The 47,179-nt window shown below is 67.2% G+C and carries 46 protein-coding genes and 1 riboswitch; of the genes, 21 read left to right on the top strand and 25 right to left on the bottom strand.

Features of this window, described 5'->3' with window-relative positions:
- Positions 1-550 (top strand): zinc-binding dehydrogenase (locus DIS04_RS19425; protein WP_340148183.1); only part of this gene is annotated, 550 nt, incomplete at its 5' end.
- A gap of 53 nt (positions 551-603) precedes the next feature.
- The gene (locus DIS04_RS19420) at positions 604-1,203 is read left to right on the top strand and encodes a hypothetical protein (protein ID WP_111415441.1); all 600 of its coding nucleotides are present in this window, start codon (positions 604-606) and stop codon (positions 1,201-1,203) included.
- A gap of 89 nt (positions 1,204-1,292) precedes the next feature.
- Here DIS04_RS19420 and DIS04_RS19415 read toward each other — a convergent pair whose 3' ends face one another.
- Complete coding sequence (locus DIS04_RS19415; RefSeq protein ID WP_111415440.1) at positions 1,293-1,472, bottom strand: hypothetical protein; 180 nt, start codon at positions 1,470-1,472, stop codon at positions 1,293-1,295.
- Positions 1,473-1,623: 151 nt separating this feature from the next.
- Between DIS04_RS19415 and DIS04_RS19410 the strand changes: the two genes are divergently transcribed.
- Positions 1,624-2,961, top strand: coding sequence for a deoxyguanosinetriphosphate triphosphohydrolase (locus DIS04_RS19410; protein ID WP_111415439.1), 1,338 nt, complete (start codon positions 1,624-1,626; stop codon positions 2,959-2,961).
- Between the two features lie 145 nt (positions 2,962-3,106).
- Here DIS04_RS19410 and DIS04_RS19405 read toward each other — a convergent pair whose 3' ends face one another.
- Positions 3,107-4,021, bottom strand: coding sequence for a nuclease-related domain-containing protein (locus tag DIS04_RS19405; RefSeq protein ID WP_111415438.1), 915 nt, complete (start codon positions 4,019-4,021; stop codon positions 3,107-3,109).
- 112 nt (positions 4,022-4,133) lie between these two features.
- Here DIS04_RS19405 and DIS04_RS19400 point away from each other — a divergent pair, with 112 nt between their 5' ends.
- Positions 4,134-5,006 carry an NAD-dependent protein deacetylase gene (locus DIS04_RS19400; protein WP_111415437.1) on the top strand — a complete coding sequence of 291 codons (873 nt, stop codon included), beginning with the start codon at positions 4,134-4,136 and terminating at the stop codon, positions 5,004-5,006.
- On the opposite strand, the gene DIS04_RS19395 is transcribed toward DIS04_RS19400, so the two are convergent.
- The 3 genes from DIS04_RS19395 to DIS04_RS19385 form a co-directional block, all read right to left on the bottom strand.
- On the bottom strand, positions 4,978-5,379 hold the full coding sequence (locus DIS04_RS19395; protein WP_111415436.1) for a YbaY family lipoprotein: 402 nt from the start codon (positions 5,377-5,379) through the stop codon (positions 4,978-4,980). The two genes, DIS04_RS19400 and DIS04_RS19395, sit on opposite strands and share 29 nt — an antisense overlap.
- A 13-nt stretch (positions 5,380-5,392) precedes the next feature.
- Entirely contained in the window at positions 5,393-5,767 is a 375-nt protein-coding gene (locus DIS04_RS19390; RefSeq protein WP_111415435.1) for a translation initiation factor Sui1, read from the bottom strand.
- 124 nt (positions 5,768-5,891) lie between these two features.
- Positions 5,892-6,590, bottom strand: coding sequence for an HAD family hydrolase (locus DIS04_RS19385; RefSeq protein ID WP_111415434.1), 699 nt, complete (start codon positions 6,588-6,590; stop codon positions 5,892-5,894).
- Between the two features lie 463 nt (positions 6,591-7,053).
- On the opposite strand from DIS04_RS19385, the gene DIS04_RS19380 reads away from it, so the two are divergent.
- Together DIS04_RS19380 and DIS04_RS20540 are read left to right on the top strand one after the other, a co-directional pair.
- Positions 7,054-7,476, top strand: coding sequence for a hypothetical protein (locus DIS04_RS19380; RefSeq protein ID WP_111415433.1), 423 nt, complete (start codon positions 7,054-7,056; stop codon positions 7,474-7,476).
- 384 nt (positions 7,477-7,860) lie between these two features.
- Positions 7,861-8,190 (top strand): hypothetical protein, encoded by a 330-nt coding sequence (locus tag DIS04_RS20540; RefSeq protein WP_162623124.1) that lies wholly within the window; start codon positions 7,861-7,863, stop codon positions 8,188-8,190.
- A 209-nt stretch (positions 8,191-8,399) separates the two neighbouring features.
- Here the strand turns inward: DIS04_RS20540 and DIS04_RS19370 are convergent, their stop codons facing one another.
- The 7 genes from DIS04_RS19370 to DIS04_RS19340 all read right to left on the bottom strand — a co-directional run bounded on the left by DIS04_RS19370 (position 8,400) and on the right by DIS04_RS19340 (position 15,009).
- A complete protein-coding gene (locus tag DIS04_RS19370; RefSeq protein WP_162623123.1) occupies positions 8,400-8,945 on the bottom strand; it encodes a COG4315 family predicted lipoprotein in 546 nt (181 codons plus the stop codon).
- A 93-nt stretch (positions 8,946-9,038) separates the two neighbouring features.
- On the bottom strand, positions 9,039-9,389 hold the full coding sequence (locus DIS04_RS19365) for a hypothetical protein (protein WP_245904636.1): 351 nt from the start codon (positions 9,387-9,389) through the stop codon (positions 9,039-9,041).
- 88 nt (positions 9,390-9,477) lie between these two features.
- Positions 9,478-10,461, bottom strand: a complete 984-nt coding sequence (locus tag DIS04_RS19360) for a 2-hydroxyacid dehydrogenase (protein ID WP_111415431.1) — start codon at positions 10,459-10,461, stop codon at positions 9,478-9,480.
- Between the two features lie 25 nt (positions 10,462-10,486).
- Positions 10,487-11,470: a sugar kinase gene (locus tag DIS04_RS19355; protein WP_111415430.1), complete on the bottom strand. Its 984-nt coding sequence runs from the start codon at positions 11,468-11,470 to the stop codon at positions 10,487-10,489.
- A gap of 148 nt (positions 11,471-11,618) precedes the next feature.
- Positions 11,619-12,683, bottom strand: coding sequence for a class II fructose-bisphosphate aldolase (gene fba, locus DIS04_RS19350; protein ID WP_111415429.1), 1,065 nt, complete (start codon positions 12,681-12,683; stop codon positions 11,619-11,621).
- An 80-nt stretch (positions 12,684-12,763) separates the two neighbouring features.
- Positions 12,764-13,930, bottom strand: coding sequence for a phosphoglycerate kinase (locus tag DIS04_RS19345; RefSeq protein ID WP_111415428.1), 1,167 nt, complete (start codon positions 13,928-13,930; stop codon positions 12,764-12,766).
- A gap of 41 nt (positions 13,931-13,971) precedes the next feature.
- The gene (locus DIS04_RS19340; RefSeq protein WP_111415427.1) at positions 13,972-15,009 is read right to left on the bottom strand and encodes a type I glyceraldehyde-3-phosphate dehydrogenase; all 1,038 of its coding nucleotides are present in this window, start codon (positions 15,007-15,009) and stop codon (positions 13,972-13,974) included.
- A gap of 240 nt (positions 15,010-15,249) precedes the next feature.
- Here DIS04_RS19340 and DIS04_RS19335 point away from each other — a divergent pair, with 240 nt between their 5' ends.
- The 3 genes from DIS04_RS19335 (at position 15,250) to DIS04_RS19325 (ending at position 17,362) form a co-directional block, all read left to right on the top strand.
- On the top strand, positions 15,250-15,711 hold the full coding sequence (locus DIS04_RS19335) for an Hsp20/alpha crystallin family protein (protein ID WP_111415426.1): 462 nt from the start codon (positions 15,250-15,252) through the stop codon (positions 15,709-15,711).
- 45 nt (positions 15,712-15,756) lie between these two features.
- Positions 15,757-16,146 (top strand): Hsp20/alpha crystallin family protein, encoded by a 390-nt coding sequence (locus tag DIS04_RS19330; protein ID WP_111415425.1) that lies wholly within the window; start codon positions 15,757-15,759, stop codon positions 16,144-16,146.
- A gap of 163 nt (positions 16,147-16,309) precedes the next feature.
- Positions 16,310-17,362 (top strand): class I fructose-bisphosphate aldolase, encoded by a 1,053-nt coding sequence (locus tag DIS04_RS19325; RefSeq protein WP_111415424.1) that lies wholly within the window; start codon positions 16,310-16,312, stop codon positions 17,360-17,362.
- A gap of 77 nt (positions 17,363-17,439) precedes the next feature.
- On the opposite strand, the gene tkt is transcribed toward DIS04_RS19325, so the two are convergent.
- Entirely contained in the window at positions 17,440-19,431 is a 1,992-nt protein-coding gene (gene tkt, locus DIS04_RS19320) for a transketolase (protein WP_111415423.1), read from the bottom strand.
- A 306-nt stretch (positions 19,432-19,737) separates the two neighbouring features.
- On the opposite strand from tkt, the gene metK reads away from it, so the two are divergent.
- The 3 genes from metK (at position 19,738) to ahcY (ending at position 23,245) form a co-directional block, all read left to right on the top strand.
- On the top strand, positions 19,738-20,958 hold the full coding sequence (gene metK, locus DIS04_RS19315) for a methionine adenosyltransferase (RefSeq protein ID WP_111415422.1): 1,221 nt from the start codon (positions 19,738-19,740) through the stop codon (positions 20,956-20,958).
- A gap of 153 nt (positions 20,959-21,111) precedes the next feature.
- A complete protein-coding gene (locus tag DIS04_RS19310) occupies positions 21,112-21,570 on the top strand; it encodes a hypothetical protein (RefSeq protein WP_111415421.1) in 459 nt (152 codons plus the stop codon).
- Between the two features lie 158 nt (positions 21,571-21,728).
- A riboswitch (S-adenosyl-L-homocysteine riboswitch) is annotated at positions 21,729-21,819 on the top strand.
- 16 nt (positions 21,820-21,835) lie between these two features.
- On the top strand, positions 21,836-23,245 hold the full coding sequence (gene ahcY / locus DIS04_RS19305) for an adenosylhomocysteinase (RefSeq protein WP_111415420.1): 1,410 nt from the start codon (positions 21,836-21,838) through the stop codon (positions 23,243-23,245).
- A gap of 96 nt (positions 23,246-23,341) precedes the next feature.
- Here the strand turns inward: ahcY and DIS04_RS19300 are convergent, their stop codons facing one another.
- From DIS04_RS19300 to DIS04_RS19280, 5 genes are all read right to left on the bottom strand, one after another.
- Positions 23,342-23,806, bottom strand: coding sequence for a hypothetical protein (locus DIS04_RS19300; protein WP_245904634.1), 465 nt, complete (start codon positions 23,804-23,806; stop codon positions 23,342-23,344).
- Positions 23,807-23,815: 9 nt separating this feature from the next.
- Complete coding sequence (locus DIS04_RS19295; protein WP_111415419.1) at positions 23,816-24,166, bottom strand: DUF6152 family protein; 351 nt, start codon at positions 24,164-24,166, stop codon at positions 23,816-23,818.
- Between the two features lie 68 nt (positions 24,167-24,234).
- A complete protein-coding gene (locus DIS04_RS19290) occupies positions 24,235-25,164 on the bottom strand; it encodes an AEC family transporter (RefSeq protein WP_111415418.1) in 930 nt (309 codons plus the stop codon).
- Between the two features lie 91 nt (positions 25,165-25,255).
- Complete coding sequence (locus DIS04_RS19285) at positions 25,256-25,600, bottom strand: hypothetical protein (RefSeq protein ID WP_111415417.1); 345 nt, start codon at positions 25,598-25,600, stop codon at positions 25,256-25,258.
- A 28-nt stretch (positions 25,601-25,628) separates the two neighbouring features.
- Positions 25,629-25,940, bottom strand: a complete 312-nt coding sequence (locus DIS04_RS19280; RefSeq protein ID WP_111415416.1) for a hypothetical protein — start codon at positions 25,938-25,940, stop codon at positions 25,629-25,631.
- A 363-nt stretch (positions 25,941-26,303) separates the two neighbouring features.
- On the opposite strand from DIS04_RS19280, the gene metF reads away from it, so the two are divergent.
- Positions 26,304-27,158 (top strand): methylenetetrahydrofolate reductase [NAD(P)H], encoded by an 855-nt coding sequence (gene metF / locus DIS04_RS19275; protein WP_111415415.1) that lies wholly within the window; start codon positions 26,304-26,306, stop codon positions 27,156-27,158.
- A 56-nt stretch (positions 27,159-27,214) separates the two neighbouring features.
- Positions 27,215-27,754 carry a superoxide dismutase family protein gene (gene sodC, locus DIS04_RS19270; RefSeq protein ID WP_111415414.1) on the top strand — a complete coding sequence of 180 codons (540 nt, stop codon included), beginning with the start codon at positions 27,215-27,217 and terminating at the stop codon, positions 27,752-27,754.
- Between the two features lie 91 nt (positions 27,755-27,845).
- On the opposite strand, the gene DIS04_RS19265 is transcribed toward sodC, so the two are convergent.
- From DIS04_RS19265 to prlC, 4 genes are all read right to left on the bottom strand, one after another.
- Positions 27,846-30,041, bottom strand: a complete 2,196-nt coding sequence (locus DIS04_RS19265) for a TRAP transporter permease (protein ID WP_111415413.1) — start codon at positions 30,039-30,041, stop codon at positions 27,846-27,848.
- Between the two features lie 87 nt (positions 30,042-30,128).
- On the bottom strand, positions 30,129-31,115 hold the full coding sequence (locus DIS04_RS19260; RefSeq protein WP_111415412.1) for a TAXI family TRAP transporter solute-binding subunit: 987 nt from the start codon (positions 31,113-31,115) through the stop codon (positions 30,129-30,131).
- A 349-nt stretch (positions 31,116-31,464) separates the two neighbouring features.
- Entirely contained in the window at positions 31,465-31,710 is a 246-nt protein-coding gene (locus DIS04_RS19255) for a YheV family putative zinc ribbon protein (RefSeq protein ID WP_111415411.1), read from the bottom strand.
- A 77-nt stretch (positions 31,711-31,787) separates the two neighbouring features.
- Positions 31,788-33,839, bottom strand: coding sequence for an oligopeptidase A (gene prlC / locus DIS04_RS19250; RefSeq protein ID WP_111415410.1), 2,052 nt, complete (start codon positions 33,837-33,839; stop codon positions 31,788-31,790).
- A 144-nt stretch (positions 33,840-33,983) separates the two neighbouring features.
- Here prlC and DIS04_RS19245 point away from each other — a divergent pair, with 144 nt between their 5' ends.
- From DIS04_RS19245 to DIS04_RS19235, 3 genes are all read left to right on the top strand, one after another.
- Positions 33,984-35,324, top strand: coding sequence for a sodium-dependent transporter (locus tag DIS04_RS19245; RefSeq protein WP_111415409.1), 1,341 nt, complete (start codon positions 33,984-33,986; stop codon positions 35,322-35,324).
- 39 nt (positions 35,325-35,363) lie between these two features.
- Positions 35,364-35,927, top strand: coding sequence for a gamma carbonic anhydrase family protein (locus DIS04_RS19240; RefSeq protein ID WP_111415408.1), 564 nt, complete (start codon positions 35,364-35,366; stop codon positions 35,925-35,927).
- A gap of 102 nt (positions 35,928-36,029) precedes the next feature.
- Positions 36,030-36,782, top strand: coding sequence for a metal-dependent hydrolase (locus DIS04_RS19235; RefSeq protein ID WP_422668270.1), 753 nt, complete (start codon positions 36,030-36,032; stop codon positions 36,780-36,782).
- Here DIS04_RS19235 and DIS04_RS19230 read toward each other — a convergent pair.
- The 3 genes from DIS04_RS19230 to DIS04_RS19220 are packed head-to-tail and all read right to left on the bottom strand — an operon-like array spanning position 36,676 to position 40,751.
- Entirely contained in the window at positions 36,676-38,058 is a 1,383-nt protein-coding gene (locus tag DIS04_RS19230; RefSeq protein ID WP_111415407.1) for a sigma-54-dependent transcriptional regulator, read from the bottom strand. The genes DIS04_RS19235 and DIS04_RS19230 overlap by 107 nt on opposite strands.
- Positions 38,051-39,967 (bottom strand): sensor histidine kinase, encoded by a 1,917-nt coding sequence (locus DIS04_RS19225; RefSeq protein ID WP_245904632.1) that lies wholly within the window; start codon positions 39,965-39,967, stop codon positions 38,051-38,053. The genes DIS04_RS19230 and DIS04_RS19225 overlap by 8 nt, the downstream gene beginning before the upstream one ends.
- Before the next feature lie 10 nt (positions 39,968-39,977).
- Positions 39,978-40,751 (bottom strand): GntR family transcriptional regulator, encoded by a 774-nt coding sequence (locus DIS04_RS19220; RefSeq protein ID WP_111415406.1) that lies wholly within the window; start codon positions 40,749-40,751, stop codon positions 39,978-39,980.
- Between the two features lie 313 nt (positions 40,752-41,064).
- Here DIS04_RS19220 and DIS04_RS19215 point away from each other — a divergent pair, with 313 nt between their 5' ends.
- The 4 genes from DIS04_RS19215 to DIS04_RS19200 are packed head-to-tail and all read left to right on the top strand — an operon-like array spanning position 41,065 to position 46,821.
- Positions 41,065-41,820, top strand: a complete 756-nt coding sequence (locus tag DIS04_RS19215; RefSeq protein WP_111415405.1) for a (Fe-S)-binding protein — start codon at positions 41,065-41,067, stop codon at positions 41,818-41,820.
- Positions 41,817-43,277: a LutB/LldF family L-lactate oxidation iron-sulfur protein gene (locus DIS04_RS19210; protein WP_111415404.1), complete on the top strand. Its 1,461-nt coding sequence runs from the start codon at positions 41,817-41,819 to the stop codon at positions 43,275-43,277. The genes DIS04_RS19215 and DIS04_RS19210 overlap by 4 nt, the downstream gene beginning before the upstream one ends.
- The gene (locus tag DIS04_RS19205) at positions 43,274-43,942 is read left to right on the top strand and encodes a LutC/YkgG family protein (RefSeq protein WP_111415403.1); all 669 of its coding nucleotides are present in this window, start codon (positions 43,274-43,276) and stop codon (positions 43,940-43,942) included. Before DIS04_RS19210 ends, DIS04_RS19205 begins: the two co-directional genes overlap by 4 nt.
- A complete protein-coding gene (locus tag DIS04_RS19200; protein ID WP_111415402.1) occupies positions 43,939-46,821 on the top strand; it encodes an FAD-binding and (Fe-S)-binding domain-containing protein in 2,883 nt (960 codons plus the stop codon). Before DIS04_RS19205 ends, DIS04_RS19200 begins: the two co-directional genes overlap by 4 nt.
- Positions 46,822-47,179 lie beyond the last annotated feature (358 nt).

The following is a 47,179-nucleotide window of genomic DNA, read 5'->3' as shown; positions in this document are numbered from 1 at the left end:
GCTGGGCGCCGAGCAGGTCGTGGTGATCGACAACGTGCCCGAGCGGCTGGCCATGGCCGAGGCCGGCGGTGCGATCACGATCAACTTCGACGAGGAGGGCGTGCTTGCTCGACTGCAGGCGCTGACCCGCGGCAAGGGCCCCGAGAAGTGCATCGACGCGGTGGGGCTCGAGTCCCATGTGCCGCGCTCGCTCGATTCGGTCTACGACCGGGTCAAGCAGGCGATGATGCTGGAGAACGACCGCGCCCACGTGCTGCGCGAGATGATCTACGTCTGCCGCCCGGCCGGTATCCTCTCGATCCCCGGCGTCTATGGCGGCCTGATCGACAAGGTGCCCATGGGGCCGCTGATGAACAAGGGCCTGACCGTGCGTACCGGCCAGACCCACGTCAAGCGCTGGACCGACGAGCTGTTGCGGCTGATCGACGAGGGCGAGATCGACCCCTCCTTCGTGGTGACTCACAGCGCCGGCCTGGAGCAGGGTCCGGACATGTACAACACCTTCCGCAACAAGCAGGACGGCTGCGTGAAGGTGGTGCTCAAGCCCTGAGCGCGACTGCATTCACGCTTGGCAGGACTCGCCTGACCGACAAGGAGGTGAACATGACTCTCGATCGACGCCGTTCATTGCAACCCAGCGATCAGCTGGCAAAAGCACTCGGCTGGCTGGGCATCGGCCTGGGGCTCTGCCAGTTGCTGGCCCCTCGCAGCGTGACCCGCACCCTCGGGGTCGAAGGCGCCGAGGCCATCGTGCGTAGCTGCGGCGCACGCGGCGTCGCCACCGGGGTCGGGGCGTTGACCGTCCACCCCGCGCCCGCGCTGTGGGCGCGCAGCGCAGGCGACGTCCTGGACCTGGCGGCGCTGCTGGCGCTGCTTGCCGACCGCGATCACCCCAAGCGCGGCAACGTGAAGCTGGCTCTGCTGGCGGTGGGGGCAAGTGGCGCGGCAAGCCTCTACTGTGCCCAGGCGCAGGCCCGGCGGCATGCCTACCAGGCGGGGCGAACGCCCGACTACCGCGGCCGCAGCGGCTTTCCCCGGGGCGTGGAACATGCCCGGGGCGTGGCGGCGCGCCATGGCGGCACCTCATCGCGCCCCGCGGCGCTGCCTTCGCCGGCCCGCTCCCCGGGCCCACGCCTGCAGCCATCGGCACCGCGCCATGGCGATACCGGTAGCTATACCAAGGGCAGCGACTACGACTACTGACACGGTCGGGTGAGTGCCTGCGAAGCCAAAGGGCCGACTCCCGCGGAGTCGGCCCTTTCTGTCGTGGCTCGTCGTCAGGCCGGCGACGCTCAGCCGCCGCCGATTCCTTCGATGACGTAGCCCGATCCGCCGCACGTGGTGCAGGTGCGGTTGTCGATGCGGCCGTCGCCCTTGCACTCGGGGCACACGTTCTGCCCGGTGCCGGGCGTGCCGGGGGGTGCCTCGTCGCCCGGCTGTTCGGGGCGGGTTGCCTCGGGTTTGCGTGCCATGCCTGCCTCCTTGCCGACTTGCGGCCTCGATGAAGAAGCGTGTTCAGACAAGTTAGGTGGCCCAAGCGGTTGGCGACAAGCGAGCCGGCGCGGCCGACGATGGTCATGGCGCCCCTGTCGGTGCCAGAATGGAGCCTTCAGGAGGAAGCCCATGACGCAGATGCACTGGCAGCAGTTGCTCGACCCTTCCCGGTTGCACGGCAAGCCCACCAGCGGTCGCGACGAGATCGGCCGCAGCCCGTTCCACAAGGACCACGACCGCATCGTCTTCTCGGGCTCGTTCCGGCGCCTGGGGCGCAAGACCCAGGTCCACCCCCTGACCGACAACGACCACATCCACACGCGCCTGACCCACTCCCTGGAGGTCGGCTGCGTGGGGCGCAGCCTGGGCATGATCGTCGGCGAACTGCTGCGCGAGCGGCTGCCGAGCTGGATCACCCCGGCCGACCTGGGCGTGATCGTGCAGGCCGCCTGCCTCGGCCACGACATCGGCAACCCGCCCTTCGGCCACGCCGGCGAGTACGCCATCCGCGACTGGTTCAAGCGCGCCGAGCGAGACGGCAGCGGCCTGCTCGAGGGGCTCTCCGAGCGCGAGCGGGCCGACCTGCTGACCTACGAGGGCAATGCCCAGGGCTTTCGCATCGTCACCCAGATCGAATACAACCAGTTCCGTGGCGGCATGCGCCTGACGGCGGCGACCCTGGGCACGCTGCTCAAGTACCCCTGGACCGTCGAGCACGGCGGCGGTGCCGGCAAGTTCGGCTGCTACCAGTCGGAGCGGCCGCTGCTGGAGGACGTGACCCGCTGCCTGGGCCTGCTGCCGCGCGGCGAGGGGCGCTGGTGCCGGCATCCGCTGGCGTGGCTGGTGGAGGCCGCCGACGACATCTGCTATGCGCTGCTGGATCTCGAGGACGGCCTGGAGATGGGCATCCTGCGCTTCGACGAGGTGGCCGACGTGCTGCTGCAGATCGCCGGCGATCCTCCCGCGGACTATGCACGCATGTCCCGCGACGGCGTCTCGCAGCGGCGCCGCATCGCCGCCCTTCGCGGTGCCGCCATGGAGCGAGCGGTCAACGACGTCGGCGCCGTGTTCGTCGAGCACGAGTCCGCGCTGCTGGGCGGTACCCTGACCTCCGACCTGCTCGAGCTCTGCCACCCCGACCTGGGCTGGGGCGTGGCGGCGGCCAAGCAGCTGGCCCGCGAGCGGATCTTCCAGAACGAACGCAAGGCCAAGCTGGAGATCGGCGCCTACACCACCCTCGGCATCCTGCTCGAGGCCTTCATCGGCGCCGCCCACGAGCTGCACTACACCGGCCACGCGAGCTTCAAGCATCAGCGTGTGCTGGCCTTGATCGGCGAGAACACGCCGCGCCCCTCGTGGCCGCTCTACGACAGCTACCGGCGCATGCTCGATTTCATTGGCGGCATGACCGACCACTACGCGGTGGACCTGGCCCAGGAGATGGGCGGCCGCCTCAGGGGGGACTGAGCGGGTGACGGCATGGCTTCTGGGTCGGGCCGGCGCTCCTGCTGCCGACCCAGGCATCGCCGGCGACCGGCTGGCCGATTTCCTCGAGCGTGATAGCCTGGTATCTCAGGGCCGGGGGGCGTTGCGCCACCCGCCTGAACCGGAGTCAGATCGAGGGTTCGTTCGGCGGCGGATTGCGATCGAGCTCCGCGGCACGCTCGATCAGCGCCGCGATCACCTTGTCGTGCAGGGTGGCGTCGAGTTCGCCGAGATGGCGCTCGTTGATCTGCTCGCTGAGCGCGTCGCCGCTGACCACCATCAGGCCATCCGGCGTTCCGGCGCAGGTGATGTCCCAACCGGGCAGGGCGAGGACGCCCAGCACCGGTACCGGCTGGCCGCATTGCCGTTCGAGCCAGCTGGCCAGCCAGCGCGAGGCGCGCCGCGCCTTGACCAGCGGACGGTGTTCGCTCCAGCCGGGGAAGCGCAGTCGCTGCGGTTCGACGGTGACCAGGCCGATCTCGCGACCGTCGGCGGTGAACGGCCGCATGCGGGCGCGGGTCTCGACCGCGAAGACGCCGTGGGGCGTGACGGCGACATGGTCGATGATGTCGTTATCGGTCGGCACGTCGTGAAAGACGAAGTAGGGGTGGGCCTCGGGGCGCACCAAGCGCTCCAGTTCCTGGCCTACGGCCAGCTCGCAGGCAAGCCCCAGCTTGATCCGCCGGATATGCTGGAAGTCGCGAATCAGCAGGAAGCAGTAGACCAGCACCAGTACCGTGCTCAGCGCGCCGTAGAGCGCCCACTCGAGCCAGTTCTGCTGGCTGGCGAAGAGCATGCGGCCCATGCCGTAGACCAGCGGCGCCAGGGTCAGGATGGGGCCCAGCGCACCGTTGAGAAACAGCGCGGCGAAGGCGCGATCGAGCCGGTCGCGCAGGGCCTGGCCTGGCTCGCGAAGCTGGCGCGCGTTGAAGGGCGAACGAACCCGGGCGTCATGCAGGTTGCGCAGGGCGATGACGATGATGGCCATGGCCCCGAGCGGGAACAGGAAAATGAGCGGCAGCAGGTATTCCAGCCAGGCCATCGGTATTCGTCCTTGCCGGTAGGGGTCACATAAGCATTACATTCTAGACAACCTGAGGTACGCAGGGCCATGTCAGGTTCGAGGCAATGCACTGCATCATGACGGATAGACGATGAACGATACACGACAGCCCGCCGTGACAGAAGCCGTCGAACGGCTGGGCGAGTTCCTGGCCCGACATCCGCGTCTGGCGGTGGTCACTGGCGCCGGGGTCAGCACCGACAGCGGCATTCCTGACTATCGCGATGCGACGGGGGCCTGGAAGTGCGCCCCGCCCATGCAGCACCGGCAGTTCATGGCCAGCCATGCCGCGCGGCAGCGCTACTGGGCCCGTGCCCTGGCAGGCTTTCGCACCCTGCATCGCGCCCAGCCGGGCGACGCCCACCGTGCCCTGGCGAGGCTGGAGCAGGCGGGAAAGATACGCGGCATTGTCACCCAGAACGTCGATGGGCTGCACCAGAAGGCCGGTTCGCGATGCGTCATCGACCTGCATGGCCGCGCCGAGCAGGTGCGCTGCATGGGCTGCGGCGCCTTGCGCATGCGCCATGACCTGCATGCGGAGCTGGCCGAGCGCAATCCCCGCTGGCTGGAGGTGAAGGCCGAGCTGCGGCCGGATGGCGATGCCGAGATCGAGACCGACTTCAGCGACTTCGACGTGCCTGCCTGTCGGCGTTGCGGCGAGGGCATCTGGAAGCCCGACGTGGTGTTCTTCGGCGACAGCGTGCCCGCCGAACGCGTGGCCCGAGCCCGGGCCCTGGTCGACGAGGCCGACGCCCTGCTGGTGATGGGGTCGTCGCTGATGGTCTACTCCGGCTATCGCTTCGCGCGTCAGGCGGCCGCGGCCGGCAAGCCGATCGCCTGCCTCAACCTGGGCCGTACCCGTGCCGATGCGCTCTACTCGCTCAAGCTCGAGGCGCCGGTGGGCGCGGTGCTCGCGGCGGTGGCCGCCACCCCCCTTACGGGCGGGGGTCGAGCGGCAGGCTGAGCGGACCTGCGCCGGGCGTCGAGACGGAGATCGGCTCGGAGGTGACATGCGTCAGGCTGCCCTGCTGGCGCAGTTCGGCCGACAGCCGAGGCGAGCGCGCCTCCTCCAGGGTGCGACGGTCGAAGCGCAGCGAGACCGGCCAGGGCCCGCTGCCGCCAGGGGTGGCGCGGGTCTCCGCCAGGGTGCCGCTAGCGTCCCGCAGCTCCACGCGCAGTTCGGCATCCTCGGTGGGCTCCAGCCCGGGCGGCGGTTCGACGTGGGCCTCGAGTTCGGCAAACTCGGGCGTGCCGGCGCAGCCAGCCATCGCCAGCAGCATAAGAACACCGGCTGCGAGCCGCGATGCATCGGGCAGTTTCCAGAAATGAAAGGACATCTCGACTCCTCGTTCAGCCGCCCGCGAGCTTGACGGTATAGCCCAGGCGCTCGAGTTCGGCCTTGAGCACTGCGCGATGGTCACCCTGGATCTCGATGACCCCGCGGTTGATCGAGCCACCGGTGCCGCAGCGCTTCTTGAGCGTCTTGGCCAGCGCCTTGAGCTCAGCGTCGCCCAGCGGCAGGCCGGCAATGGTGGTCACTCCCTTGCCCTTGCGGCCACTCGTCTCGCGGCGAATGCGCACGGTGCCGTCGAGAGCCGCGAGGCGCTCGCGCTCGGCCAGCTCGGCGCAGCGGCAGGCATGCTGTGGCTGGCGGCAGTGGGGGCACATGTCGCCGTGTTCGGTGGAATAGACCAGGCCGCGCAGCTGATCCTGCAGTGAAGCCATGGAAACTCCTGGCATTGTCGACGTCGGTAGGGTGCTGTCGTGATGATAGCGTTCGAGGCAGCGTGTGCCTACGTGGGTCATGTGCTGCCGGGAAAGCCAGGTGAATCGGAGCGATGCAACCGGCTCAGCGGGCGTGGGCGACCTGCCGGTTGTCCATGGCTCGGGCGTGCGCCAGGTTCTCGATCACCGTGGGCAGCTGGTACATGCTGCTGATCATGATCGCCCCTTCCGGGGTCTCTTCGGCATCGGGGTAGCGGTTCAGGTGAATCACGGTCATGCCGGCATCGAGGGCGGCCTTGACACCGACCAGGGCATCGTCGATGGCAATGCAGTCCTCGGCTTCGAAGCCCATCATGCTGGCGGCGTGAAGGTAGAGGCGAGGATCGGGCTTCCAGCACTTGGCGGTGTAGCCGCTGTAGAGGTGGGAGCCGAAGAAGTCGGCGAAGCCGATGGCCTTCAGCGAGGTGACGATCTTGTTCTCGGGGCCGTTGGAAACCACGCCACACGGATAGTTGGCCAGTGCCAGCAGGGCTTCGCGAGCCCCCATGATGGCCGTCAGCTCGGTCTCGAGACGACGGTTCAGGTTGCTGCGCATCTCGGTCTCGGTCTCGGCCAGGTGAAGCGGGTCGACGCGGCCGTGTCGGTCCTCGAGAACCGCCACGATATTGCGAAAGCGGCTGCCGCGAAATTCGCCGATGTAGTCGCTGGCCTGGAAGGGGAGCCCCAGCCGGGTCAGGCTGGCTGCCATCTCGGCGGCCAGCAGAGGCTCGCTGTCTACCAGCGTGCCGTCACAATCGAAAAGTAGGCATAGGGGGCGAATCATACCGAGATTTCCTTCGCAGTCCTGTGACTGTCGAGCACCATTACCTCTTGTATCGGCATGCGGGTCGTGAAGTTGAGGCTGCCGCATGTTTGCGAACGCTGTTTCCTAAGTATTGCCCGTAAGCGCAGCGTATTCAAGTCCTGTTGCTCACTGCTCCCGGGGAAGCCGAAGGGGGACACCCGAAAAGGGAGAAATGCGTTGCCTAGAACAGTCTCATGTGCCAGAACGCTCCACCTCCGCGCGGCATTTCGGCCTCATCCTGGCTCCTGAAGGGTTTGTCTACATCATTGTTTTATAAGGATTTTAAAGTGTTGCTGGCCTGTTGGCCCGAGTGCTGCACCTCTCAGGGTGAGCAAGACATGGCGGACGAGATCACCGCAAAGCCACATCGATCTCGCCGGCATGACCACAGAAGCTTCGGCTTCAAGGAAAACTCAAGTTCAACTCCTTTGGAGGTGCGAACATGATGTCCAAGGAATTTCTCAAGAAACTCGGCATTGTCGGTATCACGTTTGGCCTGACCGCCAGCCCGCTGGCACTTGCCGATTTCCATGACGAAGAGGACGAGCAGAGTGCTGTGCCCGAGCAATCGGCCGGTGAGGATGCAGGCGGCGAAATGGGCACCGACGATACAGGTACCAGTGAAGGTGCCGGCGCTGACACCGGCGCCGAGGCGGGTGCCGAGACTGGCGACAGCGGCCTGGGTACCGATGCCGACACCGAGGCAGGTGCTGAAACCGGTGGAACCGGTGGTGGCGCTGAGGCCGGTGCAGGTGCTGAAGCCGAAGGCGACACTGGCTTCGACGACGACTCCTCCGACGATTGGGAAGAGGAGAACGAAGAGGAAGAGTGGGAAGAGGACGAGGATGACGACCAGGATTGGTAATCTCTGATACCCAGGGAAGGGTAGTCGCTATCAGGGACGACAGCGACGTCATCTGAAGGTTGATGATCCATCAACCGCCTCGGAACCGCCCCCGGCCATGCCGGGGGCGGTTCTTTGCATGGGCTCTTGCCGGTGGCCGCTCGAGCAAGTACGGAGGGTGGGGCGTTCATTCTCTACCCATGTGCCATTTTTCTCCACGTCACGCGCTGCCGACCGAAGGTGAACAAACAGAGTGTCGATCGCTTATCTTGCTGATATATATTGATTTTTCTTTTTCCTGGCATCCTTGGCCTGTATTTCGCTTTGTTCAGGGTGCGTCGGAATCCCTGCGATTTCGGTAATACATCCAGGAAAGCAAGTTCACACTTCGTTGGAGGTACGAACATGATGTCCAAGGAATTCCTCAAGAAGCTCGGCGTCGTCGGTATCACCTTTGGCCTGACCGCCAGCCCGCTGGCCCTGGCCGATTTCCATGACGAGGAAGAGGAGCAGGAGACCTATCCGGAAGAGACCGCTCCGGAGACCGACGGTAACGCTCAGGGCGGCGCTGACTTCGACACCATCGAGTACGAGAACGAAGAGGAAGAGTGGGAAACCGACGAGTGGGAAGAGGAGAACGAAGAGGAAGAGTGGGAATCCTCAGACGATGAGTGGGAAGAGGAGAATGAAGAGGAAGAGTGGGAAACCGACGAGGACGACGAGCAGGACTGGTAATGTCCTCTGAGGCTTGATTCTCCCCCCCGATCGCCCCCGGCTTCGCCGGGGGCGATCTCGTTGCAGTCACAGTTTTCGCCAGCCGAGCCCTTCCTCACCGCCCTCCTGCCGACCGCGCTCGCTGCGGCACTGCTCAGGTGGCATTGCGGCGGTGCCCGGCTCATTCCTGTCGGCGGCGCGGGGGGCGGGGGCCGTCGAGAGAACGGAGATCAGGGCTCCTCGGGCTCGGCGGGTTCGCGCGCCTCGGTCTCGATGGGCTTGCCATCCGGTGAGAGCAGGTACCAGTGGCCACCCAGGTGCTCGACGCTCTGGCCAAGGGCGTCGCCAGGATGGACGTCGCGAGCGAAGTAATAGAGCGGCCAGCCGTCATAGGTGACCTGCAGTACGCCGTCGTCGCGCTCGATGGTATCGAGCCGATCGTCGTCGACCCCGTCGCCGGCGGACGGCGGCTCCTCGGTGGTATAGGGTGGCCAGGCAATGGCACAGCTCTCTTCACAGGTGCTGTAATCGCCGCCCTGTTCATCCCGTTCGAAGAGATAGAGACTCTTGCCGTCCTGGCTGACGAGGTAACGTCCGTAGGGCTCCTTCTCGCGGATCCCAACCTTGGCCTGGTCGAGGGGCTCGGGTGCGGCGTCCAGCTGATCCTCGTTCTCTTCGGGGGTCATGCCCTCCACCTGCATCGGATCGTCGTTCTCGCCGCTCTCGGAGGCGCCCGGCTCGGCAAGGGCCGGGGCGATGACGAAAGCTGCAGCCATAATGCTGCCTGCCAGCACGCACGACTTCATGGCGACCTCTCCTTGTCAGGGTGCCTTCTTCACTGTAGTTAGCGTCACGACAAAGGCGCAAACTCAGCGTCGGCGGGACAGCCTTCTGGAGTTGGCGCTGCTGCGGCGGTGATAAGGCGTCATGGTGCGGCGGCTGGTGACCCACCAGGGCGCCGACTGGCCGAACGCCATCTGCAACATCGCCTTCTGAAGCTCGAAACCGGTTTCCAGGCCGGCCTCGAGCTTTTCTGTCACCATTCGCTGATTCTCGCGCAGCATGCGGCCGCTGGTGGGCGATTGGGTCTGCCACAGGCCGTGACGCATGGCGATGGTGGACATCGAGGTCGACCACAGCTCGAAGGCCATGACGCCCAGTCGCCATATCTCCAGCATCGGGGCCGGCGAGTAAGGCATGGGAGTAAAGGGGGTAAGCATCGCGACTCCTTGTCGACGGTGAGAGGGGGCATCCCTGTCATCTTCACCCCCTTAGCCTACACCATGCTGCGGCGCAATGTCGGACGGCTCAGCCGGCTGGTTGCCAGGCCGTTTCGTTGACCAGGCTGATGGGCCGCCTGCCGTCGAGTGCGAGAAGGATGTTGTCCACGGCGCGCTGGGCCATGGCGTCGCGGGTCTCGTGGGTGGCCGAGCCGATGTGCGGCAGCGCCACCACGTTGGCCATGTGCGGCAGCGGCGACTCCGGCGAGAGCGGCTCCTGTTCGAAGACGTCGAGCCCGGCGGCGTGAATCTCGCCGTTCTCCAGCGCGCCGATCAGCGCCGCCTCGTCGACCACCTTGCCGCGGGCGATGTTGACGAAGATCGCCGAGCGCTTCATCAGGCCGAACTCGCGTCTGCCGATCAGGTGCGTCGTCTCGGGCGTGAGCGGGACGGTAACGCAGACGAAATCGCTCTGCGCCAACAGCTCGTCGAGCTCGCAGCGGTTGGCCCCGAGCTCGCGTTCCAGCTCGGGCTTGGGCGAAGCATTGGAATAGAGCACCTGCATGCCGAAGCCCAGCGCGCCGCGGCGGGCCACGGCGGCGCCGATGCGGCCCAGGCCGATCATGCCCAGCGTCTTGCCGTGCACGTCGCTGCCGAACTGTGCCTCGCCGATGCTCTCCCGCCAGTCGCCGCGCTTGACGTACTCGGCCAGCTCCACCGCGCGTCGCGCCGCGGCCATGACCAGCAGGAAGCCGGTATCGGCGGTGGTCTCGGTGAGCACGTCGGGGGTGTTGCACAGCAGGATGCCACGTCGGGTCAGCTCATCGACGGGGTAGTTGTCGTAGCCCACCGAGATGGTGGCGATGGCTTCCAGGTGGGGGGCCGCGTCGAGCAGCTCGGGCGTGATGAGAAGGCTCGAGCCGACGATGCCGTGGGCCTGGCCCAGCGCTTCGCGAAAGGCGGGATCGTCAGCGCCTTCCAGAGCCTCGAAATAGTCGACGTGGAAGCGCTGCCTGAGCTGGTCGAGGTGCGGGGGCTTGAGGCGGCTGTAGGCGACGATGCGTTTTGTCATTGTCTCGCTCCGGTGTGGCTGACGGTTACGCCAAGTCTGGCAGATCGCGCTCGAGGGTGTGCAGGCGTTCGCGGCTCGGCAGGCCTTCCATGTCGCCCTGCACCTGCACGGCCTGGGCGCCGATCAGGTTGCCGCGACGGGCGGCGGCCTGTGGCGAGAGGCCATCGAGCAGGGCGCTGACCACGCCCGTGGCGAAGCCGTCGCCGGCGCCCACGGTATCCACCACGCGGTCGACCGCGATGCCCGGCACGCTGGCCTCTGCCTCGTGGCCGTCGAGCACGCCACGGTAGTAGGCGCCCTCGGGGCCGAGCTTGAGGAACACGGCCTTGGCACCCCGCTCGAGGTAGAAGGCGGCGATGTCCCGGGGAGTGTCGAGGCCGGTCAGCAGGCGGCCTTCGGCAAGGCCCGGCAGCACCCAGTCGGCTTTCGTTGCCAGGGCATTGAGCGTCTCGCGCATTTCGGCCTCGCTGGGCCACAGGCTGGGGCGCAGGTTGGGGTCGAAGGAGATGCTGCCGCCGTGGGCTCGGGTCTGCTCGAGCATGTGCCAGGTCAGCTCCAGGCAGCCGGCGGAGAGCGCGGGGGGGATGCCGGTGGCATGCAGGTGGCGGGCGGCAGAGAAGTCCACCCGGGCGGCATCCTCAGGCGACAGCCGGCTGGCCGCGCTGCCGCGGCGGAAGTACTCGACCCGCGGGTCGGCGCCGCCCTCGGCGCGTTCCTTGAACACCAGGCCGGTGGCGTGTGCAGGGTCGTCGCTCAGGTAGCGGCAGTCCAGCCCTTCCGCTTCGAGCTTGCGGCGCAGGTAGGTGCCGAAGCCGTCGCTGCCGACCCGGCTGAGCCAGCCGACGCGGAAACCGAGCCGAGACAGGCCGATGGCGACGTTGGTGTCGGCGCCGGCGATGCCGCGGCGGAAGCACTCCACTTCCTCCAGGGCGCCTGGGGTCTCGGCCACGAACAGGGCCATGGCTTCGCCGAAGGCGAGGATTTCCGGGGCTAGCGAGTCATCGTTCATGGCGTCTCCTGGTCGTTCGTTGTCCTGCCACTATCGAAAGCCGCCCAGCCGCATTTGTCGAGCCCTGCGCGGGCGGGAGGGGGCGGAGCGGGACGAACCAGAAAAGGCGGCTCGCAGGCCGCCCTCTTCCTTGCTGCCGACCGGCCGCCTACCTGACCTTGGGGTCGAGCTCGCCGCGGGCGTAGCGCTCGAACATCGCCTCGAGGCTGATCGGCTTGATGCGGCTGGCGTTGCCGGCGGTGCCGAAGGCCTCGTAGCGGGCGATGCAGACGTCGCGCATGGCGGCCACCGTTTCCTTGAGGTACTTGCGCGGGTCGAACTCGCTGGGGTTCTTGGCCAGGAAGCGGCGCACCGCGCCGGTGGAGGCCAGGCGCAGGTCGGTGTCGATGTTGACCTTGCGCACGCCGTGCTTGATGCCCTCGACGATCTCCTCGACCGGCACGCCGTAGGTCTCGGAAATCTCGCCGCCGAACTCGTTGATGACGGCGAGCCACTCCTGGGGCACCGAGGAGGAGCCATGCATCACCAGGTGGGTATCGGGGATGCGGGCGTGGATTTCCTTGATGCGCTGGATCGACAGCGTGTCGCCGGTGGGCGGCTTGGTGAACTTGTAGGCGCCGTGGCTGGTGCCGATGGCGATGGCCAGGGCGTCGACCTGGGTCGCCTTGACGAACTCGGCGGCTTCCTCGGGGTCGGTCAGCAGCTGGTCGTGGGAGAGCACGCCCTCGGCGCCGATGCCGTCCTCTTCGCCGGCCATGCCGGTCTCCAGGCTGCCCAGGCAGCCCAGCTCGCCCTCCACCGAGACGCCGCAGGCGTGGGCCATCTCGACGGTGCGGCGGGTGACGTCGACGTTGTAGTCGTAGTCCATCGGGGTCTTGCCGTCCTCGCCCAGCGAGCCGTCCATCATCACCGAGGAGAAGCCAAGCTGGATCGAGCGCTGGCACACCGCCGGGGAGGTGCCGTGGTCCTGGTGCATGACCACCGGAATGTGGGGAAACTCCTCCACCGCGGCCAGGATCAGGTGGCGAAGGAAGGGCGCGCCCGCGTACTTGCGCGCACCGGCGGAGGCCTGGACGATCACCGGGGAATCGGTGGCGTCGGCCGCTTCCATGATGGCGCGCATCTGCTCGAGGTTGTTGACGTTGAAGGCCGGAATGCCGTAGCCGCGCTCGGCGGCGTGGTCGAGCATCTGGCGCATGCTGATCAGTGCCATGAATTTACCTGTCTCTCTGTTGCAGTCTGTCTGGGGGCAGTCGGGGCGCCGCCCGGCGCCGGGCGGCATTGGGGTCGGGCTCAGCGTGCGGCGGCGTCTTCCAGGGCCTTGACGGCGGGCAGCACCTTGCCTTCCACGTACTCGAGGAAGGCGCCGCCGCCGGTGGAGATGTAGGAGACCTGCTGCTCGATGCCGTACTTGTCGATGGCGGCGAGGGTGTCGCCGCCGCCGGCGATGGAGAAGCCGTTGCTCTCGGCGATGGCGCGCGACAGTGCCTCGGTGCCCTTGCCGAACTGGTCGATCTCGAACACGCCCACCGGGCCGTTCCACAGGATGGTGCCGGCGTCCTTGAGCAGGCCGGCCAGCCGCCCGGCGGTGTCGGGGCCGATGTCGAGGATCATCTCGTCATCATTCACCTGATCGACCGGCTTGACCACGGCCTCGGCGGAGTCGGAGAACTCGGTGGCCACCACCACGTCGGTGGGCAGCGGGATCTCCACCTTGGCCATCAGTGCCTTGGCCTGCTCGACCAGCTCGGCCTCGAACAGCGACTTGCCGACGTTGTGGCCGGCCGCGGCGATGAAGGTATTGGCGATGCCACCGCCGACGATCAGCTGATCGCACTTGTCGGACAGCGCATTGAGCACCTCGAGCTTGGTCGAGACCTTGGAGCCGCCGACGATGGCGACCATCGGCCGCCGGGGGGTGGCCAGGGCCTGCTCCAGCGCGTCGAGTTCGGCGGCCAACAGCGGACCGGCGCAGGCTTGCGGGGCGAAGCGTGCCACGCCATGGGTCGAGGCCTGGGCGCGGTGGGCGGTGCCGAAGGCGTCCATCACGTAGATGTCGCACAGCGCGGCGTACTGCTGCGAGAGGGTCTCGTCGTCCTTCTTTTCGCCGACGTTGAAGCGCACGTTCTCGAGCAGCACCACCTCGCCGTCGGCCAGGTCCTGGGCGGTGTCGAGGTACTCCTCGACCAGCCGCACCGGACGGCCGAGCAGCTCGCCGAGGCGCTCGGCCACCGGTGCCAGCGAGAACTCCGCGGCCGGTTCGCCTTCGGTGGGGCGCCCCAGGTGGCTCATCAGCATCACCTTGGCGCCGGCCTCCACGGCCGCCTTGACGGTCGGCAGGCTGGCCCGCAGGCGTGCATCGCTGGTCACCTTGCCGTGCTTGACGGGTACGTTCAGGTCCTCGCGGATCAGCACGCGCTTGCCGCGCAGGTCGAGGTCGGTCATCTTGAGCACGTTCATCAGGCGTCGTCCTTTCCTTGATTGAGGGAAACCGAAGCAGGTCAGCGGCTCGCCGCGGGCAGGGCCGCCAGGCGCTGGGCGACATCGAGCATGCGGTTGGCGAAGCCCCACTCGTTGTCGAACCAGCACAGCAGCTTGATCAGGCGCTTGCCCGCGACCCGGGTCTGAGTGGCGTCAACGATACCCGAGCGGGGGTCGTGGTTGAAGTCGACCGAGGCGGTGGGCTCCTCGCTGTAGCCGAGCAGCCCGGCCAGCGGGCCGGCGCAGGCGTCGCGCAGCAGGGCGTTGACCTCGGCGGCGGACGTGTCGCGGCGTACGCAGATCGCCATGTCCATGGCCGAGACGTTGATCGTCGGCACGCGCATGTGCAGGCACTCGAAGCGTCCGGCCAGGTGCGGCATCAGGCGGTTGATGCCGCGGGCCAGGCTGGTGTCGACGGGCACGATGGAGTGCATCGCCGAACGCGTCAGGCGCAGGTCGGTCTGGTGGTAGGCGTCGATCACCGGCTGGTCGTTCATCGCCGAGTGCACCGTGGTGGTCACGCCGTGTTCGATGCCCAGCGCCTCGTCGAGCACCGTGAGTACCGGCACCAGGCAGTTGGTGGTGCACGACGCTGCCGAGACGATGCGATGCCCGGCGGCGAGTTCGCCGTCGTTGATGCCGCAGACGATGGTGGCGTCGACGTCGCTCTCGGCAGGCTGGGAGAACAGCAGGCGGCCGGCGCCGGCCTCGAGGTGGCGCTCGGCGGTGGCGCGATCCTTGAAGCTGCCCGAGCACTCCAGCACCAGGTCGATGCCGAGCTCGGCCCAGGGCAGGCGCGTCGGTTCCGGCTCGGCCAGTATCGCGATCGGCCGGCCGTCGACGATCAGCCGGCCCCCGGTGGCCTCCACCCGGCCGGGGAAGCGGCCATGGGTGGTGTCGTAGCGGGTCAGGTAGGCGATGGTGTCGAGGTCGGAGAGTTCGTTGAGCGCCACCACCTCCAGCGCCTGGGCGCCGGGGGTCGCCTGCCGCTCCACCAGCGCGCGCAGCACGCACTGACCGATACGACCGTAACCGTTGATGGCGATGCGCTGGGCCATGGGCGGCGAACTCTGTAGCTGGCGGAAAGCGGCGATTCTAGCGCATCCGCGACGATTTTTCCCCCTGGCCGAAGGCTTCTCGGGCGGCGGCCAAATGGGGGCGAGGCCTCGCCGGGGGCTTGAAAAACGCCCGAGAGTCCCTATTGAAAGGTTACGGCAGCGGGGCCACGGACTCACGCTGCCGCGGTTCGGGTTGACCCGCTAGTTCCAAAAGCCTGATTAGCGTAGGAGGTGTTCGATATGTTCGGAGATCTCAGGCGTTTCGATACCGGCGCCTCGCCGGGACTGGACTGGTTCCGCAACTGGCTCGACGACATTCTCCAGGAGGGAGGCCCGGCGGACATTCGTTCGGTGCCGAGGGGCAGCTATCCGATGATCAACGTGGGGCGCACCGATGAGGCCGTTCGGGTCTATGTCCTGGCGGCCGGCCTCGGCGCCGACGATCTGGAAGTCAGCGTGCAGGACAACGTCCTGACCCTGCGCGGACGGCGCGACGCCTTGCCGGCACGGGGCGAGGAGGGCGACCGACGCCCCTGCTTCCGTCGTGAGCGCTTCGACGGTGAGTTCGCTCGCTCCGTCGCCCTGCCCGAGGGGCTCGACGTCGAGCGTGCCGAGGCGCGTTACCACGATGGGGTGTTCGAGATTCACCTGCCCAAGCGAGAAGAGCTCAAGCCGCGGCGCATCGAGATCCAGGCGGCATGAGTCTTGATGCTCGACAGGTCAACAGGTTGAGAGGAGGTGATGAACATGAACGAGGTCACTCGCCATGAACCGCAGGCGGACGTGGCGGCGCGCGAGCGGCGCAGCCTGGCAATGCGGCCTCCCGTGGACATCTACGAGGAGGACAACGCCCTGTTCGTGGTCGCCGACATGCCCGGTGTCACTCGGGACGGCTTGAGCGTCGAGGTCGATGGCAACCTGCTCAGCATCGAGGGCGAGATGCACATCGACATGCCGGAGGGCATTGCCGCGACCTATGCCGAAGCCCAGGCCCAGCGCTATGCGCGGCGCTTCACGCTGAGCCACGAGATCGATACCGCCGCCATCGAGGCGCGTCTGGAGAACGGCGTGCTCCAGTTGCGCTTGCCGAAGAAGGAGATGCATCGAAGCCGGCGGATCGAGATCAGGGCGGCCTGACGGACGCCCGGGCTTCATTCCGCTCGGCGGCGCGTGCCGCCGTTCTCTCCCCCAGCGCCCTTTCCCGCGTGAAAGGGCGCTTCCGTTTGCAAGCCGGGCGCACGCTCGGTACGGTTTTCACTACGCTGGGAATAGCGATTCACGACACCATGGAGAGGAAGACATGACCGACATACCCCAACTGCTGGGTGACGACGCCGAATACCTGCTCGATCATCGCTGCCGTGGCTTTCCCCGCGAACAGTTGCACCTGCCCGGGCCCGACTTCGTCGACCGGGTGGTGGCCGACAGCGACCGCAGCCCGGCGGTGATGCGCAGCCTGCAGGCGATGTTCGACCACGGCCGCCTGGCCGGTACCGGCTACCTCAGCCTGCTGCCGGTGGACCAGGGCATCGAGCACTCCGCCGGCGCCTCGTTCGCCCCCAACCCGCGCTACTTCGACCCCGCCAACATCGTCGAGCTGGCCATCGAGGGCGGCTGCAACGGCGTGGCTTCCACCCTGGGCGTGCTCTCCTCGGTGGCGCGGCGCTACGCCCATCGCATCCCGATGATGCTCAAGCTCAACCACAACGAGACCCTGAGCTATCCGGCGATGTACGACCAGACCCTGTTCGCCGAGGTGGAGCAGGCCCACGACATGGGCTGCGTGGCGGTGGGTGCCACCATCTACTTCGGCTCGCCCGAGAGCCGCCGCCAGATCATGGAGATCAGCGAGGCCTTCGAGCGCGCCCATCAGCTCGGCATGGCCACGGTGCTGTGGGCCTACCTGCGCAATCCCGCCTTCAAGCACGAGGGCAAGGATTACCACGTGGCGGCCGACCTCACCGGCCAGGCCAACCACCTGGCTTCGACGATCAAGGCCGACATCGTCAAGCAGAAGCTGCCCGAGACCAACGGCGGCTACCAGGACATCGGCTTCGGCCACACCCACGCCAAGGTCTACAGCGAGCTGACCTCCGAGCATCCCATCGACCTGGCCCGCTACCAGGTGGCGTGCTGCTACATGGGCCGCGCCGGGCTGATCAACTCGGGCGGCGGCTCCAAGGGCCACTCCGACCTGGGCGAGGCGGTGCGCACCGCGGTGATCAACAAGCGTGCCGGCGGCATGGGCCTGATCTCGGGGCGCAAGGCGTTCCAGAAGCCCATGAGCGAGGGCGTCGAACTGCTCCACGCCATCCAGGACGTCTACCTGGACAAGGGCGTGACCGTCGCCTGAAGCCCAGTCGGGCAACAACGTAGAAGGGCACGACCGCCAGGTCGTGCCCTTTCTTCATTTGGCACATGGAGAGCCTGTCAGCCCAGCAGCTCCCTGGCCTGGGCGAGCAGGTTCTCCGTGGTGAAGCCGAAGTGCTTGAACAGGTCGCCCGCCGGGGCCGATTCACCATAGGTGGTCATGCCGATCACGCGACCGTCGAGGCCCACGTACTTGTACCAGTAGTCGGCGTGCCCGGCCTCGATGGCGATGCGCCTGGTCACCGCACGCGGCAGCACCTTGTCGCGGTACTCGGCGTCCTGGCCGTCGAAGCGGTAGGCCGAGGGCATCGACACCACGCGCACCGCGTGGCCCTGGTCTTCCAGTTCGGCGGCGGCCTGCATGGCCAGCGCCACCTCCGAGCCGGTGGCGATCAGGATCAGCTCGGGGGTGCCCTCGCACTCCTTGAGCACGTAGCCGCCGCGCTGGATCTCGGCCAGCTGCTGCTTGCTGCGCGCCTGGTGCGGCAGGTTCTGGCGCGACAGCACCAGCGCGGTGGGGCCGGAGTTGCGCTTGAGCGCGGCGTCCCAGGCGGCGGCGGTCTCGGCCGCGTCGCAGGGGCGCCAGGTGCACAGGTTGGGGGTGGTGCGCAGGTTGGTCAGCTGCTCGATCGGCTGATGGGTGGGGCCGTCCTCGCCCAGGCCGATGGAGTCGTGGGTGAAGACGTAGATGGCGCGCTTGCCCATCAGCGCCGCCATGCGCACCGAGTTGCGCATGTACTCCATGAAGATCAGGAAGGTAGCGCCGTAGGGAATGAAGCCGCCGTGCAGCACGATGCCGTTCATGATCGCGCCCATGCCGAACTCGCGCACACCGTAGTGCAGGTAGTTGCCGCCCGGATTCTCCCGCGAGATCGGCTTGGCACCGCTCCAGAAGGTCAGGTTGGAGGGCGCCAGGTCGGCGCTGCCGCCGAGCAGCTCGGGCAGCTGCGGGCCGAGTTCGTTGAGGCACAGCAGCGACGCCTTGCGCGTGGCCAGGGTCTCGCCCTGCTGCTGCATCTTCTCGATGAAGGCCTCGCTGGTGATCTCCGCCGGCAGCTTGCACTGTGCGCGACGGCTGAACTCGCGGGCGAGCTCGGGGTGCTCGTCGCGGTAGCGGTCGAAGCGCGCCTGCCAGTCGTCCTGCTGCGACTTGCCGCGCTCGCGGGCATCCCAGCTCTGGTAGATCGGCTCGGGCACGTGGAACGGCGCATGCGGCCAGTCGAGCTGCTTGCGCGCGGCGGCCACCTCCTCCTCGCCCAGCGGGGCGCCGTGGCACTCCTCCTTGCCCTGCTTGTTGGGCGCGCCGAAGCCGATCACGGTCTTGCAGATGATCAGGCTCGGCCTCTCCTCGTGGCTGCGCGCCAGCTCGATGGCGGCCTTGATCTGTTCGGGGTCGTGGCCGTCGACGTTGGGCACCACGTGCCAGCCATAGGCCTCGAAGCGCTTGGCGGTGTCGTCGGTGAACCAGCCCTCGACCTCGCCGTCGATGGAGATGCCGTTGTCGTCGTAGAACACCGTGAGCTTGCCCAGCCCCAGGGTGCCGGCCAGCGAGCACACCTCGTGGGAGATGCCCTCCATCATGCAGCCGTCACCGGCGAAGCAGTAGGTCTGATGGTCGACGACGGTATGGCCGGGGCGGTTGAACTGCGCCGCCAGGGTCTTCTCGGCGATGGCCATGCCCACCGCGTTGGCCAGGCCCTGGCCCAGCGGGCCGGTGGTGGTCTCGATGCCCGGCGCGTAGCCGAACTCGGGGTGGCCGGCGGTCTTGGAGTGTAACTGACGGAAGTTGCGCAGCTGCTCGAGCTCCAGCTCGTAGCCGGTCAGGTGCAGCAGGGAGTAGAGCAGCATCGAGCCGTGGCCGTTGGAGAGCACGAAGCGGTCGCGGTCGGGCCATTTCGGATCGTTGGGGTTGTGCTTGAGGTAGTCGTTCCACAGCACTTCGGCGATGTCGGCCATGCCCATCGGCGCGCCGGGGTGGCCGGACTTGGCCTTCTGGACGGCATCCATGGACAGGGCGCGAATGGCATTGGCCAGTTCGAAACGGGATGGCATTTGGGTTAGCTCCTCGCCTGCGGCAGAATGGGGCAAGACATCGGCGGCCCGCCGGGCCTGCCGGTAGCGTTCTGGCTGGGCGCCGCAGGAAGGTACGGCGCGGTCGAATTCGGCCGCCTATTGTCGCCGACTTGCCGCCGGGCAGCAAATGACGGGTGCCACCATCTGCCGGCACCATGTAAACTCGGGCTCCACGCCGCTGCGTGCCCGGCGGGCAGTAGTCCGGGCGCGATGCAGCTCGAGGGTCGTCGTTCCAAGTTCGACGGCGCCGCTGCGCTTTGCCGATACACAGAAGGGTCGACACGCATGAGCGAATACTCCCTGTTCACTTCCGAATCCGTGTCCGAGGGGCATCCGGACAAGATCGCCGACCAGATCTCCGATGCGGTGCTGGATGCCATCATCGCCCGCGACAAGCACGCCCGGGTGGCCTGCGAGACGCTGGTCAAGACCGGCGTGGCCATCGTCGCCGGCGAGATCTCCACCTCGGCCTGGGTCGATCTCGAGGAGCTGGTGCGCAAGGTGATCATCGACATCGGCTACACCTCCTCGGAAGTGGGCTTCGACGGCGAGACCTGCGGCGTGCTCAACCTGATCGGCAAGCAGAGCGTGGATATCGCCCAGGGCGTGGATCGCAGTCGACCGGAGGATCAGGGCGCGGGGGACCAGGGCCTGATGTTCGGCTACGCCACCAACGAGACCGATTCGTTCATGCCCGCACCGATCCACTACGCCCACCGCCTGGTGGAGCGCCAGGCCGAGCTGCGCAAGCACGGTCTGCTGCCGTGGCTGCGTCCCGATGCCAAGAGCCAGATCACCTTTCGCTACGACCAGTCGGGGCAACCCTGCGGCGTCGAGGCGGTGGTGCTGTCGACCCAGCACGCACCGGAGATCGACCAGCAGGAGCTGCGGCGCATGGTCAAGCGCGAGATCATCGAGGAGGTGATCCCCGCCGAGTGGCTCACGGAGTCGACCCAGTTCCACATCAATCCCACCGGCAAGTTCGTCATCGGCGGCCCGGTGGGCGATTGCGGCCTGACCGGGCGCAAGATCATCGTCGACACCTACGGCGGCATGGCGCGCCACGGCGGCGGGGCCTTCTCCGGCAAGGACCCCTCCAAGGTCGATCGCAGCGCCGCCTATGCCGGGCGCTACGTGGCCAAGAACGTGGTCGCGGCCGGTCTTGCCGACAAGTGCGAGATCCAGGTCTCCTATGCCATCGGCGTGGCCGAGCCGACCTCGGTGTCGATCAACACCTTCGGTACCGGCAAGGTCGACGAGGCGCGCATCATCGAGCTGGTGCGCGAGCATTTCGACCTGCGCCCCTACGCCATCACCCGCATGCTCGACCTGCTCCACCCCATGTACCAGCTCACCGCCGCCTACGGCCATTTCGGCCGCGAGCCCTTCGAGGCGAGCTACAGCTGGAAGGATACCAACGGGCAGGAGCACACCGAGACCTTCACCGCCTTCCCCTGGGAGCGCACCGACCGCGCCGCGGCGCTGCGCCAGGCCGCCGGTCTCTAGGTCGCCAAGCCGCGCGTTCGCCGCCAGTCGCGCCGTCTCGCTTGGCCGCGGGGCGTGCGACTTGGGGGCGGACCATTTGTTGTGCCGCTGAAAATCCAGCTACTCTGGAAAGGCACAGTGGCTGTCTATCGCATGAACATAGGAGGAAGTAGCATGGAACAGCGAAAGATTGGTTTGATCGCATCGCTCATACTCTCAGGCGCTCTGCTGGCCGGTTGTGGCGATGACGACGACGCCGCCGATACCGACACCACCAACGACACGGCTACCGAACAGCAATCCTCCGACGATACCGGTGAAGAGCTCGAGGAGGCCGGCGACGATCTGGAGGATGCCGGGGAGGCCGCCTCCGACGAAGCCGAGGAGGCCGGCGACGAGGCGGCCGAAGAGACCGAGGAAGCCGGGGAGTCGCTCGAGGAGGCCGGAGACGAGCTGGCCGAAGAGAGCGAAGAAGCCGGTGACGAGGCAGCCGAGGAAAGTGACGAGGCGGCGGATGAGGCCGCCGAGGAGAGCGATGAGGCTGTCGAGGACGCCGCCGAGGAAACCGAGGAAGCGTCCGACGAACTCGAGGAAGCCGGCGACGAAATGGATGACGAAGAGCGGGATTCCTAATTTCCGATTTCTTCGAGCAGCGGGGGAGGCGGCCACCATGGCCGCCTCCCCTTTTTTTCGCCCCGCTGCCGTTACCGATCCTCCGGGCGATTGAAAATCCGCGCCCGCTGTAGTGAACTCTCAGGGGTCGGCTCCGAGCGAGTCGCCTCCTGTTGCTGCTGTCCGAGGGGCGCTGCAGTGCAAGGGTCGCATGACCCGTTGCGCGAGGCTCGGGCAGGGACATCGCAGACGCAACGGCGCCCATTCCCCGGAATGGAGTAAGACGATGACAGCCATGGCAAGTGCCAACGCCGCCACACAGGACCACAAGGTCGCCGATATCTCACTCGCCGACTGGGGGCGCCGCGAGATACGCATCGCCGAGACCGAGATGCCGGCGCTGATGAAGATTCGCGCCAAGTATCGCGACGAGCAGCCGCTGGCCGGGGCGCGCATTGCCGGCTGCATCCACATGACCATCCAGACGGCGGTACTGATCGAGACGCTGATCGACCTGGGCGCCTCGGTGCGCTGGTCGTCGTGCAACATCTTCTCGACCCAGGATCACGCCGCCGCTGCCATCGCCGCCGCGGGCATCCCCGTGTTCGCCTGGAAGGGCGAGACGGAAGAGGAGTTCTGGTGGTGCATCGAGCAGACCGTGGAGGGGCCCGGCGGCTGGACCCCCAACATGGTGCTCGACGACGGCGGCGACCTCACCGCGCTGCTGCACGACAAGCGGCCCGAGCTGCTCGACGCCATCCACGGCATCTCCGAGGAGACCACCACCGGCGTGCACCGCCTGCAAGAGATGCTGCGCGACCGGACTCTCCGGGTGCCGGCGATCAACGTCAACGATGCCGTGACCAAGTCCAAGAACGACAACAAGTACGGCTGCCGTCATTCGCTCAACGACGCCATCAAGCGCGGCCTCGACCACCTGCTGGCGGGCAAGCAGGCGCTGGTCATGGGCTACGGCGACGTGGGCAAGGGCTCGGCGGCCTCGCTGCGCCAGGAGGGCATGATCGTCAAGGTCGCCGAGATCGACCCGATCTGTGCCATGCAGGCGTGCATGGACGGCTATGAGGTCGTCTCGCCCTACGTCGACGGCCTCAACCGCGGCAAGCAGAGCGTCGACCGGGCGCTGCTCGCGCGCATCGACCTGGTGGTGACCTGTACCGGCAACATCCAGGCTTGCGATGCCGCCATGCTTGAGGCGCTCAAGCCTGGCGCGGTGGTGTGCAACATCGGCCACTTCGACAACGAGATCGATACCGGCTACATGCGCCGCCACTGGCACTGGGAGGAGGTCAAGCCCCAGGTGCACAAGGTCTATCGCGACAGCAAGCCGGGCCACTTCGATCCGGCCAGCAGCGACTACCTGCTGCTGCTCTCCGAGGGGCGCCTGGTCAACCTGGGCAATGCCACCGGTCATCCGTCGCGGGTGATGGACGGCTCCTTCGCCAACCAGGTGCTGGCGCAGATCCATCTCTACCAGCAGCGCTTCGCCGACCTGCCGCCGGCCGACAAACAGGGCGGCCTGGCGGTCACCGTGCTGCCGCGCCATCTCGACGAGGAAGTCGCCCGCTACATGGTCGAAGGCTTCGGCGGGGTGCTCACGCGCATGACCGAACAGCAGGCGGAGTACACCGGCGTGCCGGTCGAGGGTCCCTACAAGCCGGACGCCTACCGCTACTGAGCGAGGGCTGGCGCTGTCGCGAGACGAGACGCCGCCTGCGGGCGGCGTCTCGCGTCACCCCCGGCGAGCGCGGTGTCGCATCGCCCCTGCCGCGAGTCACGCGTCCAGGAAGGCGAGGAAGCGCCCGGCGAGCAGCGTCGCTGGCCACAGCAGCAGTGACAGCAGCCCGGCCAGGCGCAAGCGCCGGGGCGTGGCGGCCGCCAGCCCCGGGCCGAGGTTGAGCAGCAGGGCATTGGCCACGGCCAGGCCAATCAGCCCCAGCTTGAGGCGGAACAGCGTCATGCCGGCGTAACCGGTGGGGTCGGCGAGGAACAGCAGGGTGCCCGCGGCCATGGCCAAGACCAATCCGCCGATCGCTACCGGTTGCAGCAGCCGTGCCAGCGTCTGTAGCGGCAGCTGACGCCGCCAGCCCAGCAGACGCAGGTCGAGCGACACGATGGCGCCGAGCAGCAGGGAGACGCCCAGCACGTGGAGGGCGTTGACCGCCGCATAGCCCCAGCGTGACAGGCGCATCCACTCGGCCAGAGCGTTCTCGCCCAGCCAGGCCAGCAGGGTGGTCACCGCGCTCGCTCAGATCCTGCCCGGGTAGAGCACGTAGTGATCGCCGTCGATCCACAGCTGCTCGGCCTTGAGCCGTCGCTCGCCGGCACGCTCGCCGGAGACGCGCAGCTCGACGCCTTCGGCCAGATCGCCCTCGGCGAGCCCCGCGCGCTCGTTGCGCCAGGGCTGGCCGACCTCCACCGTCCAGGTTTCGCCGTCCACGTCCAGCTCGACTTCGCCGTGCGGGTTGCCCAGGCGTACCTGGGTGATCGACCCCTCGATCTCGATGGTCTCGCCGCCGGTCCAGCCATGGTGGGCCTGGGCGGGCGCGAGAAAGAGTGCTATGACGATGGCCAACAGCCACCTTGCCTGGCGCTGCATGATCGGTTCCTCCTGATGCTATCTTCCTTCAGGCTAGCTCCGTCGGCACGGCGTGCAAGACCGAGCGGCTAGAGCCCGGCCAGTGGCATCAGCAGCGTCAGGTAGAGCGGGATCAGCAGCGGCGCGGCCAGGGTGGTGACCAGCACCGCCAGGGCGCCCTTCTCCGGCTTGATGCCGAGCTCCATGGCGACTACCACCACATTGGCGGCCATCGGCACCACACCGAGCAGCAGCAGCGCCAGGGCCAGATCGTCGGAAAGCGGCAGCAGCGTATTGAGCAGCGTCACCACGGCCAGCATCAGCCAGGGCCACAGCAGGTAGCGGATCGCCACGCAGCCGGCCATGAAGCGCAGGTCGATCTCGCGAATCGCAACCCGCCCCAGGGTCATGCCGATGATCATCATGCCGAGCAGCGTATAGGTGGACGGAAACACCGCCAGGCTTTCCATCAGCGCATCCGGCAGGGTCATGCCGAGCCCGCTGACCAGCAACGCGGCGAGAAAGGCGTAGATCAGCGGTAGCCGGGCGATCTTGGCCAGGCTCTCGCGCACCGAGAAGCGGCCGCGCGCGCTGAGGTAGAAGCCCACCGTGAACTCGTAGAGCGTCACGCCGAGGATGCAGAAGAGATACAGCGTCACCCCCTCGGGCGGCAGCAGGATCATGGCGATCGGCAGGCCGAAGTAGCCGGTGTTGCCGGTGCCGGAGGAGAAGGCCAGCACGGCGCTCTCCTGGGGCGAGAGGAAACGCCGCGCCAGGGGGTTGATGAGGGCCGCCACGAGGCTTGCCAGCAGGAAGAGGGCCAGCGTCAGCAGCAGGTAGTCGGGCGTGGGTCCGCCCAGCAACAGGCCACGGAAGAAGGTCAGCGGAGCGATGAGGTAGATCAGCAGGGTGGCGATGGGGCGCGGGTCGATCGCCAGCCGCCGGGCGGCGAGCCAGCCCAGGCCGACGAAGGCCAGCAAGGTCCAGAGTGGGCCCAACAGTGCGCCTGGGTCGATCATCGCGCGTCTTCCCCTCGCCGAAAGCCGCTATCATGCCTGGCGGCAGAGCGGCTGTCAGCCCGACAGGGACGACCCAGGCGCGGAGCGGGCGTCAGCCGTTGCGGCGGCTCGACCTGGCGCGTTCGGCCTGGTCGTCGATGTTCTCCTTGTGGGCGGTCTTGTCACCGGCCACTTGCGCACCGCGTACCGGCGTCGTCTCGCGGCGGGTGTCGATGCCCGGCTTCTTGGCACTGTGCTTCTGGTCGTCGACGTTGGCATCGGGCCGGTAGACGTCGTCCTGGGCGGAAGCGTGGCGTCCGCCCTTGTGACCGGCGGCGGCCTCGTCGGGAGTGTCGCGCTCGGTCAGCCGCCGCGCCCCGTCGCGCAGGGTCTCGCGCTGCGATTCCGGAATCTCGGTGCTCTGCGTGCCGGAGCGGTCCTGGCGTGGTCGTTCCATGTCGCTCTCCTTGTGCTCCGCGTGGAGGTCAGCTTCCCTTGCCCTCGTCGCCCAGGGTGAAGGAGGGTGGATCGCTGGCGGGGAAGGTATCCGCGTTGGCCTTGTCCAGCTCACGCTCCTCCTGCTGTGCCTCGGCCTCGGAGGGCGATATCTCGGCATAGCCTGGCTCCAGCATCCAGCGCCTGTCGCGGTAGGCGATCAGCTGCTTCGGCACCCAGAAGCGGCTTCCGGTCTCGGTGATGATGCCTACCTTCTCGACATCGCTGACGTCGGCCACCTTGCCGACCTGCTTGCCCTCGTCGTCGAACACGGCGGTGCCGGTCATGAGGTCCTGCGTCATGGCAACCCTCCTCATCCAGTTCGGTTCCAGCCGGGGCGCTCCTTGCCCAAGCGTGGCAGTCACTCGAGTTCAGCGTCGTCGCCACGGCGGCCGGGGTCAATGCGACAGCCGCGACTTTTTGTTAGCGAAGTTAAGCGTCTTGCCGTCGTTCGCTGGCATTGCCTGCGAGCGAATCGTGCCGCCGCAGCGCACTCCCCAGGGCGGCCTGTATGATCGACGCTCATGGGGCGGTGTGAAACTTTTCATTGGTCAGCCGACGGCCGGGGCGGCAGAATGCTGGAAATCGTCGATACGACCGCACGTTCAGGCCGAAGCCCGAGAGCGACGCCGTGAGCGGTGCCTGTCACAGAGAGAGAATCCTTCATGAGCACGCCGTACCCGCTGGGCATCAGTTTCGAGTTCTTTCCCCCCAACACCGAAGCGGGGCGCGAGAAGCTGATGGGGGTGCGTGATGCGCTCGCCGAGCACCGGCCGCGCTTCTTCTCGGTTACCTACGGGGCCGGCGGTTCGACCCAGGGACGCACGCTGCACACCGTGAGGAGCGTTCGCGAGTCCGGCATCACCACGGCCCCGCACCTCTCCTGCATCGGCAGCGAGAAGGCCCAGCTGCGCGACCTGCTGGCCCAGTACCGCGAGGAGGGCATCGACAGCCTGGTGGCGCTGCGTGGCGACCTGCCTTCGGGCATGGGCGGCATCGGCGAGCTGCGCTACGCCAACGAGCTGGTGGAGTTCATTCGCGAGGAAACCGGCGACCACTTCGAGATCGCCGTGGCGGCCTACCCCGAATCCCACCCCCAGGCGCCGAGCTTCGAGCGCGACCTCGAGAACTTTGCGCGCAAGGTCAAGGCCGGGGCCAACCTGGCCATCACCCAGTACTTCTTCTCCGCTGACGCCTACTTCCACTTCGTCGAGCGCGCCCGGGAACTGGGCGTCGAGGCGCCCATCGTGCCCGGTATCATGCCGATCACCAACTACACCAAGCTGGCCCGGTTCTCCGACGCTTGCGGTGCCGAGATCCCGCGCTGGATCCGCAAGCAGCTCGAGGCCTACGGCGACGACAGCGATGCCATCGCCGAGTTCGGCACGGAGGTGGTGTCGCGCCTGTGCCAGCGTCTGCTCGAGGGTGGCGCCCCGGGCCTGCACTTCTATACCCTCAACCAGGCCGCCCCGTGCCTGAGAATCCTCGACAACCTGGACGGTGCTCTGGCAGCGCGCTGAATCTGTGACTAGCCTGTTCCTGCATGTCCATGGATTCAGGAACAGGAGGACGCTAGATGCGCCATGCCAACCTTGCGGGAGCCGCCGTTGCCTCTCTGCTGCTGGCCGGTGTCGGACAGGCCCAGGCTCAGGAGCGCCAGGACGTCGAGATGAACTTGGTCGATACCGACGGGGTTCAGGAGTCGATCGGCTCCATCTCGTACGAGGATACCGACCACGGCCTGCTACTCACCCCCGACCTGAGCGAACTGCCCCCCGGGGTCTACGGATTCCATCTCCACCAGAACGCCAGCTGCGAGCCGGGCGAGGACGACTCGGGCGACACACAGGCCGCTGGTGAGGCGGGGGGGCATCACGACCCCGACGATGCCGGCAGCCACGAGGGCCCCTACGGGGAAGGCCACCTCGGCGACCTGCCGGTGCTGATCGTCAACGAGGATGGGAAGGCGACCCTGCCGGTGCTGGCGCCGCGGCTCAGCGCAGAGGATCTCGAGGGCCGCAGCCTGATGATTCATGAAGGCGGTGACACCTACACCGACGAGCCGAAGCTCGGCGGGGGCGGCAGCCGCATGGCCTGTGGCGTGATCGAATCGTGAGTGATTCAGGCCGACATCCCACCGTGAGGTGGGAGAGAAACGCAAAGGCCCTGCCAACCGGCAGGGCCTTTGACGTCGTATTCCCCGGGCGTCAGCTCGAGGGGATGGGCTTGGCGCCGCCGCCATGCATGCTGCGTTGAAGCATGAACAATGCCCCACCGATGGCGAGACCGGCGATGTCGGTATAGATGCCGCCGTAGATGAGGAACAGCGCACCGACGAACATCACCAGGCGCATCCACGCCTTCACCGGGCCGAAGAACCACGCCTGGACGGTGGCCGAGAGCAGCACGATACCCAGCGTCGCGGTCACGCCGACGCGCAGGATCTGCATCCAGGAGCCTTCCATCAGCATGGCCGGGCTGTAGAAGAACATGAACGGCACGATGAAGGCGGCGAGGCCGATCTTGAAGGAGGCCACCGAAGTGGACATGGCGTTGTCGCCTGAGATTCCCGCCGCCGCGTAGGAGGCCAGGGCCACCGGCGGCGTGATCGCCGAGACCACCGCGAAGTAGAACACGAAGAAGTGCGCCACCAGCGGCTGGATGCCGATGTTGATCAGGCCGGGGGCTACCACCGAGGCCGCGACGGCGTAGGCCGCCGTGGTGGGCATGCCCATCCCCAGCAGGATGCTGATGCACATGGCGAAGAACAGTGCCAGCAACTGGCTGAATCCGGCCAGGCCGAGCAGCAGCGAGGAGAAGCGTGCACCGACGCCGGTCAGCGAGATCACCCCGACGATCAAGCCGGCGCAGGCGCACACGGCGATGATCTGGATCGACATGACGCCGGCCAGCTGCAGGGCACGCAGGATCGCCGCCGGCCCCATCTTGTTGGGCGAGATCCAGCTCACCACGGCGGCCGCGGCGGTAGCCAGGGTGCCGGCGCGGATCACCGAGTAGCCCATGAACAGCGCAGCGATCAGGATGATGATCGGAGCGAAGAGGTAGACCTGCTTGACCAGCCGACGGAATTGCGGGATCTCGTCCTTGCGCATGCCGCGCATGCCCTTGCGGGCCGCCTCGAAGTCGACCATGAAGTAGATCGAGGCGAAATAGAGGATCGCCGGGATCAGCGCCGCCACGGCGATCTCGGTGTAGGGAATGCCGGTCACCTCGGCCATGATGAAAGCGCCGGCGCCCATGATCGGCGGCATGATCTGGCCGCCGGTGGAGGCGGCGGCCTCGATGGCCCCGGCGCTGCGGCCGGGATAGCCGACCTTCTTCATCAAGGGGATGGTCAGCGAGCCGGTGGAGACCACGTTGCCGGCGCTGGTGCCGTTGATCATGCCCATCAGGCCCGAGGCGAAGATGGCTACCTTGGCCGGGCCACCGCGGGCACGTCCGGCGGCGGCGAAGGCGAAGTTGACGAAGTAGTCACCCACCTTCGAGGCCTGCAGGAAGGCGGCGAAGATGATGAACAGGATGATGTAGGTCGAGGAGACCGCGGTGGTCGGGCCGAGGATGCCGGTGTCGGTGTAGACCTGGCTGAAGAAACGGTTCAGCGACAGGCCCGGATAGCCGAGGAAGCCCGGCAGGTAGGGGCCGGCGAAGACATAGACCAGGAAGACGGCCGAGATGATCACCAGTGCCAGGCCGGCGACCCGGCGGGTCAGCTCGAGGATCAGCAGCGAACCCGAGATGGCGGCCCAGGTGAGGCCGACGGGGGCGAAGGCGGTACCGGTGGAGGCGCGCAGCGGGGTGTTGAAGATCACCAGCAGGTAGCCGGCGCTGGCCAGGGCACAGACCATCAGCACCAGGTCGGCGGGCGAGAGCTTCTCGCGCACCTGGCGGTAGCTCCAGGCGAGCAGGATGCCGCCGACGGTAGCGGCCAGCAGGGGGTAACCGAAGTGCCAGGTCTCGACCCCGGGGTCGATGCGCATGGCGCCGCCGCGGATCTCCTGGAGCATGAAGACGACCTGGACCAGGGCGTAGATACCGGGAATCAGCAGGGCGTAGCCAGCCCAGGCCAGCCAGGCGGGAGAACGGTCGGTACCCGCCTCGTTGGCGAAAGGGCTCCCGGCATAGAGGGCGTAGCCGAGGACGAGCGCACCGGCAATGTGCACGATACGAAACGACCAGGTCTCCATCGGATAGACGTTCAGTGAGACCAGGTGAAATCCGGAATAGAGGATCGCCAGGGCGGCGATGGCCAGCCAGTGCCAGCCGACATAGAGCCGACGGTTGGATTCGACGATATCCTCGTCGATCCCTTCGGCGATGGAGTCGGGGGTCTTGACGACCGCCTCCTCGGATGCCCCGGGACGGGGATCAGAAGTGTTGCTCATGGGGATGTCACCCTCGGGTGTAGTGCAGCTGCTGTGTCATGACATGCCCCGCACCGGGCGGTACGGGGCATTGGCCGAGCGACGGGGTTACTTCTTCAGCGAATCGTCGATCTCGTAGCCATTCTCCTCGTACCAGCGCACGGCACCCGGATGGAACGGCAGCACCTTGTTGTGCTCCAGGTTCTCGGGAACGCTGTGCTCCGCGCTGCGGTGGACGTTGCGCATCTTGTCGTTGTTCTCCATGGTCACCCGGGTGACTTCGTAGACGAAGTCTTCGGGCAGGTCGCAGCGGGCGATGGCGAAGTTCCACATGGAGACGGCGCGGGCGTCTTCCTCAAGCGTCTCGTAGGTGCTGGCGGGGATCCAGAACTCCGACACCGGGAAGGCGTCGATGACCTGCTTCTGCTCCTCCTCGGTGAACTCGATGATGTTCACGTCGGTCTGCACTTCCAGCTGGCTCACGGCCGGGATCGGGATGCCGGCGGCGAAGGCGATGACGTCGATCAGGCCGTCCTGCAGCTGGCCGCCCAGGTCGCCCCAGCCGCCATTACGGCGTTCGAAGTCCACGCCCAGCTCCTCCAGCATGGCCGGGAAGTAGGTGTCCGATGTGGAGGCCGACGGACCGAAGCCGATCTTGGCGCCGTCGGGGATGTCGGAGATCGACTCGATGCCGCTGTCGGCCAGCGCGGTGATGGAGAACGGCGTCTCGTACATCGGGAACAGGGCACAGACGTTGTCCATCGGCACGCCCGGTGCCAGCGGGCTCTCGCCCTTGACGGCGTCCGACGCCGGACCCATGGTGGTCAGACCGAAGGCCACGTCGCCGCCATGCACCAGCGCCAGGTTCTGGGTCGGGCCGCCGGTCACTTCACCGCCACCGGAGATGTCGAGTTCGTCGGCGATCAGGTTGGCCCAACCGGAGCCATAGACGAAATAGGTGCCGCCCTGGCTGGCAGTGCCCACGGTGAAGTTGCTCGGCCAATCGGAGCGATCCTGGGCAGAGGCCGAAGCGGCGGCAAGCACAAGGGCGCTGGCCAGCGTTCCGGTGAGCACTTTGGGTGTGACGTTGCGCATGGCTATCTCCGTAACATTTGTGGTTATGCGTCAGCGGCCTTGCGGCACGCTGTTGACAGTATGGTGCAGAACGAGCCGTGGCGCCGGGCGCCGGACTCGCGGTTGGCAAGTGATATAAGCAGGCGCTGTGCCACGTGCTCGTTCACCGAACGATAACAAAGAGTTGCCAATCAAGAGTTCGACCAAGGTCGAATCCTGCCATGCGTGCCGGGGCTGAAGTCCCACACAGGGGGTGAGGGAGAGTGTGCGGAAATCCGCTCACTTTTAGCCGCCTGGCGGGGCTGAGGCGGTGCGGGTTGCGCCGCCGCCAGGCGACGCCCAGCGCCAGAGGTTGCCGCATCGGCCAAGGTCAGCGGCGCCGAGGGTCGAGGATCCTCACGGTCTGGATGGTGTTGCGCTGCTGCTCCTCGCGCTCACGGTTGACGCGGGTCTCGAGCTCGGCAGCCGTCTCGTCCTCGATCGCTGCCTGTTCGAAAAAATCGCAGCTGACGCAGTCACGATAGCGCACGCCGTGCTGCTCCCAGGCGCGGATCCGGTCCATTTCGCCACAGCGGGGGCAAACGGCGCCGGCGATGAAGCGTTTCTGAACGGCCATGATGCCTCCGGAAGGAATAGCCACCGAAGAGAACTCCGGCGGCGGTGTGGCTACGATAGCGCGCCGTGCTGGTGTTGTCAGGCGGCACGAATGCCGCTGTGGCGCAGCAGTGGCTCGACGCTGGGCTCACGGCCGCGGAAGGCGCGGAACAGCTCCGCGGCGTCGCGGGCTCCACCCTGCTCGAGGATCTCGCGACGGAAGCGGCGTCCGGTGTCGGCATCGAAGATGCCGGCCTCCTCGAAGGCGCTCCAGGCATCGGCGGAGAGCACCTCGGCCCACTTGTAGCTGTAGTAGCCCGCTGCATAGCCACCGGCGAAGATGTGGCTGAAGCCGTTCTGGAAGCGGTTGAAGGCGGCCTTCGGCACGACCGATACGGCGTCGCGCACCTCGTCGAGCAGCGCCTGCACCTCGGCCGCCGTGGGCGCCTTGAGCTCGTGGTGCAGGCGCAGGTCGAACAGCGAGAACTCGAGTTGGCGCACCAGGCCCATGGCCGACTGGAAGTTCTTGGCCGCCTGCAGCCGCTCGAGCAGCTCGGCAGGCAACGCCGCGCCGCTGTCGACGTGGCCGGCGATCAGATCGAGGCCATCGCGCTCCCAGCAGTAGTTCTCCATGAACTGGCTGGGCAGCTCCACCGCGTCCCAGGCCACGCCGTTGATGCCGGACACCTCGGCCACGGTCTGGCGGGTCAGCATGTGGTGCAGGCCATGGCCGAACTCGTGGAACAGGGTGGTGACCTCGTCGTGGGTCAGCAGCGCCGGCCTGTCGCCCACCGGACGGGTGAAGTTGCAGGTCAGGTAGGCCACCGGCAGCTGCAGGCCGCCATCCTGGTCGCGGCGACGTACCCGACACTCGTCCATCCAGGCACCGCCACGCTTGCCCTCACGGGCATAGAGGTCGAGGAAGAAGCCAGCGATGGCGGCGCCGTTCTCGAGGATGTGGAAATAGCGCACCTCGGGATGGTAGCGCGGTGCCCCGATGTCCTCCTCGAAGGTGACGCCGTAGAGCCGCTCGACCACCCGGAACAGGCCGTCGACCACCCGTGGCGCGGGGAAGTAGGGGCGCAGCTGCTCCTGGGAGATGGCGTGGCGCGCCTCGCGCAGCTTCTCGCTGGCGTAGCCGACGTCCCACGGCGCCAGCTCGGCGAGGCCGAGGGTGTCGCGCGCATAGGCCTCGAGTTCGGCGAACTCCTCGCGGGCCTGGGGCACCGCTCGGCGGGCCAGGTCCTCGAGGAAATCCAGCACCTGGCGCGGCGATTCGGCCATCTTGGTGACCAGCGACAGCTCGGCGTAGCTGGCGAAGCCGAGCAGCTCGGCCAGCTCGTGGCGCAGGGCCAGGGTCTCCTCGATGACCGGGGCGTTGTCGTACTCGCCGGCATTGGGGCCCTGGTCGGAGGCGCGAGTGACGAAGGCGGTGTAGACCTCGCGGCGCAGCTCGCGGTCGTCGGCGAAGGTCAGCACCGGATAGAAGCTGGGGAAGTCGAGCGTGATGCGATAGCCCTTGACGCCCTTGGCCTCGGCGTTGGCGGCCAGTGTCTCCAGGGCGCTCTGGGGCAGGCCGGCCAGCCTGGCCACGTCATCGATGTCCTTGTGCCACGCCTGGGTGGCGTCGAGCAACTGGTTGGAGAAGGTGTTGGAGAGTTCCGACAGGCGCGCCTTGATCTCGCCGTAGCGGCGCTTGCGTTCGTCGGACAGGTCCACCCCGGCGAGGCGGAAATCGCGCAGGGTGTTGTCGACGCAGCGGCGCTGGGCCTCGTCCAGCTCCGCCCAGGCCGGCCCCTCCTTGAGCGCCCGCCAGGCACGAAACAGCCCCTCGTGCTGGCCAAGCCAGGTGCTGTAGTCGGAGAGCTTGCCCAGGCAGGCCTGGTAGGCCTCGCGCAGCGCCGGGGAGTTCATGGTGCCATTGAGGTGAGATACGGGAGACCAGGCGCGGGACAGCCGATCGTTGAGCGCCTCGAGCGGTGCGGCCAGGCTCTCCCAGGTGGGTGCTTCCTGCTGGGCGCGCTCGACCAGGGCCTCGGTGCCGGCGCGACTGTCGGCGAGCAGTTGCTCGATCGCCGGTACCACGTGCTCCGGCTTGATCTCGGCGAAGGGGGGCAGCTCATGGGACTCAAGCAGCGGATTGCGGGGCATGCGCACCTCGGGGTCATCGTGGGCGGGGAAAGCGAATAGCTGTTAGATGCGGCCGAGGGGGGCGGGTTTCAATCCCGCCGGGGGGATTGGTGGCGGCGAGCCGGCCTGATAGGCTTGCGCCTCCACGAAAGTCGAGGTGACGGCATGAACGCAACCCTGGAGCGCTGGAGCACCCGGCGCGCCTTCATCCTGGCGGTGACGGGCGCGGCGGTGGGGCTGGGCAACATCTGGCGCTTCCCCTACATCACCGGTGAGAACGGTGGGGCGGCCTTCCTGGTGCTCTACGTGGTCTTCGTGCTGCTGCTGGGTTTGCCGGTGATGATGGCGGAGATCATGATCGGCCGCGCCGGGCGGCGTGCGCCGATGCAGTCGCTGGGCCATCTGGCGGCCCAGGCCGGAGCCAGTCGCCACTGGCGGCTGCTGGGGCTGTTCGGCGCCGTCACCGTGTTCTGCATCCTGTCGTTCTATTCCGTGGTCTCGGGCTGGTCCATTGAATTCCTCGTCATGGCGATCAACGGCGATTTCGTGGGTCGCGACCCCACCGAGATCGCGACCGGCTTCGAGGCCTTCCTCGGCGACCCGCGCCGGATGACCTTCAACCACACGCTGTTTCTGTTCATGACCATGACCGTGGTCGCGGCGGGCGTGGCCAAGGGCCTGGAGCGGCTCAACAACCTGCTGATGCCGCTGCTCTACCTGCTGCTGCTGCTGCTGGCCGGCTACGCCGCCACCACCGACGGGTTCGCCACGGCGCTGGCCTGGCTGTTCCGGCCGGACTTTTCGGCAATCACCCCGCTGGTGGTGATGCACGCGATGGGGCACGCCTTCTTCACCCTGGCGGTAGGCGCCTGCGCGCTGATGGCCTACGGTGCCTACATGCCGGAGCATCAGAGCCTGCCGCGCGCGGCCGGGGCGGTGGCCGTGCTCGACGTCGGCGTGGCGCTGCTGGCCGGCATCGCCATCTTTTCGGTGGTGTTCACCCAGGGCATGGATCCCGGCGAGGGGCCAGGGCTGATGTTCGTCACCCTGCCCATCGCCTTTGCCGAGCTGCCCTGGGGGGCGCTGTGGCTCAGCGTGTTCTTCCTGCTGCTGCTGCTGGCGACCTGGACCTCGTCGATCAACCTGGCCGAGCCCATGGTGGCCACCCTGCAGGGCTGGGGGATGAGCCGCGGCAAGGCCGCGGCGGCGGTCGGCATCGGTGTGTGGCTGGTGGGGCTGCTGTCGGTACTGTCGTTCTCCACCCTGGCCGAGTGGCGACCGCTGTTCGGCATGAATGCCTTCGACATGGTCACCACCATACCCACCGAGATCTTCCTGCCGGTGGGCGGTTTGCTGATCGCGGCCTTCGCCGCCTGGATCATGCCGCGCGGCGAGGCCCGGGCGGCCCTGGGAGCCGGTGGGTCGGGCTTTCTCCTGTGGCAAGGGGTGGTACGCTGGATCTCGATTCCCCTGGCGGCCATGGTGCTGATCGCGGGGCTGCTGTGAAACGCAATGTACCGGCCGGTGCCGACCTGGAGGCTTCTCATGTGTTCGAACGATCCCATTCGTAGCTGGCAGGGCACGCGCCCCACCCTGGGGGCCAGGGCCTACGTCGATCCCGCCAGCGTGGTGCTGGGCGACGTGGTGCTGGGCGACGACTGTTCGGTCTGGCCCATGGCGGTGATCCGGGGCGACATGCACCGCATTCGCATCGGGGCGCGCACCAGCGTGCAGGACGGCAGTGTGCTGCACATCACCCACGCCAGCGATTTCAACCCGGGCGGATTCCCGCTCACCATCGGCGATGACGTCACCATCGGCCACAAGGCGATCCTGCACGGCTGCACGCTGGGCAGTCGCATCCTGGTGGGCATGGGGGCCATCGTCATGGACGGCGCGGTGGTCGAGGACGAGGTGATCATCGCCGCCGGGGCCGTGGTGACCCCGGGCAAGCGTCTCGAGAGCGGCCATGTCTATGCCGGCAATCCGGCCAAGGCGCTGCGCCCGCTGAAGGAGAGCGAGCGGGCCTTCTTTCCCTATACCGCCGGCAACTACGTGAAACTGAAGGACCAGTACCTGGCCGAGCGAGACAAGCCGACAGCAAAGTGACGTCGCGTTACTTCGCCTGATAAGAAAAAACCAAGAGGCCGTTGTGCTTCTGCGCCGGGCAAAATAATCTGTTTATTTATACAGTTATGGAGTTTGCCCGGCATGGCCGACTTTCGCACCCATCTGAGTGCCGCCGTGGGCGGCGGTGCCCTGCTGGCCTTCATCGGCTGGCAGGGGGAGCTCTGGTCCCCGGGCGAGGCGCTGCCGCTCGGGGCATTGACCGCCTTCGGCGGCATCCTGCCCGATATCGATGCCGATCATTCCCACGCCGTGCGCCTGATCTTCAATACCATGGCCGTGCTGGCGGTGGTGGTGGGGGTACTCCTGCTGCATGCCCAGCTCGAGCCAGGGGCGCTGCTGATGGTATGCGGCGGGCTCTACCTCGGGGTGCGTGTCGTGCTCAGCCCCATCTTCAAGCGCTTCTCCGTGCATCGCGGTATCTGGCACTCGCTGCTGGCCGCCGTGCTGTGCGGGCTGGCGACCAGCGTTGCGGGCTATCAGTGGCTCGGCCAGCCGGCCCGGCTCGCCTGGGCCCAGGGGGCGGCCCTGCTGCTGGGCTACTGTATCCACCTGCTGCTCGACGAACTCTTCAGCGTGGACCTGACCGGCGCGCGGCTCAAGCGCTCCTTCGGCACGGCCCTCAAGCCGTTCGACTACCGTGCGCCGGCAACTCGCTGCTCATGCTGTTGGTCGCGACGAGCCTGCTGCCGTGGCTGCCGCCCTTTGCCTCGCTGCAGGAACTGTGGCGTCAGGGCTCGACGTTGTGGCGGTAGTCCTCGGCCTTCAGCCCGTACTTGCGCAGCTTGTCGTAGAGCGTCTTGCGCGGCAGCCCCAGGTGCTCGCAGACCTCGGTGATGCGCCCGCGGTGGCTGACCAGCGACTGGCTGATCACGCTCTTCTCGAACAACTCCACCTGCTGGGGCAGGGCAAGATCGGTGCCGCCCCCCTCGACGCCCTCGAGCAGCACGTCGAGGCGGTGGTCGAAGGCTGACCCCAGCAGCACGTAGCGTTCGGCCAGATTGCGCAGTTCGCGCACGTTGCCGGGCCAGTCATGCGCCATCAGGGTGGAGATGCCGGTGGCGTCCAGCGGTGGGGTCTCTTGCCCGCTGCGATTGGCGGCAACCACGGCGAAGTGCTGGAACAGCAGGGGGATGTCCTCACGCCGTTCGCGCAGTGGCGGGATCGGCAGAGTGACGACGTTGAGTCGGTAGTAGAGGTCCTCGCGGAAATTCCCGGCCTCGGCGGCCAGCTTGAGATCGACCTTGGTGGCGGCGATCACGCGGAGGTCGAGCGGCACGGTTTCGTTGGCGCCGAGGCGCTCGACGCAGCGCTCCTGCAGCACACGCAGCAGCTTGACCTGCAGTGCCAGCGGCATCGACTCGATCTCGTCGAGGAACACGGTACCGCCGTTGGCGTACTCGAACTTGCCGATGCGGCGCTCCACGGCGCCGGTGAAGGCGCCTTTCTCATGGCCGAACAGCTCCGACTCGATGATGCTCTCCGGCACCGCTCCGCAGTTGATGGCGACGAAGGGATGGCCGCCGCGCGGGCTGCGCTCGTGGATGGCTCGCGCCACCAGGTCCTTGCCGGTGCCGGTCTCGCCGAACAGCAGGACGTCGGTTTCCACCTGGGCGATGCGCTGCACCATGGAGGCGAGACGCTGGATGACGGGGGTTCGCCCCACCAGACGCGGTCCTGGGGCGGCCTGCTGGGCTTCCAGTTCCGCCTTCAACTGACGGTTCTCCAGGCTCAGGCGCCGCTTGTCGACCCCGCGGCGCACCATCTCGACGAGCCGCTCGCCGGCAAAGGGTTTCTCGAGGAAGTCCCAGGCGCCCTCGCGCATGGCTTCGACGGCGGTGGAGATGTCGCCGTGGCCGGTGATCAGGATCACTGGCAGGTCCGGGTCGCGCAGCCGCACCTCGCGCAGCAGCGCCATGCCGTCCATGCCGGGCATGCGAATGTCGCTGACGATCACGCCGGGGAAGTCGGGCGAGAGTGCCTCGAGGGCGCTCTCGGCGCTGGCGTGCGGCTCCGGCTGGTAGCCGGCCAGTTCGAGGGTCTGGCCGGCAGTGATGCGCAGGTGGGGTTCGTCGTCGATGATCAGTACCGGAATGGCCGCCGGGTCATGCATGTGAGCGCTGCTCCTGGGTTGGCGATGTCGAGGAGGCGTCGGAACGTTCCTCGCGGGGCAGGATGATGGTGAAGCACGCACCGGCATCGGGCGGGTTGGTGGCCTCGATGCTGCCTCCCAGGTCCTTGATGATGCGTGCTGATATCGACAGGCCCAGGCCCAGCCCGCTGCCCGGCGACTTGGTGGTGAAGAACGGCTCGAAGATGCGCGCGAGGTGCGGCTCGGGAATGCCGGGGCCGGTGTCGGTGACGCTGATCCGTACCTGGGTCGCGGCGACCTCGATGTCGAGGATGAGCTTGGGGGCGGGGGACTCCGTCATCGCCTGCAGCGCATTGCCGATCAGGTTGACCAGCACCTGCTCGAGGCGCACCAGGTCGGCATGCACCCAGACCTCGTCGTCCCAGCGGCGTATCACCTCGACGTTGCGCAGGCGATTCTGGTAAAGGCGCAGCGCATAGCCGAAGCACGCCTGGACCGAGACCGCCGTCAGCGAACTGTCGCTCTTGCGCGAGAACTGGCGCAGCTGGGCGCTGATCTCGGCCATGCGCTCGGTCAGCTCGACCACCTGGGCCAGGTTGGCGTCGGCGGCGTCCAGGCGCTGGCGCTCGAGGAAGGCACGGGCATTCTCGGCGTAGGCGCGAATGGCGGCCAACGGCTGATTGAGCTCGTGGTTGATGCCAGCAGCCAATTGGCCGAGCACGGCCAGCTTGGCGGCCTGAATCAGCTCGTCGCGGGTCTGGCGAAGGTTCTCCTCGGCCCGGCGCCGCTCCTCGATCTCGTCGGAAAGCCGCCGGTTGGTATCCAGCAGGTCGCGGGTGCGGAGCGCGACATTGCGCTCCAGCTCGTCCCGCGCCCGGGCCAGGGTCTGGCGTTCCCGCTCGGTGAACAGCTCCCGCTCCCGGCGCAGCCGACGGCGCTGCCAGCCGATGCCGCCCGCCAGGGTGACCACGCCGTAGAGCCCCCCGGCGAGTGCGGCGGCCAGCCACTGGGCGCTGTAGACCGAATCCAGCGGCTTTAGGATGTGCATGTTCCAGCCGAACGCCTCCATCGGGCGAGCCATGCCGAGGTAGCGGCTGCCATCGAGTGCGCCCTTGGTGAAGCGCACCAGCTGGCTGCCATCGTCGCGATGGGCAAAGACCTCGATGCCGGAGTGGGTCAGCGGTTCGTCGGCGTAGCGGCGGGTGGCCAGCAGCGCCTGCCGCTCCTCCTCGGTGAACGGATGCAGGGCGGCCATGCGCAGCGCCGGGTGGCTGGCCATGAAGATGATGTCGTCCTCGTCGGTCACCATCAGCTCGGCGTCCTGCTCGGCCCAGCTCTCTTCGATCGCGTCGAGCAGCACCTTGATCACCATCACGCCGCTGGGACGGGCGTCGGGGGCCGTGTCGTCGAGCCACACCGGGGCCGAGAAGTAGTAGCCTCGCTCCAGTGACTGCACGCCCAGGCCGTAGAAGCGGCCGCGCTTGCCCTCGATGGCATCCTGATAGTAGCTGCGGAAGGCATAGTTCTGGCCGATGAAGGTATCCGGCCGATGCCAGTTGCTGGCCGCCACGGTATTGGCGTAGGCATCCAGCAGATAGACGTCCGACACGTCCGCAGTGGCACGGAACTGGTCGAGCAGCAGGTTGAGCGGCATCGGGTCCTGTTCTCCCTGGTTGAGCAGGAAGCGCCGCACCATCCCGCGCGAGGCCAGCAGCTGCGGCAGGTAGTCATGGCGCGTCAGATGGCCTTCCAGGCCGGCGGCAGAGAGGCGCAGCTCGTTCTCGGCCTCTCGCACCAGGGTCTGCAGCGCCTGCTCGCGCGCCACCTGGGAAGCCTGCCACATGACCACGACCAGGCCCAGCGGCAGCAGCAGCAACAGCAGCCGACGCAGGCGGAGCGACAGGCGGGGCGGGTGATGAGGGCCTTTCACGCGACGTTCCCTACAGCTGGATTTCCGGCAGAGCCTGGGCGCGCCGCAAGGCGCGTTGGGCGCGGGTTTCGGCGCGCTCCATCTCCAGCAGTTCCTCCTCGACGAACACCAGATGTTCGTGGGAACGTGCTCGGGCATCCTCGGCGCGGCCCTCGAGGATGGCATCGAGCAGGGCACGGTGCTGCTTCATCAGCATCGGTCGCGACTGGGGCTTCTCGAACAGGTGGGCCAGGTTGTCGACGATGCTCTTCTCCAGCAGGTGGAAGATGCCTCGGATGGTATGCAGCAGCAGAACGTTGTGTGCCGCTTCGGCGATGGCCAGATGAAAGGCGGCATCCGCCTTGGCTTCCAGCTCGGGGTTGCGCCCGGCGAAGCAGGCCTCCAGCTCCTCGAAGCGCTTGATCAGCATGGCGCGATCGGCCGGGGTGGAGCGAAGTGCGGCATAATAGGCCGAGAGTCCCTCCATGGCGTCGCGGAATTCGAGCAGGTCCAGGTGGAACTCCTGGTGCCGGGCCAGCATGTCGAGCAGCGGGTCGCTGTAGCCGCTGTTGAGTTCGCGGGTGACGAAGGTGCCGCCACCCTGACGGCTGGTCAGCAGGCCGCGGGTGGCCAGCTTCTGGATCGCCTCGCGCAGCGAGGGGCGCGAGACGCCGAAACGTTCGGCCAGTTCGCGCTCGGGGGGCAGGCGCTGGCCAGGCTTGAGGCTGCCCTCGAGGATCATCGCCTCGAGCCGCTCGGTGATGACGTCGGCCAGCCGCGGCTGGCGCACGTTCTGGTAGGTCATGCGAATCTTTCCTGGGCAGAGCCGATATTCGCCTAATTGGTCTTACCAATAGTGACTGGAAAAGCGCCGCCATGCAAATGGCATGGGGCATGTGGTGCCCCGACCAGTGGAGAGGCCTCGTCATCGGTCAGTTGGGTAGACCAAAGTCTATGCGAATCCGAGGCATAAAGCGGGGCGTGGCGTTGACACGTCCCGTGGCGGGTCCTAAGGTTCAACGACCTCTATCGGTAAATTGGTTTGACCAATTTTCAACAATAGCATGCGCCAATCAGCAGACCGCCCACGGCCCAAGGGTCGACAGTGAGGGAGCCCAATGACGTCAGTCAAGCTGTATCCACCCAAGCCGGAGAAGGTCTACTTCTTCGGTACCTGCCTGATCGACCTCTTCTATCCTGACGCCGGTCTGGATGGCATACGCTTGCTCGAGCGCGAAGGCATCATGGTACTTTTCCCCCAGGGCCAGACTTGCTGCGGGCAGCCTGCCTACACCTCCGGCTACCACGATGAGGCGCGGGCCGTGGCGGCGGCGCAGCTCGATCTGTTCGCGGAATCCTGGCCGATCGTCGTGCCCTCGGGCTCCTGCGGCGGCATGATGCGCACCCATTACCCGCAGCTCTTCGCCGGCACCGAGCATGAGGCGCGCGCCAACGAGGTGGCGGGGCGGATCTACGAGCTGACCGAGTTCCTGCTGCACGTCTGCCAGCTCAGGCTCGAGGACCGTGGGCAGCCCGAGAAGATCGCCATGCATACGTCCTGCAGCGCCCGCCGCGAGATGGGCCTGGCCGAAACCGGCCCGGCGCTGCTCGCCCGCATGGGTCAGGTCGAACTGGTGGAACAGGCCCGCGCCGCCGAGTGCTGTGGCTTCGGCGGCACCTTCGCGGTGCGTCATCCCGAGGTCTCCGCCGCCATGGTCGAGGACAAGACCCAGGCGATCGAGGCCACCGGCGTCAAGCGTTTCGTGACTTCCGATTGCGGCTGCCTGATGAACATCGCCGGCCGCTTCGAGCACCAGAACAAGCCCGTCGAGGGCGAGCACATCGCCAGCTACCTGTGGCGGAGGACCTCATGAGCGCAGCCCACGAGCCGGTGCAGACCTTCACCCCGCGCGAATTTCACCGCCAGGCCCACGATGCCCTGGGCAACCCACAGATTCGCGCCAACTTTCGCCGCGCGATGGATGGCCTGATGGCCAAGCGCCGCGACGTCTTCAGCGACTGGGACCTCGAGGTCCTGCGCGAGCTGGGGGCCAACATTCGCCTGCGTGCGCTGGCCAAGCTGCCCGACCTGCTGGAGCGTCTCGAGGCCAACTGCCAGGCCAACGGCATCCAGGTGCACTGGGCCGAGAACGGCGACGAGGCGTGCCGCATCATCGGCGAGATCTGCGAGCGCCACGGCGCCAGGGCAGTGATCAAGGGCAAGTCGATGGTCTCCGAGGAGATGCACCTCAATGCCCATCTGGAAGCGGCGGGCATCGAGGCGCTGGAGTCCGATCTTGGCGAATACCTGGTGCAGCTCAACGAACAGACGCCCTCGCATATCATCATGCCGGCGATCCATCTCAATACCGACGAGATCGCCGAGATCATGCACGACAAGACAGGGATCGAGCGCACTCGCGACGTCGACACCATGACCGCCGCGGCGCGCGCCCAGCTGCGCGAGCGCTTCATGGCCGCCGATGTCGGCATTTCGGGGGTCAATTTCGCCGTGGCCGAGACCGGGACCCTGTGCCTGGTGGAAAACGAGGGCAACGGCCGCATGACCACCGCCGTGCCGCCGGTGCACATCGCCGTGACCGGCATCGAGAAGGTGGTCGAACACCTGCGCGATGTGCCGCCGCTCTACGCGCTGCTGACCCGTTCGGCCACCGGCCAGCACGTCACCACCTACTTCAACATGATCAGCTCGCCGCGCAAGCCCGGCGAGCACGATGGGCCGCAGGAAGTCCATCTGGTACTGGTCGACAGCGGCCGCTCCAACATCTACCAGGATGATGAGCTGCTCGACACCTTGCGCTGCATTCGCTGCGGCGCCTGCATGAACCACTGTCCGGTCTATACCCGGGTGGGCGGCCACACCTACGGCACCACCTATCCCGGCCCCATCGGCAGCATCCTGATGCCGCACATGATGGGCCTGGAGGCGACCAAGGACCTGCCCACCGCCTCGAGCCTGTGCGGCGCCTGCGGCGAGGTGTGCCCGGTCAAGATCCCGATTCCCGACCTGCTGGTGCGCCTGCGTCGCGAGGCGGTGGGCGAGGGGCGCGGCAACGTGCGCGGTGCCGGCGTCAAGCGAACGAAGAAGGAGGTGGCGGCGTGGAAGGGCTTCCAGTGGTTGGCCACCCATCCCGCCGCCTGGCGCAGCGGTGCGGCACTCGCCGGCAAGCTCCAGGCGCTGATGCCGTCGAAGCTTGGTCCCTGGACCGAATACCGCACCGCGCCCAAGCCGGCCAAGGTTTCACTGCATGCAATGGTCAAACGCCACCAGGCAGGCAAATCCGATGAGGATGGGGGGGAGCGTTCATGAGTGCCCGCGACAATATCCTCAAGCGCCTGCGCGAACGCGCCGACGGACCGCTGGCGGCTCCCGAGAGCGACTTCGCCGTGGTCACCGGGCGCGGCTGGGATCACGCAGAGCGGCTGGCGCGCTTCGAGCGCTGGATCACCTCCGTGCATGGCGAGGTGATCCACACGTCACGCGATGACTGGACCAAGGTACTTGCCGGCGTGCTCGATGCCAAGGGCATTCGACGCCTGGCCCTGGGGCGGGAGCACCCCGTCGCCGCCGAAGCCCGCGCGGCGCTGGCCAAAGACGAGGTCATCCTGCTCGACGCCGACCGCGACATCGAGACCTGGCGGCACGAGCAATTCCACGACACCGATGCCGGCCTGACCTCCACGCGCGGCGCCATCGCCGAGACCGGCAGCCTGTGGCTGTGGCCGACCCCCGACGAGCCGCGCCTGCTGAGCCTGGTGCCGCCGATCCACATCGCCGTGCTCGATGCCGACACCGTCGAGGACACCTTCTTCGACGTGGTCGAAGCCCACGGCTGGGCCGGCGGCATGCCCACCAATGCGCTGCTGATCTCGGGGCCGAGCAAGACCGCCGACATCGAACAGACCCTGGCCTATGGCGTCCACGGCCCGCGCGTACTGGTGGTGCTGCTGCGCCACGCCGAGGAGCGCCCATGACCGCCGCAACGAAGGCGCCTGCTGCCGACAGCTGGCGTGAGCTCAAGCAGGAACTGCTCAAGATCATGCCCGCCGAGCGGCTGATCGACGATCCGCTGCGCACCCTGGCCTACGGCACCGACGCCAGCTTCTACCGGCTCATCCCCAAGCTGGTGGTGCGTCCCGCCGACGAGGATGAGCTGATGGCGGTGCTGGCCGGCTGTCGCCAGCGCGGCCTTCCGGTCACCTTTCGTGCTGCCGGGACCTCGCTCTCGGGGCAGGCGGTGACCGACTCGGTGCTGATCCAGCTGCGCGAGGGCTGGCGCGGCCACGAGATCCTCGACAATGGCCGGGCCATCCGCCTGCAGCCCGGGGTGATCGGCGCCCGGGCCAACCAGCTGCTGACCCCGTTCGGGCGCAAGATCGGCCCCGACCCGGCCTCCATCAACAGCTGCATGGTGGGCGGCATCGCCGCCAACAATGCCTCGGGCATGTGCTGCGGCACGGCGCAGAACAGCTACCGCACGGTGCGCGACATGCGGGTGATCCTGGCCGACGGCACCCGCCTGGACACTGCCGACCCGGCTAGTTGCGAGGCGTTTCGGCGCAGCCATGCCGCACTCGTCGAAGGGCTCGAGCGTCTCTCCGCCGAGACCCGGGCCAACGCGGCGCTGGCGGAGAAGATCCGCCACAAATACCGTCTCAAGAACACCACCGGCTACGCGCTCAACAGCCTGATCGACTTCGACGACGGCATTGAGACCCTCAAGCACCTGATGATCGGCTCCGAGGGCACCCTCGGCTTCATCAGTACCATTACCTACGACACCGTCGTCGACGAGCCGCACAAGGCCGCGGCGCTGGTCTTCCTTCCCGACATGGCCACCACCTGCCGCGCCACCATCGCGCTCAAGCCGGCGCCGGTCTCGGCGGTGGAGCTGATGGACCGCGCCGCGCTGCGCTCGGTGGAAAACAAGCCGGGCATGCCCGAGGGGCTCAAGCGCCTGCCCGACGGGGCGGCGGCACTGCTGATCGACGTGCGTGGCAACGACGAGGCGGAACTTCAGGCGCGGCTCGAGGCGGTACAGGTCATCTTCGAGGGTATCCACACCCTGGAGCCGGTCACCTTCACTCAAGACAAGAGCCTCTACGAACTCTACTGGAAGATCCGCAAGGGGCTTTTCCCCGCTGTCGGCGCAGTGCGCGACACCGGCACCACGGTGATCATCGAGGACGTTGCCTTCCCCATCGAGCGCCTCGACGAGGGCGTGCTGGCGCTGACCGAGGCTTTCCATCGTCACGGCTACTCCGAGGCGATCCTGTTCGGCCACGCCCTGGAGGGCAACCTGCACTTCGTCTTCCCCCAGGGCTTCGAGAAGCCCGGCGAGGTCGAGCGCTACCAGGCGCTGATGGACGAGGTCGCGCAGCTGGTCGCCGTCGAGTACGGCGGTTCGCTCAAGGCCGAGCACGGCACCGGGCGCAACATGGCGCCCTACGTGGAGCTGGAGTGGGGTCCAGAGGCCTATGCGCTGATGTGGCAGGTCAAGGCGCTGTTCGATCCGGAAAACCTGCTTAACCCCGACGTCATCCTCAGTCGCAACCCGACCCTGCACCTGGAGAACCTCAAGCCGCTGCCGGCGGCCGATCCCATCGTCGACAAGTGCATCGAATGTGGCTTCTGCGAACACGTCTGTCCCTCGCGCGACCTCACCCTGACCCCGCGTCAGCGCATTGTCGCTGCCCGAGAGATGGCCAGGCTCGAGGCGCTGGGCGAGGGGCTCGGTATGCAGGAGGCCGAACGGCTCGAGCGACTGCGCAAGGACTATCGCTACGCCGGTGACGAGACCTGTGCCGTCGACGGCCTGTGTGCCACCCAATGCCCGGTGGGCATCAACACCGGCGAGCTGATTCGCGAGATGCGCCACGAGCGCCTGGCGCGGCATGCCGACACGGCGCGCCGAATAGGACGACACTTTTCCGGCACTACGCGTCTGGCACGCGGCATGCTCAACCTGGCCGGCGTCGGGCGTGTCGTGCTCGGCGAGCAAGGGCTGTCCAAGGTGAGCGGGACGATCACCAGGGCCAGTAGGGGAAAGGTGCCCCAGTGGATCCCCACCCTGCCCAGGGCGGCGACGATGCGTGTGCTCAAGCGAAAGACGACAGGCAAGGCGCTCCGCGACAAGGTGGTCTACTTCCCCTCCTGTGCGACACGGGTCTTCGGTGCCGGTCATGGCGACAGCGAAAGCCGCTCGATCATGGAGATCACGCTAGCGCTGCTCGACAAGGCCGGCTTCGAGGCGATCGTGCCCGAGATGCCGGGGCATCTCTGCTGTGGCATGGCCTTCCAGTCAAAAGGTCAGTTCGACGAAGCGACGCACAAGGCGCGTGAGCTGAACCGGGAGCTGCTGGTCGCGAGTCAGAACGGACGCTACCCGATCCTCAGCGACACCAGCCCCTGCGTGCTGCACATGCAAGGACGGCTGGACGAGCGTCTCAGCGTGCAGGAGCCGGTGTCTTTCGCCCACGATTACCTGCTGCCGCGCCTGGCGATCACGCCGCTCGACGAGCGGGTGGCGGTGCACGTGACCTGCTCCAGCACCCACATGGGCCTGGGCGATCGCATGGTGGCCCTGGCACGCGCTTGCGCTCGTGAGGTGGTGGTGCCGGCCGAGATCACCTGCTGCGGTTTCGCCGGCGACAAGGGGCTGGTTACGCCGGAGCTCAACGCCTCGGCGCTCAAGGGACTGGCCGAACAGGTGGGCGAATGCGACGCGGGTTACTCCAACTCGCGCACCTGTGAGATCGGCCTGTCGCTGCATGGCGGCATCCCGTATCGCTCGATTCTCTCGCTGCTCGACCGGGCCAGTCAGCGGCTTGGCGAGCAGGAAGCCAGTGCCTGAAACTGCCCACAGGCTCTCGCGTCGAGCGCCTGTGGATAGTCCGCGCGCTCGGGTGGCGCNGGGAATGCGTAAAGTACGCATCCGCTGCCGGCGACGGGCAACGTGGCCAGCGGTGAGAAGAGTGGTAAGTGGCTGTCTCGGTTTGAATTTTTCGATTCGCTTCGCAAGATTCTCACTTGACGTCCGCGGCGGATTCGCTAGAATGCGCCCCACTTGCGAGGGTCCCGCTGGGGGCTCTCACGGCCACCCGCGACGCGGGGCTTCGCGGCCAGGGTCACCTTCCGGTGACGGCGGCGAAGAGAGTTGACAAGCTCAGCCACTTCAGTAGAATACGCCTTCCTCGCAGGGCGCTGGCGAG

Origin of the sequence: Billgrantia lactosivorans, assembly GCF_003254665.1 — a bacterium.
Taxonomy (GTDB): Bacteria; Pseudomonadota; Gammaproteobacteria; order Pseudomonadales; family Halomonadaceae; genus Halomonas; species Halomonas lactosivorans.
Note: the sequence above shows the minus strand (reverse complement) of the source record. Positions and strands in the feature narration are given on the sequence as shown.

Excerpts from the sequence above, each read along its gene's own strand:
- DIS04_RS19415 (WP_111415440.1), bottom strand. The coding sequence starts at position 1,472 with ATGGCACGCAAACCCGAGGCAACCCGCCCCGAACAGCCGGGCGACGAG.
- DIS04_RS19410 (WP_111415439.1), top strand. The coding sequence starts at position 1,624 with ATGACGCAGATGCACTGGCAGCAGTTGCTCGACCCTTCCCGGTTGCAC.
- DIS04_RS19295 (WP_111415419.1), bottom strand. The coding sequence starts at position 24,166 with ATGCAGCGCCAGGCAAGGTGGCTGTTGGCCATCGTCATAGCACTCTTT.
- DIS04_RS19400 (WP_111415437.1), top strand. The coding sequence starts at position 4,134 with ATGAACGATACACGACAGCCCGCCGTGACAGAAGCCGTCGAACGGCTG.
- DIS04_RS19245 (WP_111415409.1), top strand. The coding sequence starts at position 33,984 with ATGAACGCAACCCTGGAGCGCTGGAGCACCCGGCGCGCCTTCATCCTG.
- DIS04_RS19255 (WP_111415411.1), bottom strand. The coding sequence starts at position 31,710 with ATGGCCGTTCAGAAACGCTTCATCGCCGGCGCCGTTTGCCCCCGCTGT.
- DIS04_RS19260 (WP_111415412.1), bottom strand. The coding sequence starts at position 31,115 with ATGCGCAACGTCACACCCAAAGTGCTCACCGGAACGCTGGCCAGCGCC.
- DIS04_RS19370 (WP_162623123.1), bottom strand. The coding sequence starts at position 8,945 with ATGGCTGCAGCTTTCGTCATCGCCCCGGCCCTTGCCGAGCCGGGCGCC.
- metF (WP_111415415.1), top strand. The coding sequence starts at position 26,304 with ATGAGCACGCCGTACCCGCTGGGCATCAGTTTCGAGTTCTTTCCCCCC.
- DIS04_RS19390 (WP_111415435.1), bottom strand. The coding sequence starts at position 5,767 with ATGGCTTCACTGCAGGATCAGCTGCGCGGCCTGGTCTATTCCACCGAA.
- DIS04_RS20540 (WP_162623124.1), top strand. The coding sequence starts at position 7,861 with ATGATGTCCAAGGAATTCCTCAAGAAGCTCGGCGTCGTCGGTATCACC.
- DIS04_RS19215 (WP_111415405.1), top strand. The coding sequence starts at position 41,065 with ATGACGTCAGTCAAGCTGTATCCACCCAAGCCGGAGAAGGTCTACTTC.
- DIS04_RS19340 (WP_111415427.1), bottom strand. The coding sequence starts at position 15,009 with ATGGCCCAGCGCATCGCCATCAACGGTTACGGTCGTATCGGTCAGTGC.
- DIS04_RS19240 (WP_111415408.1), top strand. The coding sequence starts at position 35,364 with ATGTGTTCGAACGATCCCATTCGTAGCTGGCAGGGCACGCGCCCCACC.
- DIS04_RS19345 (WP_111415428.1), bottom strand. The coding sequence starts at position 13,930 with ATGAACGTGCTCAAGATGACCGACCTCGACCTGCGCGGCAAGCGCGTG.
- ahcY (WP_111415420.1), top strand. The coding sequence starts at position 21,836 with ATGACAGCCATGGCAAGTGCCAACGCCGCCACACAGGACCACAAGGTC.
- DIS04_RS19205 (WP_111415403.1), top strand. The coding sequence starts at position 43,274 with ATGAGTGCCCGCGACAATATCCTCAAGCGCCTGCGCGAACGCGCCGAC.
- DIS04_RS19220 (WP_111415406.1), bottom strand. The coding sequence starts at position 40,751 with ATGACCTACCAGAACGTGCGCCAGCCGCGGCTGGCCGACGTCATCACC.
- DIS04_RS19265 (WP_111415413.1), bottom strand. The coding sequence starts at position 30,041 with ATGAGCAACACTTCTGATCCCCGTCCCGGGGCATCCGAGGAGGCGGTC.
- DIS04_RS19395 (WP_111415436.1), bottom strand. The coding sequence starts at position 5,379 with ATGTCCTTTCATTTCTGGAAACTGCCCGATGCATCGCGGCTCGCAGCC.
- DIS04_RS19310 (WP_111415421.1), top strand. The coding sequence starts at position 21,112 with ATGGAACAGCGAAAGATTGGTTTGATCGCATCGCTCATACTCTCAGGC.
- DIS04_RS19360 (WP_111415431.1), bottom strand. The coding sequence starts at position 10,461 with ATGACAAAACGCATCGTCGCCTACAGCCGCCTCAAGCCCCCGCACCTC.
- DIS04_RS19280 (WP_111415416.1), bottom strand. The coding sequence starts at position 25,940 with ATGACGCAGGACCTCATGACCGGCACCGCCGTGTTCGACGACGAGGGC.
- DIS04_RS19290 (WP_111415418.1), bottom strand. The coding sequence starts at position 25,164 with ATGATCGACCCAGGCGCACTGTTGGGCCCACTCTGGACCTTGCTGGCC.
- tkt (WP_111415423.1), bottom strand. The coding sequence starts at position 19,431 with ATGCCATCCCGTTTCGAACTGGCCAATGCCATTCGCGCCCTGTCCATG.
- DIS04_RS19235 (WP_422668270.1), top strand. The coding sequence starts at position 36,030 with ATGGCCGACTTTCGCACCCATCTGAGTGCCGCCGTGGGCGGCGGTGCC.
- DIS04_RS19380 (WP_111415433.1), top strand. The coding sequence starts at position 7,054 with ATGATGTCCAAGGAATTTCTCAAGAAACTCGGCATTGTCGGTATCACG.
- DIS04_RS19385 (WP_111415434.1), bottom strand. The coding sequence starts at position 6,590 with ATGATTCGCCCCCTATGCCTACTTTTCGATTGTGACGGCACGCTGGTA.
- DIS04_RS19285 (WP_111415417.1), bottom strand. The coding sequence starts at position 25,600 with ATGGAACGACCACGCCAGGACCGCTCCGGCACGCAGAGCACCGAGATT.
- DIS04_RS19210 (WP_111415404.1), top strand. The coding sequence starts at position 41,817 with ATGAGCGCAGCCCACGAGCCGGTGCAGACCTTCACCCCGCGCGAATTT.
- DIS04_RS19405 (WP_111415438.1), bottom strand. The coding sequence starts at position 4,021 with ATGGCCTGGCTGGAATACCTGCTGCCGCTCATTTTCCTGTTCCCGCTC.
- DIS04_RS19330 (WP_111415425.1), top strand. The coding sequence starts at position 15,757 with ATGAACGAGGTCACTCGCCATGAACCGCAGGCGGACGTGGCGGCGCGC.
- metK (WP_111415422.1), top strand. The coding sequence starts at position 19,738 with ATGAGCGAATACTCCCTGTTCACTTCCGAATCCGTGTCCGAGGGGCAT.
- DIS04_RS19200 (WP_111415402.1), top strand. The coding sequence starts at position 43,939 with ATGACCGCCGCAACGAAGGCGCCTGCTGCCGACAGCTGGCGTGAGCTC.
- fba (WP_111415429.1), bottom strand. The coding sequence starts at position 12,683 with ATGGCACTGATCAGCATGCGCCAGATGCTCGACCACGCCGCCGAGCGC.
- DIS04_RS19355 (WP_111415430.1), bottom strand. The coding sequence starts at position 11,470 with ATGAACGATGACTCGCTAGCCCCGGAAATCCTCGCCTTCGGCGAAGCC.
- DIS04_RS19420 (WP_111415441.1), top strand. The coding sequence starts at position 604 with ATGACTCTCGATCGACGCCGTTCATTGCAACCCAGCGATCAGCTGGCA.
- DIS04_RS19230 (WP_111415407.1), bottom strand. The coding sequence starts at position 38,058 with ATGCATGACCCGGCGGCCATTCCGGTACTGATCATCGACGACGAACCC.
- sodC (WP_111415414.1), top strand. The coding sequence starts at position 27,215 with ATGCGCCATGCCAACCTTGCGGGAGCCGCCGTTGCCTCTCTGCTGCTG.
- DIS04_RS19335 (WP_111415426.1), top strand. The coding sequence starts at position 15,250 with ATGTTCGGAGATCTCAGGCGTTTCGATACCGGCGCCTCGCCGGGACTG.
- DIS04_RS19365 (WP_245904636.1), bottom strand. The coding sequence starts at position 9,389 with ATGCTTACCCCCTTTACTCCCATGCCTTACTCGCCGGCCCCGATGCTG.
- DIS04_RS19325 (WP_111415424.1), top strand. The coding sequence starts at position 16,310 with ATGACCGACATACCCCAACTGCTGGGTGACGACGCCGAATACCTGCTC.
- prlC (WP_111415410.1), bottom strand. The coding sequence starts at position 33,839 with ATGCCCCGCAATCCGCTGCTTGAGTCCCATGAGCTGCCCCCCTTCGCC.